This window comes from Pseudomonas sp. 05L36 (assembly GCF_056398125.1).
In genome coordinates this window covers 56,447-113,010 of the sequence record NZ_JBFTOU010000014.1, presented here as the reverse complement: position 1 = coordinate 113,010, position 56,564 = coordinate 56,447, and the positions used below count along the sequence as shown (strand labels likewise).

General features: G+C 60.2%; 50 protein-coding genes and 3 pseudogenes (1 of these 53 cut by a window edge). 29 read left to right on the top strand and 24 right to left on the bottom strand.

Annotated features, from left to right (window positions below; all coding sequences use genetic code 11):
* Positions 1–120: 120 nt before the first annotated feature.
* Both AC1DKH_RS16560 and AC1DKH_RS16555 read right to left on the bottom strand, forming a co-directional pair.
* Entirely contained in the window at positions 121–984 is an 864-nt protein-coding gene (locus AC1DKH_RS16560; protein WP_477755967.1) for a methyl-accepting chemotaxis protein, read from the bottom strand.
* Positions 976–1,731, bottom strand: a pseudogene (locus tag AC1DKH_RS16555) (MCP four helix bundle domain-containing protein); the annotation flags it as partial. The pseudogene AC1DKH_RS16555 and the gene AC1DKH_RS16560, both read right to left, overlap by 9 nt.
* Before the next feature lie 289 nt (positions 1,732–2,020).
* On the opposite strand from AC1DKH_RS16555, the gene AC1DKH_RS16550 reads away from it, so the two are divergent.
* The 4 genes and pseudogenes from AC1DKH_RS16550 (at position 2,021) to AC1DKH_RS16535 (ending at position 4,567) form a co-directional block, all read left to right on the top strand.
* Entirely contained in the window at positions 2,021–2,230 is a 210-nt protein-coding gene (locus tag AC1DKH_RS16550) for a hypothetical protein (protein WP_095943263.1), read from the top strand.
* Positions 2,227–2,529 (top strand): cell division protein ZapA, encoded by a 303-nt coding sequence (locus AC1DKH_RS16545; RefSeq protein ID WP_007981180.1) that lies wholly within the window; start codon positions 2,227–2,229, stop codon positions 2,527–2,529. Before AC1DKH_RS16550 ends, AC1DKH_RS16545 begins: the two co-directional genes overlap by 4 nt.
* 100 nt (positions 2,530–2,629) lie before the next feature.
* Positions 2,630–3,703, top strand: a pseudogene (locus AC1DKH_RS16540) (HAMP domain-containing protein); the annotation flags it as partial.
* Positions 3,704–3,721: 18 nt separating this feature from the next.
* Entirely contained in the window at positions 3,722–4,567 is an 846-nt protein-coding gene (locus AC1DKH_RS16535; RefSeq protein WP_477798699.1) for a methyl-accepting chemotaxis protein, read from the top strand.
* A 112-nt stretch (positions 4,568–4,679) separates the two neighbouring features.
* Here the strand turns inward: AC1DKH_RS16535 and AC1DKH_RS16530 are convergent, their stop codons facing one another.
* Together AC1DKH_RS16530 and putA are read right to left on the bottom strand one after the other, a co-directional pair.
* Positions 4,680–6,482, bottom strand: a complete 1,803-nt coding sequence (locus AC1DKH_RS16530; RefSeq protein ID WP_477798681.1) for an acyl-CoA dehydrogenase — start codon at positions 6,480–6,482, stop codon at positions 4,680–4,682.
* A 215-nt stretch (positions 6,483–6,697) separates the two neighbouring features.
* Positions 6,698–10,648 (bottom strand): trifunctional transcriptional regulator/proline dehydrogenase/L-glutamate gamma-semialdehyde dehydrogenase, encoded by a 3,951-nt coding sequence (gene putA / locus AC1DKH_RS16525; protein ID WP_477798680.1) that lies wholly within the window; start codon positions 10,646–10,648, stop codon positions 6,698–6,700.
* A gap of 461 nt (positions 10,649–11,109) precedes the next feature.
* Here putA and putP point away from each other — a divergent pair, with 461 nt between their 5' ends.
* The 4 genes and pseudogenes from putP to AC1DKH_RS16505 form a co-directional block, all read left to right on the top strand.
* Positions 11,110–12,594, top strand: a complete 1,485-nt coding sequence (gene putP, locus AC1DKH_RS16520; protein WP_477798679.1) for a sodium/proline symporter PutP — start codon at positions 11,110–11,112, stop codon at positions 12,592–12,594.
* A 288-nt stretch (positions 12,595–12,882) separates the two neighbouring features.
* Positions 12,883–14,298, top strand: a complete 1,416-nt coding sequence (locus tag AC1DKH_RS16515) for a PAAR domain-containing protein (RefSeq protein WP_477798678.1) — start codon at positions 12,883–12,885, stop codon at positions 14,296–14,298.
* Between the two features lie 983 nt (positions 14,299–15,281).
* A complete protein-coding gene (locus AC1DKH_RS16510; protein ID WP_477798677.1) occupies positions 15,282–15,611 on the top strand; it encodes a hypothetical protein in 330 nt (109 codons plus the stop codon).
* 22 nt (positions 15,612–15,633) lie between these two features.
* Positions 15,634–15,753, top strand: a pseudogene (locus tag AC1DKH_RS16505) (sodium:solute symporter family transporter); the annotation flags it as partial.
* Positions 15,754–15,833: 80 nt separating this feature from the next.
* Here the strand turns inward: AC1DKH_RS16505 and AC1DKH_RS16500 are convergent.
* On the bottom strand, positions 15,834–16,328 hold the full coding sequence (locus AC1DKH_RS16500) for a DUF2165 family protein (RefSeq protein ID WP_477752861.1): 495 nt from the start codon (positions 16,326–16,328) through the stop codon (positions 15,834–15,836).
* A gap of 207 nt (positions 16,329–16,535) precedes the next feature.
* Here AC1DKH_RS16500 and AC1DKH_RS16495 point away from each other — a divergent pair, with 207 nt between their 5' ends.
* Positions 16,536–17,375 (top strand): 23S rRNA (adenine(2030)-N(6))-methyltransferase RlmJ, encoded by an 840-nt coding sequence (locus AC1DKH_RS16495; RefSeq protein ID WP_223457684.1) that lies wholly within the window; start codon positions 16,536–16,538, stop codon positions 17,373–17,375.
* A gap of 120 nt (positions 17,376–17,495) precedes the next feature.
* Here AC1DKH_RS16495 and msrA read toward each other — a convergent pair whose 3' ends face one another.
* The 5 genes from msrA to AC1DKH_RS16470 all read right to left on the bottom strand — a co-directional run bounded on the left by msrA (position 17,496) and on the right by AC1DKH_RS16470 (position 21,504).
* On the bottom strand, positions 17,496–18,146 hold the full coding sequence (gene msrA / locus AC1DKH_RS16490; RefSeq protein WP_477798676.1) for a peptide-methionine (S)-S-oxide reductase MsrA: 651 nt from the start codon (positions 18,144–18,146) through the stop codon (positions 17,496–17,498).
* Positions 18,147–18,279: 133 nt separating this feature from the next.
* Positions 18,280–18,798 (bottom strand): DUF3299 domain-containing protein, encoded by a 519-nt coding sequence (locus AC1DKH_RS16485; protein ID WP_090451674.1) that lies wholly within the window; start codon positions 18,796–18,798, stop codon positions 18,280–18,282.
* An 11-nt stretch (positions 18,799–18,809) separates the two neighbouring features.
* Entirely contained in the window at positions 18,810–20,075 is a 1,266-nt protein-coding gene (locus AC1DKH_RS16480) for an ABC transporter permease (RefSeq protein ID WP_477798675.1), read from the bottom strand.
* A gap of 1 nt (position 20,076) precedes the next feature.
* Positions 20,077–20,787 carry an ABC transporter ATP-binding protein gene (locus AC1DKH_RS16475; RefSeq protein WP_057713120.1) on the bottom strand — a complete coding sequence of 237 codons (711 nt, stop codon included), beginning with the start codon at positions 20,785–20,787 and terminating at the stop codon, positions 20,077–20,079.
* A 126-nt stretch (positions 20,788–20,913) separates the two neighbouring features.
* Positions 20,914–21,504, bottom strand: coding sequence for a DUF2796 domain-containing protein (locus AC1DKH_RS16470; RefSeq protein ID WP_477798674.1), 591 nt, complete (start codon positions 21,502–21,504; stop codon positions 20,914–20,916).
* 135 nt (positions 21,505–21,639) lie between these two features.
* On the opposite strand from AC1DKH_RS16470, the gene AC1DKH_RS16465 reads away from it, so the two are divergent.
* On the top strand, positions 21,640–21,981 hold the full coding sequence (locus tag AC1DKH_RS16465) for a hypothetical protein (RefSeq protein WP_218429742.1): 342 nt from the start codon (positions 21,640–21,642) through the stop codon (positions 21,979–21,981).
* Between the two features lie 89 nt (positions 21,982–22,070).
* Here AC1DKH_RS16465 and trxA read toward each other — a convergent pair whose 3' ends face one another.
* The 3 genes from trxA to AC1DKH_RS16450 all read right to left on the bottom strand — a co-directional run bounded on the left by trxA (position 22,071) and on the right by AC1DKH_RS16450 (position 24,198).
* On the bottom strand, positions 22,071–22,943 hold the full coding sequence (trxA, locus tag AC1DKH_RS16460) for a thioredoxin (protein WP_477752866.1): 873 nt from the start codon (positions 22,941–22,943) through the stop codon (positions 22,071–22,073).
* Between the two features lie 137 nt (positions 22,944–23,080).
* Complete coding sequence (locus tag AC1DKH_RS16455; RefSeq protein WP_477752867.1) at positions 23,081–23,737, bottom strand: class I SAM-dependent methyltransferase; 657 nt, start codon at positions 23,735–23,737, stop codon at positions 23,081–23,083.
* Positions 23,734–24,198, bottom strand: a complete 465-nt coding sequence (locus AC1DKH_RS16450; RefSeq protein ID WP_477787818.1) for a hypothetical protein — start codon at positions 24,196–24,198, stop codon at positions 23,734–23,736. Before AC1DKH_RS16450 ends, AC1DKH_RS16455 begins: the two co-directional genes overlap by 4 nt.
* Before the next feature lie 127 nt (positions 24,199–24,325).
* On the opposite strand from AC1DKH_RS16450, the gene nrdR reads away from it, so the two are divergent.
* The 12 genes from nrdR (at position 24,326) to AC1DKH_RS16390 (ending at position 33,325) form a co-directional block, all read left to right on the top strand.
* Entirely contained in the window at positions 24,326–24,790 is a 465-nt protein-coding gene (nrdR, locus tag AC1DKH_RS16445) for a transcriptional regulator NrdR (protein ID WP_003228656.1), read from the top strand.
* Entirely contained in the window at positions 24,787–25,920 is a 1,134-nt protein-coding gene (ribD, locus tag AC1DKH_RS16440; RefSeq protein WP_477798673.1) for a bifunctional diaminohydroxyphosphoribosylaminopyrimidine deaminase/5-amino-6-(5-phosphoribosylamino)uracil reductase RibD, read from the top strand. The genes nrdR and ribD overlap by 4 nt, the downstream gene beginning before the upstream one ends.
* 47 nt (positions 25,921–25,967) lie before the next feature.
* The gene (locus tag AC1DKH_RS16435) at positions 25,968–26,630 is read left to right on the top strand and encodes a riboflavin synthase (protein ID WP_007906836.1); all 663 of its coding nucleotides are present in this window, start codon (positions 25,968–25,970) and stop codon (positions 26,628–26,630) included.
* 16 nt (positions 26,631–26,646) lie between these two features.
* Positions 26,647–27,738: a bifunctional 3,4-dihydroxy-2-butanone-4-phosphate synthase/GTP cyclohydrolase II gene (ribBA, locus tag AC1DKH_RS16430; protein WP_477798672.1), complete on the top strand. Its 1,092-nt coding sequence runs from the start codon at positions 26,647–26,649 to the stop codon at positions 27,736–27,738.
* Positions 27,739–27,829: 91 nt separating this feature from the next.
* Positions 27,830–28,306 (top strand): 6,7-dimethyl-8-ribityllumazine synthase, encoded by a 477-nt coding sequence (gene ribH, locus AC1DKH_RS16425; protein ID WP_003228649.1) that lies wholly within the window; start codon positions 27,830–27,832, stop codon positions 28,304–28,306.
* On the top strand, positions 28,303–28,803 hold the full coding sequence (nusB, locus tag AC1DKH_RS16420; RefSeq protein ID WP_008053839.1) for a transcription antitermination factor NusB: 501 nt from the start codon (positions 28,303–28,305) through the stop codon (positions 28,801–28,803). The genes ribH and nusB overlap by 4 nt, the downstream gene beginning before the upstream one ends.
* A 177-nt stretch (positions 28,804–28,980) precedes the next feature.
* Positions 28,981–29,946, top strand: coding sequence for a thiamine-phosphate kinase (gene thiL / locus AC1DKH_RS16415; RefSeq protein ID WP_477798671.1), 966 nt, complete (start codon positions 28,981–28,983; stop codon positions 29,944–29,946).
* Entirely contained in the window at positions 29,943–30,446 is a 504-nt protein-coding gene (locus tag AC1DKH_RS16410) for a phosphatidylglycerophosphatase A family protein (RefSeq protein ID WP_477752871.1), read from the top strand. Before thiL ends, AC1DKH_RS16410 begins: the two co-directional genes overlap by 4 nt.
* A 53-nt stretch (positions 30,447–30,499) precedes the next feature.
* On the top strand, positions 30,500–31,240 hold the full coding sequence (locus AC1DKH_RS16405; protein ID WP_477798698.1) for a substrate-binding periplasmic protein: 741 nt from the start codon (positions 30,500–30,502) through the stop codon (positions 31,238–31,240).
* Positions 31,241–31,491: 251 nt separating this feature from the next.
* Positions 31,492–32,109: a GTP cyclohydrolase II gene (ribA, locus tag AC1DKH_RS16400; protein WP_150726901.1), complete on the top strand. Its 618-nt coding sequence runs from the start codon at positions 31,492–31,494 to the stop codon at positions 32,107–32,109.
* Positions 32,106–32,525: an MFS transporter gene (locus AC1DKH_RS16395; protein WP_477798670.1), complete on the top strand. Its 420-nt coding sequence runs from the start codon at positions 32,106–32,108 to the stop codon at positions 32,523–32,525. The genes ribA and AC1DKH_RS16395 overlap by 4 nt, the downstream gene beginning before the upstream one ends.
* Positions 32,525–33,325 (top strand): cobalamin-binding protein, encoded by an 801-nt coding sequence (locus AC1DKH_RS16390; protein WP_477798669.1) that lies wholly within the window; start codon positions 32,525–32,527, stop codon positions 33,323–33,325. The genes AC1DKH_RS16395 and AC1DKH_RS16390 overlap by 1 nt, the downstream gene beginning before the upstream one ends.
* A gap of 141 nt (positions 33,326–33,466) precedes the next feature.
* On the opposite strand, the gene AC1DKH_RS16385 is transcribed toward AC1DKH_RS16390, so the two are convergent.
* From AC1DKH_RS16385 to AC1DKH_RS16365, 5 genes are all read right to left on the bottom strand, one after another.
* Positions 33,467–35,350: a TonB-dependent receptor domain-containing protein gene (locus AC1DKH_RS16385; RefSeq protein WP_477798668.1), complete on the bottom strand. Its 1,884-nt coding sequence runs from the start codon at positions 35,348–35,350 to the stop codon at positions 33,467–33,469.
* A gap of 151 nt (positions 35,351–35,501) precedes the next feature.
* Positions 35,502–37,400, bottom strand: coding sequence for a 1-deoxy-D-xylulose-5-phosphate synthase (gene dxs, locus AC1DKH_RS16380; protein WP_477752875.1), 1,899 nt, complete (start codon positions 37,398–37,400; stop codon positions 35,502–35,504).
* 91 nt (positions 37,401–37,491) lie between these two features.
* Complete coding sequence (ispA, locus tag AC1DKH_RS16375; RefSeq protein WP_477798667.1) at positions 37,492–38,379, bottom strand: (2E,6E)-farnesyl diphosphate synthase; 888 nt, start codon at positions 38,377–38,379, stop codon at positions 37,492–37,494.
* Positions 38,376–38,618 carry an exodeoxyribonuclease VII small subunit gene (locus tag AC1DKH_RS16370; RefSeq protein ID WP_007970180.1) on the bottom strand — a complete coding sequence of 81 codons (243 nt, stop codon included), beginning with the start codon at positions 38,616–38,618 and terminating at the stop codon, positions 38,376–38,378. Before AC1DKH_RS16370 ends, ispA begins: the two co-directional genes overlap by 4 nt.
* Before the next feature lie 166 nt (positions 38,619–38,784).
* Positions 38,785–39,930, bottom strand: a complete 1,146-nt coding sequence (locus AC1DKH_RS16365; protein ID WP_477798666.1) for a Fic family protein — start codon at positions 39,928–39,930, stop codon at positions 38,785–38,787.
* A gap of 279 nt (positions 39,931–40,209) precedes the next feature.
* Here AC1DKH_RS16365 and AC1DKH_RS16360 point away from each other — a divergent pair, with 279 nt between their 5' ends.
* The 7 genes from AC1DKH_RS16360 (at position 40,210) to AC1DKH_RS16330 (ending at position 51,779) form a co-directional block, all read left to right on the top strand.
* Positions 40,210–41,001, top strand: coding sequence for a YfaP family protein (locus AC1DKH_RS16360; protein ID WP_477764463.1), 792 nt, complete (start codon positions 40,210–40,212; stop codon positions 40,999–41,001).
* Between the two features lie 39 nt (positions 41,002–41,040).
* On the top strand, positions 41,041–42,753 hold the full coding sequence (locus tag AC1DKH_RS16355) for a DUF2138 domain-containing protein (protein WP_477798665.1): 1,713 nt from the start codon (positions 41,041–41,043) through the stop codon (positions 42,751–42,753).
* The gene (locus tag AC1DKH_RS16350) at positions 42,750–43,388 is read left to right on the top strand and encodes a DUF1175 domain-containing protein (RefSeq protein WP_477798664.1); all 639 of its coding nucleotides are present in this window, start codon (positions 42,750–42,752) and stop codon (positions 43,386–43,388) included. Before AC1DKH_RS16355 ends, AC1DKH_RS16350 begins: the two co-directional genes overlap by 4 nt.
* Positions 43,385–47,944, top strand: coding sequence for an alpha-2-macroglobulin family protein (locus tag AC1DKH_RS16345; protein ID WP_477798663.1), 4,560 nt, complete (start codon positions 43,385–43,387; stop codon positions 47,942–47,944). The genes AC1DKH_RS16350 and AC1DKH_RS16345 overlap by 4 nt, the downstream gene beginning before the upstream one ends.
* Positions 47,922–49,565, top strand: a complete 1,644-nt coding sequence (locus AC1DKH_RS16340) for a DUF2300 domain-containing protein (protein WP_477798662.1) — start codon at positions 47,922–47,924, stop codon at positions 49,563–49,565. The genes AC1DKH_RS16345 and AC1DKH_RS16340 overlap by 23 nt, the downstream gene beginning before the upstream one ends.
* Before the next feature lie 3 nt (positions 49,566–49,568).
* Complete coding sequence (locus tag AC1DKH_RS16335) at positions 49,569–50,381, top strand: YfaP family protein (protein ID WP_477752881.1); 813 nt, start codon at positions 49,569–49,571, stop codon at positions 50,379–50,381.
* A gap of 384 nt (positions 50,382–50,765) precedes the next feature.
* Complete coding sequence (locus AC1DKH_RS16330; RefSeq protein WP_477798661.1) at positions 50,766–51,779, top strand: PDDEXK nuclease domain-containing protein; 1,014 nt, start codon at positions 50,766–50,768, stop codon at positions 51,777–51,779.
* Positions 51,780–52,084: 305 nt separating this feature from the next.
* Here AC1DKH_RS16330 and AC1DKH_RS16325 read toward each other — a convergent pair whose 3' ends face one another.
* From AC1DKH_RS16325 to eutC, 6 genes are all read right to left on the bottom strand, one after another.
* Positions 52,085–52,831 carry a LexA family transcriptional regulator gene (locus tag AC1DKH_RS16325; RefSeq protein ID WP_477752883.1) on the bottom strand — a complete coding sequence of 249 codons (747 nt, stop codon included), beginning with the start codon at positions 52,829–52,831 and terminating at the stop codon, positions 52,085–52,087.
* A 229-nt stretch (positions 52,832–53,060) separates the two neighbouring features.
* Positions 53,061–53,588, bottom strand: coding sequence for an inorganic diphosphatase (gene ppa / locus AC1DKH_RS16320; RefSeq protein ID WP_007894323.1), 528 nt, complete (start codon positions 53,586–53,588; stop codon positions 53,061–53,063).
* A gap of 113 nt (positions 53,589–53,701) precedes the next feature.
* Positions 53,702–54,514, bottom strand: coding sequence for a M90 family metallopeptidase (locus AC1DKH_RS16315; protein ID WP_477798660.1), 813 nt, complete (start codon positions 54,512–54,514; stop codon positions 53,702–53,704).
* Positions 54,515–54,518: 4 nt separating this feature from the next.
* Positions 54,519–55,175: a DedA family protein gene (locus tag AC1DKH_RS16310; protein ID WP_477798659.1), complete on the bottom strand. Its 657-nt coding sequence runs from the start codon at positions 55,173–55,175 to the stop codon at positions 54,519–54,521.
* A gap of 225 nt (positions 55,176–55,400) precedes the next feature.
* Positions 55,401–55,862 (bottom strand): GNAT family N-acetyltransferase, encoded by a 462-nt coding sequence (locus AC1DKH_RS16305; protein ID WP_477798658.1) that lies wholly within the window; start codon positions 55,860–55,862, stop codon positions 55,401–55,403.
* Positions 55,863–55,976: 114 nt separating this feature from the next.
* Positions 55,977–56,564: the 3' portion of an ethanolamine ammonia-lyase subunit EutC gene (gene eutC / locus AC1DKH_RS16300; protein ID WP_477798657.1), read on the bottom strand. Its footprint extends 237 nt past the window's final position; 588 of the gene's 825 nt are visible here — the last part of the coding sequence; its start codon lies beyond the right edge, outside the window — the gene reads right to left on this strand; its stop codon occupies positions 55,977–55,979.

Here is a 56,564-nt window from a genome sequence, read left to right as displayed (position 1 = left end):
ATGTGATGCTGTCAAAAAGCTTTTGCTGCTCAAAAGATCGCAGCCTGCGGCAGCTCCTACACAGGGATGTGTGTTTTCCTGTAGGAGCTGCCGCAGGCTGCGATCTTTTTGCTTTATAGCTTAAAGGCTAAACCGCCCAACCAGTGTGTTCAGGTCCACCGCCAGGCGCGACAGCTCATTGCTCGCCGCACTCGTCTGATTTGCCCCGGTGGCCGACTGCACCGACAGGTCACGAATGTTCACCAGGTTGCGATCCACTTCACGGGCCACCTGCGCCTGTTCTTCGGCGGCGCTGGCGATAACCAGGTTGCGCTCGTTGATTTCGACGATGGCGCTGTTGATGGTGTCCAGCGACATCCCGGCGCCGCGGGCGATGTTCAGGGTCGATTCGGCGCGTTCGGTGCTGTTGCGCATCGAATCCACCGCGTGCTCGGTACCGCTCTGGATGCTGCCGATCATGCGTTCGATTTCGCTGGTCGACTGCTGGGTGCGGTGGGCCAGGGCACGAACCTCGTCGGCCACTACGGCGAAACCACGACCGGCCTCACCGGCGCGTGCGGCCTCGATGGCGGCGTTCAAGGCCAGCAGGTTGGTCTGGTCGGCCAGGCCACGGATCACATCCAGCACCTTGCCGATGTCGCGTGACTCGTTGGCCAGGTCGCCGATCAGGGTCGCGGTGCTCTGCACGTCGGCGCTCATGCGTTCGATGGCGCTCACGGTTTCCTGTACCAGGTCACGGCCGTCGCCGGCAGATGTGGTGGCGTTCTTCGACGCCTCGGACGTGCTGACCGCGTTGCGCGCGACTTCTTCCACGGCGCTGGTCATTTCGTTGACCGCCGTGGCGGCCTGTTCGATTTCGTTGTTCTGTTGGGTCAGGCCTCGGGCGCTTTCGTCAGTAACGCTGTTGAGTTCTTCGGCAGCGGACGCCAGCTGCGTGGCCGAGCCGGAAATGCGCTGCAGCGTGTCACGCAGCTTGTCCTGCATCTTCGACATGGCCAGCAGCAAGCGGCCGGCTTCGTCTTTGCCGTCGACGTTGATCGGGCGCGTCAGGTTGCCTTCGGCAATCTGTTCGGCGGCGCTCAGGGCGTTGGCTATCGGTTGGGTGATGCTGTTGGTCAGCAACCAGGCGAACAGCAACGTCAGGGCGGTGGCGATCACCAACAGGGTGATCACCAGGTTGAACGCCGAATCATACTGATCGGCTGCCTGCTGGTTAGTGTCGTGGCTCTGCTGGGTGTTGATCTCCAGCAGGCGGTTCAACACGGCGTTGATCGCTTCGGAGTTGTTGAGCAAATCGGTGTTGAGCAAGCTGCGCAGTTCGTCGACCTGATTGTTGCGCGACAGGGTCTTCATCCGGTCTTCGATCTGGCGGTACTGACCCAGCAGCTGTACGTATTGATCGTAGGCCGCACGTTCCTGCGGGCTGGCGATCAGCTTTTCGTAGGTCGCCTGGGCGGCGCGAATCTGCTGGTTACGCGTCTCCAGCAATTCCACGGTTTTCTGCTGCACGTCAGGCTCGCGATTCACCAGCAAACGGTAGGACAGCACGCGCAGGCGCAAGGTGAGCTGGGTGAACTCGTCCAGGCTCTTGATGCTCGGCACACTGTTGTTGGTGATGTTTTCGGCGGCGCCGCGGATCTTGCTCATCTGATTCAAGGAAAACACCCCCAGAACCATCATCAAGCCGCCGATCAGGGCAAAGCTGAGGAACGCCCGAGGGGCGATATTCATATTACGAAGGGACATGGCGATCACCGAAAATAGCGCATCCGTGCGGGGCTGAGGCTGCTGTATGGATGACTTATCGGTCGCCTGGCTGAAGTCTTGAGCCCCCCGTGTTTTAGCCGGTTGCACCTTGTGGCGACGAAGTGCAGGAACCAGATTGGCCAATCACAGTCTTTAAAACTCGCGAGGAAGGTTGCCCGTCAGCAAAATCAAGGCTTTGCGCCTGTATAACCCTGGCATCCAGGGTGACTTTTCTTTATCGTACGCGCCCTTTGAAAAAGCCTGGAAAATCAAAATGTTGGAAGCATCCCTAAGCCAATTGGAACAACTGGTCAGCGACCTGGTGCAACAGAACCAGAACCTGACCGCGGAACTGGCCCAGGCCAAAGATGAAAACGAAAGCCTGCAACTGAGCCTGATGGAACACGAAGAGAAGCAAGGCGCCACGGCGGCTCGCATTCAGGCCCTGGTTGAACGCGTCAGCGCAGGTCCTGTCAGCGCATGAGTTACAACGCCGCAGGGGTAAAAGTCGTCTCGATCCTGGGAGAGGACTATTCGATCAAGGCACCGGCCGGGGAAGAACAGACCCTGCTGGACGCCGCGATGATGTTGAAGGCAGCCCTGGCCGAAACCAAGAGGAAGTACCCGACGCTGATCGGTGACCGCCTGCTGGTGCTGGCGGCGATGAATCTGTGCTCCCAGCAGATCGAAATGCAGAAACAGCACAAGCTCGAACTCGACCGTTACCAAGAGCAAGTCAGCGCCACGGTTGAAGTGATCTCCAAGACGATCAATCAGGCCTGATCGGCTTTGCGCACAACCAAAGAATAAATTGTCGGTTGGTTTGTATACAATCGGCACGGCTGTTGCAGTGTTTCAGCCTCTTATTCTTTGGGGGTGCTCCATGCAGTTCTGGCGACGCAGTATTCAATGGCAGTTGATCCTGAGTATGGGCAGCGCCTTGCTGGTCAGTATTCTGATCGTGGTTGGCATCTATACCCTGGTGGTTAACCGCCTCGCCCAGAGCTATCTGGTCGAAAAAGCCTTGCCGTCGAGCATCGAAGCGATGCGCAACGACATCGAACGCATCCTGGTCCAACCGCTCACCGCCGCCAAGGACATCGCCAGCAACAGCATGGTGCGCGACTGGCTGGCAGGGGGTGAAGACGGTGCCCGGGCCAGCACCTTTACTACCTATCTCGAAGGCATCCGCGCCGAGCACAAGGCCTTTACCGCGATTATTGTCGGCACCGCGTCCAACCATTACTTCACCGAAAAAGGCCTGGACCGGACCCTCAGTCGTTCCAATCCGAAAGATGCCTGGTTCTACTCGTTCCTCGACAGCAACCAGCCGCGCACTCTCAACATCGATAACGACACGGCCACCGGAGAATTGGCGCTTTTCATCGACTTCAAAGTCGAGCAGGCCGGTAAAGTCGTGGGCGTTGCCGGGCTGGGCCTGAGCATGAAAGAGCTGTCGGAGCTGATCCACAACTTCAGCTTCGGTGAGCGCGGCAAGGTCTATCTCGTGCGTTCCGACGGTTTGATCCAGGTCCATCCCGAGGCGCAATTGAGTGGCAAACGAACTTTGACCGAGCAGATTGGTGCTACGGCGGCACAATCGGTGATGAGTCAAAAAGCTGCCACCAGCAGCGGCTTCCAGCGTGACGGTGAAGACCTCCTCGCGTTAAGCCTGCCATTGCGTGATCTCGGCTGGACCCTGGTGGCCGAAGTGCCGCAATCACAGATTTACGCCGAAGCCCGCCGCGCCATGTGGATGAGCAGTGGCATCGGCCTGGCGGTGGCGATTGTGTGCCTGCTGCTGGTGGTGTTGCTGGCCCGTGGGTTGGTACGACCGATTCGTCAGGTAACAGCGGCACTGGTGGCCATCGGTAGCGGTGGTGGCGATTTGACCCAGCGGTTAGATTCCAGCCGCGCCGATGAGCTGGGCGATCTGGCTCGCGGTTTCAATCGGTTCCTGGATAGCCAGCGCGACATGATCGGCGAAATACTGACCACCAGCGAACGATTGCGTACGGCTGTGGGGCAAGTGGCCAGAGTTGTGGACAACACCGCCGAACGCTCCGGCCGCCAGCAGGAAATGACCGACATGGTCGCCACTGCGGTTCACGAAATGGGTCTGACCGTTCAGGAAATCGCCCAAAACGCCGGCAATGCGGCGGTCGCGTCGCAAACGGCTCGGGATGAGGCGATGCAGGCACGGGAAGTGGTGGGTGGCTCGATCCGGCATATTGAAAGCATGTCCGACGAAATCGGCGTCGCCGCCAGCGCTGTGGGTGAATTGGCGCATCAGGTGGCGTCGATCGATCAGGTGCTGGCGGTGATTCGCGGGATTTCCGAGCAGACCAACCTGCTGGCGCTCAACGCCGCTATCGAAGCGGCGCGAGCCGGAGACATGGGGCGTGGATTTGCCGTGGTGGCCGATGAAGTGCGCACCCTGGCGCGGCGCACTCAAGCCTCCACCGATGAAATCCAGCAGATGATCGGCAGCCTCAAGCAAGGTGCAGAAAACGCGGTGTCGTCGATGCATTCCGGGCAGGCCGCGACGGGCACGGGTGTCGAGTCGAGCCAGCGTACCGGCGCCTCGTTGACCGCGATTACCGGACAAGTGGAACGCATCAGCGATATGAATCATCAGGTGGCGACGGCGACGGAAGAACAATCGGCGGTGACCGAAGAGATCAACCGCAACGTGCAAGGGATTTCCGATCTGGCCCGGGCGACGGCGGGGGAGGTCAGGGCTTGTCGGGATGATTGTCAGACGTTGCAGCGGTTGGCGGATGATCTGGCACGGCAGATGGGTGGGTTTCGGTTGAATTAAAAGATCAAAAGATCGCAGCCTTCGGCAGCTCCTACATGTGGAATGCGTTCCTCTGTAGGAGCTGCCGAAGGCTGCGATCTTTTTTGTGGCCGTTACACCAATCTATACCTGATCAGAACCACTCATCCTGCATGCCCAGGCACACATCATCCCGAGCTTCAAGAATCGCCAGCTCATGGTGGCAGCCCGGCACTTCCCACGTCAGGAAGTAGCGCGCCGCCTGCAGCTTGCCTTTATAGAAACTGACATCCGCCGCATTGCCCTTGGCTAAACCTTCTTCGGCACGGATCGCCTGCTCCAGCCAGCGCCAACCAATCACCGTGTGACCAAACACCTTCAGGTACAGCGCCGAGTTCGCCAGGCTGCTGTTGACCTTGCCTTGTGCCAGATCAGTCAGCAGGCCGATGGTCACGGTTTGCAGGCGCGCCACCAGCTTTTCCAGCGGTTCGCGCAGCGACGTCAGCGACTCAAACGCCTGGGCGCGCTCGGCGGTGTCGGCGATCAGGCGAATCAGCTGCTTGAGCCCCGCACCGCCGTTCTGCGCCAGTTTGCGGCCCAGCAGGTCCAGCGACTGAATGCCGTGGGTGCCTTCGTGGATCGGGTTCAGGCGGTTATCGCGGTAGTACTGTTCCACCGGGTATTCGCGAGTGTAGCCGTGGCCGCCGAGGATCTGGATCGCCAGTTCGTTGGCCTTCAGGCAGAACTCCGATGGCCAGGATTTGACGATTGGCGTCAGCAGGTCCAGCAATTCATGGGCCTGCTTGCGTTCGGCTTCGGTCGCAAGCGTCGTGGTGTCATCGAACAGCCGCGCCGCGTACAGGCCGAGGTCGAACGAGCCTTCGACGTAGGCCTTTTGCGTTAGCAGCATGCGTTTGACGTCGGCGTGCTGAATGATCGCCACCGGCGCGGTGTTCGGGTCCTTGCTGTCCGGCACGCGGCCCTGTGGACGCTCGCGAGCGTATTCCAGCGAATACAGATAGCCCGCGTAACCAAGCATCACGGCACCCATGCCGACGCCAATCCGCGCTTCGTTCATCATCTGGAACATGTAGCTCAAGCCCTGGTGCGGCTTGCCCACCAGATAGCCGACGCATTCGCCGTTATCGCCGAAATTCAGCGCCGTGGACGTGGTGCCACGCCAGCCCATCTTGTGGAATAGCCCGGCCAGCAGCACGTCATTGCGCTGGCCGAGGCTGCCATCATCGTTGACCAGGAACTTGGGCACGATGAACAGCGAAATGCCCTTCACCCCGGCCGGCGCGTCCGGCAGCTTGGCCAGCACCATGTGCACGATGTTTTCCGACAGCGGATGATCGCCACCGGAGATGAAGATCTTGTTGCCCTTGAGTCGATAGGTGCCGTCGCACGCCAGCTCTGCGCGGGTACGAATATCCGACAGCGACGAGCCCGCGTGGGGTTCGGTCAGGGCCATGGTGCCGAAGAAACGGCCGTCGATCATCGGTTGCAGGAAGCGGCGCTTCTGCTCTTCGGTGCCGAAGCTTTCGATCAGGTTGGCCGCGCCCATGGTCAGGAACGGGTACGACGTCGAAGCAGCATTGGCCGATTGAAAGTGCGCGAAGCAGGCCTGGGACAGCAGCGTAGGAAGCTGCATGCCGCCGGCGTCGAAACTGCGCGCGGCGTTGAGGAAACCGGCTTCGAGGAAGGCATCCACCGCCGGTTTCACTTCCGGAATCAGAATCGCCTGACCGTTTTCATAGCGTGGCTCGTTCTCGTCGCCCTTGCGGTTGTGCGGGGCGAAGAACTTCTCGGCGATGCTGCGGGCGGTGCCAATGGCCGCATCGAAGGTTTCGCGATTGTGCTCGGCGAAACGCTCACGCTGGGTCAGGCCCTCGGCATCAAGGACTTCATACAGCTCGAAAGCCAGATTGCGGGAACTGAGCAACGTCTCGGACATGGCGGCCTACCTTTTATTGGAGTGGGCCGAGTCTAGGCTTGGGAATAAAGACTGAACAGGATGATTGATCTTGGTGATGGAGAAGCAAAAGATCGCAGCCTTCGGCAGCTCCTACATTGGAATGCGTTCCCCTGTAGGAGCTGCCGAAGGCTGCGATCTTTTGATCTTGCTTCTAAAGCACCGGGCGGCCATTGCGGCAGCCCGGATTGTCGGTGTTAACCGATGGTCATCAAACTGGCATTACCACCCGCCGCAGCCGTGTTAACGCTCAACGCCCGCTCGATCACCAGGCGTTCCAGCGCAATGTTGGTTTCGCCTTGCGACAGACCCTGGACACCGACGATGGCGCCGGCACGCTTGGCAACCTGCTGGCACACCGCACGCAACTGGTCGGAGTGGCCGTGATGCACAACCGCATCAAACACCACTTCGTCCTTGTTCCAGTCGGAAATCAGCTTGATGCGTGCCTGAATATCCTTCGGCAGGCGTGCGAACAAGGCCTTGGTCAAGTCAGCTTCCGGCCACACCGCTGAACCACCGACAGCCAGTACCGCCGCCAGTTGGGTCAGCAGATCGCCTTCGACTTCCGTCAGGCAAAGTACGTGCTCGCGCGGCAAGATCGCATAGCTATTGCGCTCGCCGGTCGGGCCGGCCAGGACACGGGTGATGCCACTTTGCGATTGCGCGGCGAACTGCACGCACAGGGTGCTCAGGTCGGCGAACTTGTGGCTGTCGGCCCAGGCTTTCAGGGCGGTCAGCGGCTTGCTCATCGCGTCGCGCAGACGAACGTCCGGTGCTGCGACGGCGTCACCGCGAGCAAAGGATTGTTCGATCGCATCCGCAGGGCGGGTCGACAACAGGCGGTACAGGTACAGCGGGCCGCCGGCTTTCGGGCCAGTACCCGACAAGCCTTCGCCGCCGAACGGCTGCACGCCGACCACGGCGCCGACGATGTTGCGGTTGACGTAGACGTTACCGGCGTTGACGTTGTCGATCACCTTGGCGATGGTCTCGTCGATGCGGGTGTGCACGCCCAGGGTCAGGCCGTAACCCGAAGCGTTGATCTGGCCGATCAGTTGATCGATGTCCTTGCGCTTGTAGCGAACCACGTGCAGCACCGGGCCGAAGATCTCCCGCTGCAGTTCGTCGAAGCTTTCAAGTTCGATCAGCGTCGGCATCACGAAGGTGCCGCGTTTGACTTCTTCGGCGTCGGCGATGGCCACCTGGTACACGCTGCGACCTTTGTCGCGCATGGCCTGGATGTGCTTCTCGATGCCAGCCTTGGCTTCGGCGTCGATCACCGGGCCGATGTCCACGGACAGGCGCTCAGGGTTGCCGAGACGGCTTTCCGCCATGGCACCTTTGAGCATTTCGATGACGCGATCAGCGGAATCTTCCTGCAGGCACAGGACGCGCAGGGCCGAGCAACGCTGGCCGGCGCTGTCGAACGCCGACGAAACCACGTCGATCACCACCTGTTCGGTCAGTGCCGAAGAGTCGACGATCATTGCGTTCTGGCCACCGGTTTCGGCGATCAGCGGGATCGGACGACCCTGGCTGTCCAGGCGGCCGGCGATGTTGCGTTGCAGCAAGCGCGCGACTTCGGTGGAGCCGGTGAACATCACGCCTTTGACGCGTTCGTCGCCGACCAGGCCGGCACCGACGGTTTCACCGCGACCCGGCAGCAATTGCAGTACGCCTTCCGGAATCCCTGCTTCGAGCAGCAGGCGCACGGCTTGAGCGGCGACCAGCGGAGTCTGTTCCGCAGGCTTGGCCAATACCGGGTTACCAGCGGCCAACGCAGCAGCCACTTGGCCACTGAAGATTGCCAGCGGGAAGTTCCACGGGCTGATGCACACCACTGGGCCCAGCGGACGGTGAGCGTCATTGGTGAAGTCGTTGCGCGCCTGCACCGCGTAATAACGCAGGAAGTCCACGGCTTCACGCACTTCGGCAATGGCGTTGGCGAAGGTCTTGCCGGCTTCGCGAGCCAGCAGGCCCATCAGCGGCTGGATCTCGGCTTCCATCAGATCGGCGGCACGCTCCAGGATCGCGGCGCGTTCGGCGGGCGGGGTGGCCTGCCAGATCGGCGCAGCGTTGAGGGCGCACTGGATCGCGTTGTCGACGTCTTCGACGGTCGCTTCCTGCACATGGCCGACCACATCACGCAGATCGGACGGGTTCAGCACCGGTGCCGGCGCTTCGGTGCTGGAGGCGCAACCGAGCATCGGCGCCGCTTTCCAGTGGTTGTGTGCGGTAGCAAGAAGCGCGCAGGACAGGGACGCCAAACGATGTTCGTTGGCCATGTCGATGCCGCTGGAGTTGGCGCGCTCGGAGCCGTAGAGATCACGCGGCAGCGGAATGCGCGGGTGCGGCAGGCCGAAACCGCCTTCCACGGTCGCCATCTGCTCGATGCTGGCTACCGGATCGGCTACAAGTTCCTGGATCGAAATCGATTGGTCGGCAATGCGGTTGACGAACGAGGTGTTCGCGCCGTTCTCCAGCAGGCGACGCACCAGGTAGGCCAGCAGGGTTTCGTGGGTGCCGACCGGTGCGTACACGCGGCACGGACGGTTCAGCTTGCCTTCGGAGACTTTGCCTACAACTTGTTCGTACAGCGGTTCACCCATGCCGTGCAGGCACTGGAACTCGTACTGGCCCGGGTAATAGTTCTGACCGGCGATGTGATAAATGGCCGACAGGGTGTGGGCGTTGTGCGTAGCGAACTGCGGGTAGATGACTTCCGGCACCGACAGCAGTTTGCGGGCGCAAGCGATGTAGGAGACGTCGGTGTACACCTTGCGGGTGTAGACCGGGTAGCCTTCCAGGCCTTCGACCTGGGCGCGCTTGATTTCGCTGTCCCAGTACGCGCCTTTCACCAGGCGGATCATCAGGCGATGACGGCTGCGGCGAGCCAGGTCGATCACGTAGTCGATCACGTACGGGCAACGCTTCTGGTAAGCCTGGATCACGAAACCGATACCGTTCCAGCCAGTCAGTTGCGGCTCGAAGCACAGGCGCTCGAGCAGATCCAGCGACAGCTCGAGGCGGTCGGCTTCTTCGGCGTCGATGTTCAGGCCGATGTCGTATTGCTTGGCCAGCAGGGTCAGCGACAGCAGGCGCGGGTACAGCTCTTCCATCACGCGCTCGTACTGCGCACGGCTATAGCGCGGGTGCAGGGCGGACAGCTTGATCGAAATGCCCGGGCCTTCATAAATCCCGCGACCGTGGGAGGCTTTGCCGATCGAGTGGATGGCTTGTTCGTACGAGGCCAGGTACTTCTGCGCGTCGTGCTCGGTGAGTGCGGCTTCACCCAGCATGTCGTAGGAATAACGGAAGCCCTTGGCTTCGAACTTGCTGGCGTTGGCCAGGGCTTCGGCGATGGTTTCGCCGGTCACGAACTGCTCGCCCATCAGGCGCATGGCCATGTCGACGCCCTTGCGGATCATCGGCTCGCCGCTCTTGCCGATGATGCGGCTCAGGGACGATGTCAGGCCGGCTTCGTTGTGCGTGGACACCAGCTTGCCGGTCAGCAACAAGCCCCAGGTGGCAGCGTTGACGAACAACGACGGGCTGTTGCCCAGGTGCGGCTGCCAGTTGCCGGTGCTGATCTTGTCGCGGATCAGGGCGTCGCGGGTGCCTTTGTCCGGGATGCGCAGCAGCGCTTCGGCCAGGCACATCAGCGCCACGCCTTCCTGGGACGACAGGGAGAACTCCTGTAGCAGGCCCTGAACGATGCCGGCACGGCCGCCAGCGCTCTTCTGGTTGCGCAGTTTTTCAGCAATCGAGGCGGCGAGTTTGTTGGTGGCGTCGCACATCGGTGCCGGCAGGCGCGCCTGCTCGATCAGCATCGGCACGACTTCCGGCTCAGGGCGACGGTAGGCGGCGGTGATCGAGGCACGCAGTACCGATTGCGGCAGGATGCTTTCGGCGAATTCGAGGAAGCACTGGTGGGCGTGATCCAGAGGCGCGTCGACGCTGTCGTCGGAGTCCTTGGTCAAACCGCTCAGCTCGGTCAGGGTTGCACCACCCTCGAGTTTTTCCAGGTAATTGAAGATTGCCTGCTTGATCAGCCAGTGCGGCGTGCGATCAATCGAGGTCGCGGCGGCCTTGAGGCGTTCGCGGGTCGGGTCGTCAAGTTTGACCCCAAGGGTGGTGGTAGCCATGTTTTTATCCTCATGTTTGCCACGACTGCGTGGCATCAGCTGGCGGCAAGATTAGCCGTGAGACTGTCGAGGTGCAACCGGGTGCAACCCTTTTTTTGTCGGAATATTACGCAGCTCGTCAGGAAATAAATTCTGGTAAGGCTGCGCTGCATTTGCTTGGTGCTTTTCCGGTGAGTTAACACTCGTTTTTGCTCCGAAAAGGAGCAAAAAACGATTTTTAACGTTTATTTCCCGCTAGGTGCAACTTAATCCCGAGAAACTGGTTGCACCTTATTTGCTTTGTTGAATAGCATTCGCGTCCAAGGTGCAACCCGGACAAAATCCGGGTGCTCCGGCTGATGGCTTTCCTGGGGAAACATCAGTCATAAATGCGCGGGAATCCGGATCGTCTGTCAAACGTATGCGTTTGCGAGCGGTTCACCAGCCGCCGCTACATAAAAACAAAGCCAGGGCGTAACTTAATGAGCGTAAGCAATCCAACCCTGATCACGTTCGTGATCTACATCGCAGCAATGGTGCTGATCGGCTTGATGGCCTATCGCTCCACCAACAACCTTTCCGACTACATCCTGGGCGGCCGTAGCCTGGGCAGCGTCGTGACCGCACTGTCCGCCGGTGCTTCCGACATGAGTGGCTGGTTGTTGATGGGCTTGCCCGGCGCGATCTACATGTCCGGTCTTTCCGAAAGCTGGATCGCCATCGGCCTGATCATCGGTGCCTACCTGAACTGGCTGTTCGTCGCCGGCCGTCTGCGTGTACAGACCGAGCACAACGGTGATGCACTGACCCTGCCGGACTACTTCGCCAGCCGTTTCGAAGACAAAAGCGGCCTGCTGCGGATCATCTCTGCGGTCGTGATCCTGGTATTCTTCACCATCTACTGCGCTTCCGGCATCGTGGCCGGGGCCCGTCTGTTCGAAAGCACCTTCGGCATGTCCTACGAGACGGCGCTGTGGGCCGGTGCTGCGGCGACGATTGCCTACACCTTTATCGGCGGATTCCTGGCCGTGAGCTGGACCGATACCGTGCAAGCCACCCTGATGATCTTCGCGTTGATCCTGACGCCGGTTATCGTGCTGCTGGCCACTGGCGGCGTCGACACCACTTTCCTGGCCATCGAAGCGCAAGATCCAAGCAACTTCGACATGCTCAAGGGCACCACTTTCATCGGCATCATCTCGCTGATGGGCTGGGGTCTGGGCTACTTCGGCCAGCCGCACATCCTGGCGCGTTTCATGGCTGCCGATTCGGTTAAATCGATCGCCAAGGCCCGTCGTATCTCCATGACCTGGATGATCCTGTGCCTGGGCGGCACCGTGGCAGTGGGCTTCTTCGGTATCGCCTACTTCTCGGCGCACCCGGACGTGGCGGGCGCGGTCTCCGAGAACCACGAGCGTGTGTTCATCGAGCTGGCCAAGATCCTCTTCAACCCATGGATCGCGGGTATCCTGCTGTCGGCCATTCTGGCTGCCGTCATGAGCACCCTGAGCTGCCAGTTGCTGGTGTGCTCGAGCGCCCTGACCGAAGACTTCTACAAGACCTTCTTGCGTAAATCCGCTTCCCAGGTTGAACTGGTCTGGGTCGGTCGTGCCATGGTGCTGTTGGTTGCCCTGATTGCTATCGCACTGGCGGCCAACCCGGAAAACCGTGTACTGGGTCTGGTGAGCTACGCCTGGGCTGGTTTCGGTGCCGCATTCGGTCCCGTCGTACTGATCTCCGTGATCTGGAAAGACATGACCCGCAACGGCGCACTGGCCGGTATCCTGGTTGGCGCGATCACCGTGATCGTCTGGAAACACTTCGAACTGCTGGGCCTGTACGAAATCATCCCAGGCTTCATCTTCGCCAGCCTGGCGATCTACTTCGTCAGCAAAATGGGCACGCCGACCGCCGGCATGTTCCAGCGTTTTGCGGCTGCAGAGAGTGATTATCGTTTGAATAAGTGATGAGTGATGGGTTGAACTACTCCCGTCTCTGATAAAAGAACGGCTCGCAGCTTTAATGGTGCGGGCCGTTTTTTTTGCAAGCCAGGTCCGAAAGCAGGCATTGGCCCTCCAATATCCGTGGTCCTTTTCAGTGCTGGTCGTAAGACATTTCCTGATTTTCTCGGCCATCTTGAGTTTCATCTCTGTCCACGTACTTTGCGCTAAGCCACTCATCCCGAGTCGGCTTACCGATCGTTAACAGTGGTGCGCTGCCCATGACTGGGGCGCCAGTAGAGAGGGAGATCAGCAATGGCAAAGGGACATTTCATTCGCAAAGACGACGAGACGACCTGCGGTGGCAAGGTTCTGGAGGGCGCTACAAACATCATGATGTTTGGCATCGCCCATGCTCGTGTGGGGGATCAGGTTTCCTGTGGTAAGGACAACAAAACCTACGTCATTGAGGGCGGCGTTTCATACATCAAGAGTCACGGAAGGTTGGTGGCGGGCTCGCTGGACAGCTACAGCAGCTGTCCCTGTAAAGCAGGGCTGATCCCATCGTTTTTCAAGGGTACCTACGAGTCCAGCCGCAGTGCTGCACCGCACGCCATGCGGACCGCCACTCCACAGGCGACACCCACCGCCGCCAGCAACCCGGTAGCCTCACGATCTTCCAGCTTCGCGCCTGCGCCAAACCCTCCCCTGCCAACGCGTGATAACAGCATGCAGGCAGCAGAGCCTGGCTTCTACATCGTGCCCAAAAGCACCACCCGCGAACAGCTCGAGGCCTCGTTGTTCACCCTGCGCGACCCGGCGGTGATGGGTAAATTCAAGCTGCTCAATCCCAATCTGCGCGATGTTAAAGCCGGCTCGATGATCGTGCTCAGCGATCCCAATAACTTCCAGTGCACCCGCGAAGAAGCGCTGCTCATGGATGTGGCGGCACGGACCAATCAAATACTGGAAACGCTTAGCCCTGAAGAGGCGGATTTCATGATGCAACACCGGGATGCCATTCAGACGATCTTGGGCTATGGCTCAGACGCTGTGGGCGTCGGCGCGAGCATTTTCAAGAATAATCTGGATAACGTCGGTAATGCCTTGAGGGAAATTGAAGTGTTGCAACAGACGACGCTCCAAAGAGATGGGCACCTTCGTTCGCCGGCCTTCTTCGTAGAACGACAGCGTTTGCTTGCACAACTCAACAGCCATATGACGACCCTAACCCGCAAGGGTATTGGATTCCCAAACCACATCAATTTGAAAAAAATGTTGGGCATCTCCAGCCAAAGTCTGGTTCACCACTGGACCAATGCCAGTCCTGCGGGGCAAATACCGGGTCACGCCACTCATCTAGAAAGTGTGGCAAAGGCTACTAAATACATCAAATACGGTGGTTGGCTAGGTACTGCCATTGGTGGCGGGGCATCTGCCGTGAAGGTTCAGGATGTGTGTACTGCGGGAAATGCTGAAACGTGCGAGCGGGTTAAATTTACTGAAACGGGGAGTTTTACCGGGGGGATCGTAGGTGGCGGAATTGTAGGTGCTGCTCTATCAACCGCAGCTGTCGGCGGGCTTTGTGTTGGGTTGGGTGTGCCAACTGGCGGTTTGGGATTACTGGTCTGCAGTATTGTTGTGGTCGGGGCAGGCTCTTTTTCTTCCAGCGCTATTGGGAGCGTTATTGGTGAAAAAATGGGCGAGCGGATTTTCGAGGCCACTCAATGAACATTAGCGTTGCAGACGCACTATTCCTGGCATCAGGACTAATAGTTTTCGGTGGGGCACTTGTTGTTTTTGGGGTTGCGCTGCACTTGGGCTACACCAAGGGAGATGCCCTTTCAGAGCATTTCCAAAACAGCTCTCCACTTATAACTGTCTCCGCGCGTATTGACGCAGGGCTTAGAGGTAAGACTCGACTGGTTTATTCAATATCTAGCGTCGTTACGTTTCCCCAATTTTTTCTGAAGCGCGGTATGGTCACTGCTGAAGATCTCGACAACTTTCCCCATGATCTCAGGCAAAAGCTCGTAGTACTGCAATGGACTCTTCTAGGGGTTCTATCCGGCATGGTGCTACTTGGCCTGATAGTGATGTCGGGGATACTCAGGTAACTGACCCATAAAAAATGGGCACCCAATCTGGTTAATACCGATCAGTTAAGGACTCTGTAGGAGCGAGCTTGCTCCGGGCGGCGTTCCGACGATGGACTCAAGAGCGCCGCGTTTAGCCAGTAAACACGCGCTATCGTTAACGACCATCGCGAGCAAGCTCGCTCCTACAGTGATTCCCTTTCGCTTAACTGATCGGCATTACCCAATCTTGTTGGTGTGCCCGTTCTTCATGCCACTCCTCACCCGTCAGGCAGGTTGTAAATTTTCTGGGCAAGGTCCTAGGACGTTTCCTTCAAAACCTATCGGTTTTCATGAACTGGTGCGATGCGAGTTCCGTCGATAGTCTTTGGCGGTCACTGATAATTCAGTGGTGGGGTGTAGGAACCTCTCAAGACCGTTAGAGCTACATTGGCGTCACTGCCTGGTTTGCGGCCGTTTGCATGCGGCCGTAAGATCAGTTGCGGCGGCTATGCGCGGGCATGCTTCGGCGTGGTCGAGTTTTGCTCTAGGTCTCGATATTCCTACCCCGTGCATAGCTGCCACCCTAGCCCGTAGGAAGGCTAATGGCAGGTCCATTTCTTCCTTAGAGCGTTAAAAATGAAATCCATACATCCCGATCCGCCCTACGAAAAACCAACCCCCCATCCCGACAACCGCTTCATGGCATTGACCAGCAACTGCACCGATATGCCCACCCTGTTCGTCGACACCTACGCGCCACTCGACATCCTCACCGACGCCGCCAACTACAGAATCCACGCAGTTACCCAAGTGCTTGAGAACCTGTCGATGCGCGGTTCGATCGAGTGCGAGTCGTTCATCCTCAGCGATTTCGCCTTGCTCTGCGCAATTACGTTACGCGATGGCTGTGATGTGCTGGATGTGGTTGGGCGGCGGTTGCGGGGGCGGCCTACAGCGGCGGTGTAGGCGTCGCCACAAGATCAAAAAGATCACGGGCTTCATCTTCGCCAGCCTGGCGATCTATATCGTCAGCAAATTGGGCGCACCGTCTGCCGGCATGCTGCAGCGATTCGCCGCGGCGGAAAAGAACTTCATGCTGAACAAATGAGGCTTTCAGCGAGGCTTTTAGCTTCCTGATTGAAGAAGACGGCCCGCAACCGATGGATGTGGGCCGTTTTTTATTGGGGATCAGTCAAGATCGGCATCGGGCTGATTCAGAAAGATCAGCACGCCCAGTATTGCCATGTAGAACCTGAAGGCTGCGTCCTGACCGTTCCAGATATCTGATTGCCACATCAGAAACCACTCGCCTCCAACAACCATGAAGCCGAAAAACCACACGAAAAACCCTGTCGTCAAGCCCGCTACAGCCCACTTCCTGGCCAGTCTGAATTCATGCCCACCGGCTGACCGTGAGCGCCAGAGCTGTAGTGCGCCGTAGCCAAGAAGTCCACAGGTAATGGCTTCGCCAACGATGATCAGCCAGTAGGCCCCATGCCACACCCAAGGCAGATCAATTGCGCGATACCGGGCGGCGTTGTCAGGGAAGGTGGTGTCCATGCTCAGCACGTGCCGGACGAAGTTGAAGTTGGAACCGTAGTCGTTGATGTTGTTGAACACGGTCATGAAGGCGAATGCGGCGAGCGCCAGGGTCATTGCAATCTTTGCGTAGCGAATGGTCATTTGTGCGTCCTTTGCTTTTTTCGACAAAGAACGCTATCACGCCGGTTTGCAGGTTCGGGAATCTTCCTGTTGTGAGGCGTTTCTGAATTTGTCGAGTGATGGTGCATGCTTGTTGCCGCTATGAATGCTCGAAGTGTCCGCTCGGCCGTCAACCCCTGACTTGCCGGCCGGTAAAAGGTAAACTCCCCGGCCTTCGCAGGAGCAACCATGAATTATCGTCACGCCTTCCATGCCGGCAATCACGCCGATGTGTTCAAACACCTGACCTTGACCCGCCTCATCGCCCTGATGTCGCGCAAGGAACAGCCGTTTGCCTATCTCGACACTCACGCCGGCATCGGTCTGTATGACCTTCAGGGTGATCAGGCCAACCGTACCGGCGAGTACCTGGAAGGCATTGCGCGTTTGTGGGATCAGCCGGATCTGCCGATCCTGACCGCTGATTACATGCAGGTGCTGCACGAGATGAACCCGGATGGCCAGTTGCGCTATTACCCGGGGTCGCCGGAATTGGCGCGGCGCCTGACCCGTCCGCAGGACCGTGTGTTGCTCAACGAGAAGCACCCGGAAGACGGCGTGCTGCTCAAGGACAACATGGCCGGTGATCGCCGGGTCAAGGTGCACCTGGGTGAAGGCTGGCATGTGCCGCGAGCCTTGCTGCCGGTGCCGGAAAAGCGTGCGGTGATGTTGATCGATCCGCCGTTCGAGAAGCTCGACGAAATGCAGCGCTGTGCCGCGTCGTTGAAGGAAGCGATTGGCCGGATGCGCCAGACCGTGGCGGCAATCTGGTACCCGGTGAAGGATCAGCGTGCGCTGCGTCGTTTCTACCAGGACCTGGCCGGTACCGGTGCGCCGAAGTTGTTGCGGGTGGAGTTGCTGGTGCATCCGCTGGATACGCCGAACAGCCTGAACGGTTCCGGGTTGGCGATTGCCAATCCGCCTTGGGGGCTTGAGGAAGAGTTGCGTGAGTTGCTGCCGTGGTTGTCCCAGAAGCTGGGGCAGACCCAGGGTGGGTGGCGGATGGATTGGTTGATTGCCGAGAGTTGATCTGTAGGAGCGAGCTCGCTCCGGGCGGCGTTCCGACGATGTTCGTGAACGTTAACGCGTAAAACCAGGTGCCCAGCGGCGCCCTTTGGTTTTTCGCGAGCGAGCTCGCTCCTACAGTAATCAGATCGGGCAGGTCACGCCTGTACCGCCAATCCCGCAATAGCCTTCCGGATTTTTCGCCAGGTACTGCTGGTGATACGTTTCGGCAAAGTAGACGGTCGGGGCCTGGTCGATTTCGGTGCTGATTTCACCGAGACCGGCCTTGGACAGCTCGGCCTGGTAGGTTTCCTTGCTCTTGAGCGCCGCGTCCAGTTGTTCCTGGCTGGTGGCGTAGATCACCGAACGGTACTGGGTGCCGATGTCATTGCCCTGGCGCATGCCCTGCGTCGGGTTGTGCAGTTCCCAGAACATCGCCAGCAGTTCTTCGTAGCTGACCCTGGCCTTGTCATACACCACCAGCACCACTTCGGCGTGGCCGGTCAGGCCCGAGCAGACTTCTTCGTAGGTCGGGTTCGGCGTGAAACCGCCGGCGTAGCCGACCACGGTGCTGACCACGCCTTCACGTTGCCAGAAGCGGCGTTCCGCGCCCCAGAAGCAGCCGAGGCCGAAGATCGCGAAGTCGACATCTTCGAAGAACGGGCCGAGCAAGGGGGTGTCTTTAAACACAAAGTGCTTTTCGGGCAGGGTCATTGCGGTTTCGCGGCCGGGCAGAGCTTGTTCTTTAGTCGGGAGCACGTTTTTGTTCACCAGGATTTCCGAGCGCAGAACCATGATCAGTCCTCTCAGTCAGGTTGGGTTGTAAATAAACAGACCGTCAGTGTGCCCAATACCTTCCAGATAATCACTAGCCAGGTGGGAGATTCCATGTTGCAGGGCAACCCTGCAACTTCAGGCTGGTGGGTATTCACTCCGGCAGTTCATACAGGTAAATCTTGTCCGCCTCCATCTGATACCCCGCATCCGCCAGCTCGCTGGTGGACGCCTTGACCTGCAACGCGCCTTCAATCCAGTACGGCTGATACAGCTCGTCGAGCTTCACGCCGACTTCGCTTTTGACGTGCACGATCTGGTTCGACGGCGGTGGCGGCACATGGATACAGGCGCCGAAATACGGCACCAGCAGGAACTCCGTGGTGCGTCCTTCCTCGCTCACTTCCAGCGGCACGATGTAGCCCGGCAGGCGAATGTTCTGGCCATCGAGGGTCTTGACCACCGGTGCGTTGGGCATGTCCTGTTTGGCTGCTGGCGCCGACTCTGCCGAGAGCGTGCTGCTCATCTGCGACAGATCGTGCAGCGGCGTCATGTTCGGCACTTCTTTCGGCGCGTCGGGCGGGATCATCTCCGACCAGGTCAGGTCTTTTGGCTGGGCTGCCCACAGGGGCAGGGCGACCAGCATCAACAGCGCAAGTACAGCGCGGGGCATTTTCAACGTCCTCATAAACGGATCGACAGGCCATCGGCCAGGGATTGGCGATAGGCACGCCAGGCCGGCACGCTGCCCATCAGCAGCGCGGCGACCAGGATGCCTCCGAGCAGCGTCCATTCATACTCGCTTGGCCAGGACAGCGGCAGGAACAGGCCGTAGTTGGCCTGCACATAACCCTGGGCCGCCGCGATGCACACATACAGCAACGCTACGCCGGCGATCACGCCCGACAGCGCCAGGGCAAAGGCTTCGAGCACCAACAACGTCGCGATATGCCATGGCCGAGCACCCACCGAGCGCAGGATCGCCATCTCCCGGCGGCGTTCGTTGAGGCTGGTGAGAATGGCCGTGAGCATGCCGATCAATCCGGTCAGCACCACAAACAGCGAGACCACGAACAAGGCTTTTTCCGCGGTGCCCATCAGGCTCCACAGCTCTTGCAACGCCACGCCCGGCAGGATCGCCAGCATCGGCTCACCGCGGAATTCGTTGATTTCCCGTTGCAAGGCAAAGGTCGAAATCTTGTTGTTGAGACCGAGCATGAACGCGGTGATCGCTTGCGGCGCGAGGTCCATGTTGCGCGCTTGATCGGCCGTGATGCGACCCTCGCCCCGGGCCGGCACGCCGTTATGCCAGTCGATGTGAATCGCTTCCATGCCGCCGAGGCTGATGTGCAGTGTGCGGTCCACCGGTGTGCCGGTGCGCTTGAGAATGCCGACCACGGTGAACGGTTTGTCGTCGTGCTTGACCAGGCTGATCGCCGCCACGCCGTGGGCCAGTACCAGTTTGTCGCCGAGTTTGTAGTGCAGTGCCTCGGCCACTTCGGCACCGAGCACCACTTCGAACGGGTCGGTTGCAAACGCCCGGCCATCGGCCAGGTCCAGGTGTTGCTGGTGGCCGTACTGGTAATGCTCGAAGTAGGCTTCGGTGGTGCCCATCACCCGGTAGCCGCGATGGGAGTCGCCGAGCGACATCGGGATTGCCCACTTCACTTTCGGGTTGCTGGCGAAGTGTTCGAAGCTGTCCCAACGAATGTTGTTGGTGGCGTTGCCAATGCGGAACACTGAGTACAACAGCAGGTTCACCGAGCCGGAGCGGGCGCCGACGATCAGGTCGGTGCCGCTGATGGTGCTGGCGAAACTGGCCTTGGCTTCGGTGCGCACACGCTCCACCGCCAGCAACAGGCACACCGACAAGGCGATGGCGAACGCGGTGAGGATCGCGGTGAAGCGGCGGTTAGCCAGGCTGGCCATGGCTAGACGAAACAGATACATCTCAGACCTCGGACGGGGTGGCGGCGCGATTGAGTTCGGCCAGCGACAGGTTGTGGTCGAACAGCGGCGCCAGGCTCTGGTCGTGGCTGACGAACAACAGGCTCGACCCGGCTTCGCGGCACTCGGCGAACAGCAGGCGAATGAAGTTCTCGCGGGCGTCGTAATCGAGGGCCGAGGTCGGCTCGTCGGCGATCACCAGTTCCGGTTGCCCGATCAGCGCGCGGGCGGCGGCGACCCGTTGCTGCTGGCCGATGGAAAGCGAGTCGGCGCGGCGACCGAGGATGTTTTCATCCTTCAAACCCAGGTGGGCAAGCAGCGTCGCGGCCGCTTTGTCGACGCTGCCGTGACGTTGTTTCGCCCGTTCGGCGCGCAGTTTCGAGAAGTGGCAGGGCAGTTCGACGTTTTCGCGCACCGACAGAAACGGCAGCAGGTTGAACTGCTGGAAAATGTAGCCGGTGTGATCGACGCGGAAGTGGTCGCGGGCGCCGGCCGAGAGTTGCGTCAGTTCCTGGCCGAGCAGGCGGATGCTGCCGCGATCAGGCTTCTGCACGCCTCCGAGCAAGCCGAGCAGGGTGGTCTTGCCGCTGCCGCTGGGGCCTTTGAGGAACAGGGTTTCCCCGCGCTCCAGGCGAAACGCCGGGATGTCCAGCAGTGGCGGGTGACCGGGCCAGCTGAAGCCCAGGTCGGACAGTTCGATGAGTGCTTGGGTCATGGCACCGATTTCAAGAATATTGATGACCTGTAGGAGCTGCCGCAGGCTGCGATCTTTTGATCTTAAAATTCAAAAGATCGCAGCCTCGTTTCACTCGACAGCTCCTACAAGGGATCTGGGGTGGATTCAGAATTTAAGGGCAGCAGCCTTGGCCGTCACATCAACCCCTTGCTGCCCGCTCGGGCCGATCAGTTGTACCTGAATTGTCCGGGTGGCCGGGAAGCTGGTGAAGATATTCGCCAGGTCCAGCGACTTCAGGGCCGTCGGCGTGGCGCAAGTGAACTGATAGCGAGCGTGGATTTCGCTGTGATCATGGTGATGTTCGTGGCCGTCTTCGTCCTTGGCGTCTTCATCGTGATCATCGTCGGCATCGGGCTGGTCGCCGAACAGCGGGCTTTCCAGTTCCTGGTTTTCCACCACACATCCGGCGGCTTTGGGCAGGTTGAACAGGGCCAGTGGTTGCTCAAGCCGGGCGCGGGCGGCGGCGACTTTGGCTTTGTCTGCGTCGCTGGTGGCTACATGCTCGAAACCCACCAGGTTCATGGCCGGGCTTTCCAGCTCCAGCTCCAGGGTCTTGCCGTCCAGCGCCGCGTTCAGGCGTCCCACGCCATGTTCGTGGGCACCCAGGCTGCCATGCCCATGATCGTGTTCGTCGGCGGCATGGGCGACAGTCAGCGGCAACATGGCAAACGACAGGGCGAGAAGCAAACGACGCATGGCGAGTCTCCGAAAAGTAAAATGAAGAAAATGTTATGTAATCTTATAACGTAAGTGCGCAGAGTTTGACTGTCTGCTTGGCGTTGCACAAGTCCCATGGGAGCATGCCGGGAAGAAATGTGCGGGAGCAGACCTATGTTGCGAATTCGCGGAAGCATCGGCGACTGGCCGGTGGATTTGACCCTGGAGATGGACGACGCGGACTGGGCGCGACTAGGAGCGCAGTTGCAGGTGGAAAAATCCGAGGTCAGCGCGCCAGCGGCGAAACCGCTGAATCAGGATGATGCGCTGTGGCAGATCGCCAGGGATTTGCTGCGCAAGGCCGGGCAGCTCAGCGGGCCGGATCTGCTCGATCAACTCGAAGGCCTGACTGGCAGTGCGGCGGCGGGCAAGCGCCTGCTGGTGCGTTTGCGCCATAGTTCGGACGTAAGAGTATTGAGCGGCGGTGATACGCCGCTCTACAGCTGGATCGAATAAACCGTGAAAAGATCGCAGCCTGCGGCAGCTCCTACAGGGTGAGTGCCAATCCTCTGTAGGAGCTGCCGCAGGCTGCGATCTTTTGATTTTTAATAAAGGGCGGCAAACAATTTGCGACGGTAGGTGCTCACCAACGGATGATCGTTGCCCAACAACTCGAACACCTGCAGCAAGGTCTTGTGCGGCAAGCCTTCGCTGTAGCTGCGGTTACGGATGAACAACTTGAGCAATGCGTCCAGCGCGGCGTCGTACTGCTGACGGGCCAGTTGCTGGATCGCCAGTTGATAGACCGCCTCATCGTCCAGCGGGTCTTTCGCCAGTCGGGCCTTCAGGTCGGCGGCATCCGGCAAGTCCTTGGCTAAACCGAGAAACTTGATCTGTGCCTTGGCGCCGGCCAGCGCAGCCTTGTGCTCGTCGCTCTTGACCGCATCCAGCACTGCTTGCGCTTCGCCCAGCTCGCCGCGCTCGGTCAGGCAGCGGGCGTACAGGATTAACGCCTTGGCGTTGGTGTTGTCTTCACCCAGCAGTACTTTGAGCAGGGCTTCAGCATCGGCAAAGCGGCTGTCATCGAACAGTGCCTGGGCCTGTTCGAACGGATCGGCAGCGGCCGGCGGCGGCATCTGCACATGGGGTTCGAGCAGGGCACGCACGGCGGATTCCGGCTGGGCACCGGCAAAACCATCGACAGGCTGGCCGTCCTTGAACAGGACCACGGTCGGCAGGCTGCGGATGCCGAAGCGGGCGACGATGTCTTGTTCGAGGTCACAGTTGACCTTGGCCAGCAGCAACTCACCCTGGTAGCTCTCGGCAATGCTTTGCAGCATCGGCATCAGCACTTTGCAGGGTGCGCACCATTCGGCCCAGAAATCCACCAGCACCGGTTTGTGGAAAGAGTTCTCGATCACCGACTGGTCGAAATCGGCAGTCGTGGCGTCGAAGATGTACGGCGTTTCCTGACTCATGGGCAATCTCTTGGAAGCGTGAATATGCTCACTATAAGGGCTGGCGTAAAAGATCGCAGCCTTCGGCAGCTCCTACATTGGCCGTGTAAATATTCAATCCTGTAGGAGCTGCCGAAGGCTGCGATCTTTTTGCGATTTCAAGCGCGCTGCGCGTGGTAGAGGCTCACATGCCGAAACTCGTGGGGCTCGGCCAGGTCCGGCAGGGTCATCGCCTCCAGCATCTCTATGCGCTGGTACAACGGATGGCGAAAGTCCCGCACTCGGGAATCCGCCACCAGCGCCTCTCGGCCGCGGCTGAGGAACTGGTCGAGCAATGGCAGGTTGGCCCGGTCGTACAGCACATCCGCCACCAGGATCAGATCGAAGCGATCGGCCTCGGCGAAAAAATCCGTGGAGTAATTGAGCTGCACGTCATTGAGCTCGGCATTGGCCCGACACGCGGCAATCGCCAGCGGGTCGAGGTCGCAGGCCAGCACCTCGAGCGCGCCGGCCTTGGCAGCGGCAATCCCCGCCACCCCGGAACCGGCACCGAAATCCAGCACCCGCTTGCCTTCGACCCAATGCGGGTTTGCGGCCAGATAACGGGCCACGGCCAAGCCGCTGGCCCAGCAGAAACTCCAGTATGGCGGCTCATGCAGGATGCGCCGGGTTTCTTCCGGGCTGAAAGCGCGGTCCATGTTATCGCCGTCGATCAGCCACAGTTTCAAATCGGTTCCCGGTAAATCACAGTCCACCAATCGCGCGTCACCGAGCAGATCCTCCAAGGCCATTTGCAGGTCGAGCGGTGCACTCATGGGGCTTTGACGAATTGCAGTTGGCCCAGGGCCTGGGTGGTCGGCTGGGTGATCAGCTGCGATGGCAAGTGCAGGATCAATTGCCCGGACTGGCTGGCGCGGCCTCGCAGTTCAACGCGGGCGCCGACCGGAAAGGCATCCGGGTTGAAGCGCAGGTGAAACGGCAACACCTGGTTGTTGCCGATCAGGCTGGAACTGGCGAGCAATTGTTGCGGACGGTCTTTATCGTCGATCACCAACAGCGCCAGCTCGACCTCGGCGCCGGCCGGCACACCTTGCAACGTGCCGCTCAATTCGCGCTGATACGCGGGCAGCGGGCCAAGTTCGGCGGCCTCCCGGGCTTTCTTCTGCGCTTGCTGCGGCGCCGGGCCTGGCGTTGGCGGCTGGGGCTTGGGTGCGTCGCTGCCGCAAGCCACCAGCAGGCTGAAAATACTGAGCAAAATGAGCGGACGTAACGACATTGGTGGCTCCATAAAGCTGAATTCCATGGATCAAGTGATCATCCCGTCTGTATACCGCAAACCCTATGGCTTGTCTTGCCACCGGGATGCGCTACCATGGCCCTCCCTTTTTTTGTTGCCTGCCACCATGCACTGTCCCTTCTGCGGTGCCAACGACACCAAGGTCATCGACTCGCGTCTGGTCGCCGAGGGCGAACAGGTGCGCCGCCGGCGTGAATGCCTGGCCTGCGGCGAGCGTTTCACGACGTTCGAGACGGCTGAACTGGTGTTGCCGCGCCTGATCAAAACCGACGGCAGTCGCCAGCCGTTCGACGAAGAAAAACTCCGCGCCGGCATGCAGCGGGCGCTGGAAAAGCGCCCGGTGAGCGTCGAGCGCCTTGAATCGTCGCTGGTGCACATCAAACACAAACTGCGCGCCACCGGCGAACGCGAGGTCAAATCCCTCGTGGTCGGTGAACTGGTGATGGCCGAGCTGCAGAAACTCGACGAAGTCGCTTACATCCGCTTCGCTTCGGTATATCGGCGCTTCCAGGACCTCAACGAGTTCCGCGAAGAGATCGATCGCCTGGCCCGTGAACCGGTGAAAGAATGAACACGCCCGCAGAACAAGCCATCCTCGATGCCCATTTCATGGCCCGTGCCCTGGAACTGGCGCGCAAGGGGCATTACACGACGCACCCCAATCCGCGGGTCGGTTGCGTGATCGTGCAGGGTGGGAAGATTGTCGGCGAAGGCTGGCACGAGCGCGCCGGTGAACCCCATGCCGAAGTTCACGCCCTGCGCGCGGCCGGTGAGTTGGCCCGTGGCGCTACTGCCTATGTCACGCTTGAGCCGTGCAGCCATCACGGCCGTACGCCGCCCTGTGCCGATGCGCTGGTGAATGCCGGTGTGGCGCGGGTGGTCGCGGCGATGCAGGACCCGAATCCGGAAGTCGCCGGTCGCGGTCTGCAGCGCCTGGCTCAGGCTGGTATCACCACCGAAAGTGGTGTGCTGGAGGGTGAAGCGCGAAAGCTCAATCAAGGTTTCCTGAAACGCATGGAACACGGCTTGCCGTTCTTGCGGGTCAAATTGGCGATGAGCCTGGACGGGCGAACGGCGATGGAAAGTGGCGAAAGCCAGTGGATCACTGGCCCGGCGGCGCGCTCGGCCGTTCAGCGTCTGCGCGCGCAAGCCAGTGTGGTGCTGACCGGCGCCGATACGGTACTGGCGGACAACGCGCGGTTGACCGTGCGCGCCGATGAGTTGGGGCTTGATGCCGAGCAAACCGCACTGGCCATGAGTCGTCCCCCGCTTCGAGTCCTGATTGACGGACGCCTGCGGGTACCGCTGGATGCACCGTTCTTCAAGGTCGGCCCGGCGCTGGTCGCCACCTGCGTGGCGGTGGAAGAGCAATATGCCAACGGTCCGGAATGCCTGATCGTGCCGGGCTATGACGGCCAGGTCGATTTGCGTCAGCTGCTGGTCGAACTCGCCAACCGTGGCGTCAACGAGGTGCTGGTCGAAGCCGGTCCGCGTCTGGCGGGTGCGTTTGCCCAGCTCGGACTGGTGGACGAGTTCCAGATTTTCATCGCCGGCAAGTTTTTGGGTTCCTCGGCGCGGCCGCTGCTGGACTGGCCACTCGCGCAAATGAAGGATGCGCCTGAGCTTAAGATCATCGAAATTCGTGCGGTTGGCGATGACTGGCGAGTCATCGCCATTCCTTTGCCATCAGCAAGCGTATAATTTCCGGCCATCGCGCAAGCTTTGGCTTTGTTCTCGAGGAGAACCTCATGTTTACCGGCATCATCGAATCCATCGGCAGTATTCGTGCATTGACCCCAAAGGGCGGTGATGTGCGGGTTCACGTCGAAACCGGCAAGCTCGACCTGAGCGACGTCAAACTGGGCGACAGCATCGCGGTCAACGGCGTGTGCCTGACTGCCGTGGAATTGCCCGGCAATGGCTTTGCGGCGGACGTCAGTCGCGAAACCCTCGACTGCACCGCCATGAACGACCTGAAAAGCGGCAGCCCGGTCAATCTGGAAAAAGCCCTGACCCCGACCACTCGCCTCGGCGGGCATCTGGTCAGCGGTCATGTCGATGGGGTGGGCGAAGTGGTTGCCCGTACCGAGAACGCGCGTGCCGTGGAGTTCCGCATCCGCGCGCCGAAGGACCTGGCCAAGTACATCGCCCATAAAGGCTCGATCACCGTCGACGGCACCAGCCTGACCGTGAACGCAGTTGATGGCGCCGAGTTCCTGCTGACCATCATTCCCCACACCCTGAGCGAAACCATCATGGCGTCGTATCAGCCAGGCCGCCGGGTGAACCTGGAGGTGGACTTGCTGGCCCGTTACCTGGAGCGTCTGCTGCTGGGCGACAAGGCTGCAGAGCCAACCTCCAGTAACATCACCGAAAGCTTTCTGGCCGCCAATGGCTATCTCAAATCCTGACTCAAGGGGGTGCCTTGTGGCGCTCAATAGCATCGAAGAACTGGTTGAAGACATCCGCCAAGGCAAGATGGTCATCCTCATGGATGACGAAGACCGCGAGAACGAAGGCGACCTGATCATGGCCGCCGAGTGCTGCAAGCCCGAGCACATCAACTTCATGGCCAAGCACGCCCGTGGCCTGATCTGCATGCCGATGAGCCGCGAGCGCTGCGAACTGCTCAAGCTGCCGTTGATGGCGCCGCGCAACGGTTCCGGTTTCGGCACCAAGTTCACCGTATCGATCGAAGCGGCCACTGGTGTGACCACCGGCATCTCCGCCGCCGACCGTGCGCGCACCGTGCAGGCTGCTGCCGCCCGTGATGCCAAGGCTGAAGACATCGTCAGCCCGGGTCACATCTTCCCGCTGATGGCGCAGGCCGGCGGTACCCTGGCCCGCGCCGGCCACACCGAAGCGGCGTGCGACCTGGCGCGCATGGCCGGTTTCGAGCCGAGCGGCGTGATCTGCGAAGTGATGAACGACGACGGCACCATGTCCCGTCGCGCCGAACTGGAAGCTTTTGCCGCCGAACACGACATCAAGATCGGCACCATCGCCGACCTGATTCACTACCGGATGATCCACGAACGTACCGTTCAGCGGATTGCCGAGCAGCCACTGGACAGCGAACTGGGCCAATTCAACCTGGTGACCTATCGTGATTCGGTGGAAGGCGACGTGCACATGGCACTGACCCTGGGCAACGTGTGTGCCGAAGAACCGACCCTGGTTCGCGTGCACAACATGGACCCGCTGCGCGACCTGCTGATGGTCAAGCAACCGGGCCGCTGGAGCCTGCGCGCCGCCATGGCCACGGTTGCCGAGGCCGGCAGCGGCGTGGTGCTGTTGCTCGGTCACCCGCTCGATGGCGACGTGTTGCTGGCGCACATCCGCGAAACCGCCGATCACTCCGCGGTGAAAAAACCGACCACCTACAGCACTGTCGGTGCCGGTTCGCAGATCCTGCGCGACCTTGGCGTACGCAAAATGCGCCTGATGTCGGCACCCATGAAATTTAATGCGATATCCGGTTTCGATCTGGAAGTTGTAGAATACGTGCCCTCCGAATAATGACCGGTTGTTTCCGGCCTTGAATTCGCGGTTCAAATATCACCGAGGGACGCGTACGAGACGCGTCCCGGCTCTTTAAGAGATTTATCGAATGACCCTGAAGACCATCGAAGGTACCTTCATCGCCCCTAAAGGCCGCTACGCTCTGGTAGTGGGCCGTTTCAACAGCTTCGTCGTTGAAAGCCTGGTCAGCGGTGCAGTTGATGCCTTGGTTCGCCACGGCGTGAGCGAAAGCGACATCACCATCATCCGCGCACCTGGCGCCTTCGAAATTCCGCTGGTTGCGCAGAAAGTCGCCCAGAAAGGCGAATTCGCGGCAATCATCGCCCTGGGCGCGGTCATTCGTGGCGGCACTCCGCACTTCGAATACGTGGCTGGCGAGTGCACCAAGGGCTTGGCCCAGGTTTCCATGGAGTTCGGCGTTCCGGTCGCTTTCGGCGTCCTGACCGTTGATTCCATCGAGCAAGCCATCGAACGTTCCGGCACCAAGGCCGGTAACAAAGGTGCTGAAGCTGCCCTGTCCGCTCTGGAAATGGTCAGCCTGCTGGCGCAGTTGGAGGCCAAGTGATTAGCGACGAAAGCGATCGTTTCAACCCGCGCGATCCAAAGCCTGCGGATGCCGGCAAACCATCGAAAAGCGTCAAGCGTCGCGAAGCCCGTCAGCTCGCGACCCAGGCGTTGTACCAATGGCACATGGCCAAGCAATCGCTGAACGAAATCGAAGCGCAGTTCCGGGTCGATAACGATTTCACCGATGTCGATGGCGCCTACTTCCGCGAAATCCTGCACGGGGTGCCGCAGTTCAAGACCGAAATCGACACGGCGCTCACGCCTTGCCTGGACTTGACCATCGAAGAGCTGGACCCGGTTGAACTGGCGGTTCTGCGCCTGTCCACCTGGGAACTGCTCAAGCGCGTCGACGTGCCGTACCGCGTTGTGATCAACGAAGGTATCGAACTGGCCAAGGTCTTCGGTTCCACCGACGGCCACAAGTTCGTCAACGGTGTGCTCGACAAGCTGGCCCCGCGTCTGCGTGAAGCTGAAGTCAAGGCGTTCAAGCGCTAACAGCGCTTGGATCTAGTGTCCTGTCTCGCCGATACGTTCGTTTTTTAGCGAGTGGCTGGTGTTGCCAGACAAGGCGCCGCGACGAGTCATAGCGTGCTATGGCGAGGAGCGGCAACGCAGTATGGCGACACCAGACGCCGCTAAAAAATGAACAGTATTGGTGAGACAGGACACCCTATGGGCGAGTTTGAGCTGATCCGCAATTTCTTCGCCGCCGCGCCTTGTGCGCAGGGCGGTGAAGGCGTTGCCCTCGGGATTGGCGATGATTGCGCCTTGCTGGCTGTTCCCCCCGGGGAACAGTTGGCGATTTCTACCGATACGTTGGTGGCCGGCGTGCATTTTGCCGATCCCTGCGATCCGTTTCTGCTCGGTCAGCGCTCGCTGGCCGTGGCCGTCAGCGATCTGGCTGCCATGGGCGCCACCCCCGTTGCCTTTACCCTTGCCCTGACCTTGCCGACGGTGACCGCCGATTGGCTGCAAGCCTATGCCCGTGGTTTGAACCAGATGGCGCAAAGCTGCGGTGTGGCGCTGGTGGGTGGCGACACCACCCGTGGGCCGCTGAGCCTGACCATGACCGTGTTCGGGCGCGTGCCGGGTGGTCTGGCGCTGACCCGCAGCGGTGCGCAACCGGGCGATCTGCTGTGTGTCGGCGGCGACCTGGGCAACGCCGCCGGTGCCTTGCCATTGGTGCTTGGCCAGCGCACGGCCCAAGAGAGCATTGCCGCGCCGTTGCTGGCGCATTACTGGTCGCCGCAACCGCAACTCGGTTTGGGTCAGGCGCTACGTGGCAAGGCCACTTCGGCAATGGATATCTCCGACGGCCTGCTGGCTGATTGCGGGCATATCGCGCTGGCCTCGAAGGTCGGTATCGAAGTCGAGCGGGATCGTTTGCCGCTGTCGCAGAGCCTGGTCGACTTTCTCGGTCAATCGGACGCACAGGCTGCGGCACTGAGCGGTGGCGACGATTACGTATTGGTCTTCACCCTACCGTCCGTCGAGTTGCCGCTATTGCTGGCCGACGGCTGGCCGATCCATTTGATTGGGCGCGTCGTTAATGGGCAAGGTGTGACACTGCTGGATGCCAACGGACACGACATCACCCCGCAAACCCGGGGTTATCAACATTTTCGGGAGTCACCGTGACAGATCATCCCAATCAGGTCCCGGCGGAAAACGTACCGCCGTCGGTCTGGCGTAATCCGTGGCATTTTTTGGCGTTCGGCTTCGGCTCGGGCACCTTGCCAAAGGCGCCTGGCACTTGGGGGTCGTTAGTTGCGCTGCCTTTTATCCCGTTGTGGCAAATGCTTCCCGACTGGGGTTACTGGCTGATGCTGGGCATCACCATGTCGTTCGGCTTCTGGCTGTGCGGCAAAGTGGCCGACGATTTACGGGTACACGACCATGAAGGCATCGTCTGGGACGAAATGGTCGGAATGTGGATCACCCTGTGGCTGGTGCCGGAAGGTTGGCAATGGTTGCTCGTGGGTTTCTTGATGTTCCGCTTCTTCGACATCCTCAAACCGTGGCCGATTCGCTGGATTGACCGGCACGTACATGGCGGCGTCGGCATCATGCTCGATGATGTCCTGGCCGGGGTGTTCGCCTGGCTGGCGATGCAAGGACTGGTGTGGTTTTTCGCCTGACCGGGGATTTCCAGGCGTTGATCATGAGTGCTGTTTATCGGGGGACGCGGGGGATGGCTGTACGCGGATTGATGGTGCTGGCGTTCACGATGTTGTGCGCTTTTTTCCAGGCGCAAGCAGGGGGTGCTACGCCGCCGTCGGTGATTCATCTGGCCAGCGAAGACTGGGAAGACTACACCGCTGCTGACGGTCATGGACTGGGTTGGGACGTGCTACGGCAAGTGTTCGAGCCGGCGGGCGTCAAGGTCGACGTCCGCACCGAGCCGTACGTGCGCTCCCTGGGTCTGGCCGAGCGTGGCGAGGTCGATGCCTGCGTCGGCTCCTATCGTGACGAATCCGAGGGCGTGCTCTATCCCCATTGGAACTTCGACACCGATCACATCTATGCCTTGGGCCTGGCCAGCAGTCCGGTACCCACCCCGCAAACCCTGGGCAATTATCGACTGGCCTGGGTCCGCGGCTACGATTACCAGCATTACCTGCCCAATGTGCGCCACTTCGATGAAGTGATGCGGCGTACCGGCATCGTGTCGATGCTGACCCACAATCGTGCTGACTTCTATATCGACGCTCTGACCGAAGTCGATGACGTTATCAACCGCGCCAAGGATCCGTCCCAGCTACGGCGCACCCATATCGCCGAGTTGCCGCTGTACCTGTGCTTCGCCAAGACCCCGAAGGCGCGCAGCCTGTTGGCCCTGTTCGACCAGCGCATGGAGCAACTGGTGAAAAACGGCGAGCTGAAACCTGTCTTCGAGCGCTGGAAACAGCCGTATCCGTTTGAAGATAATTGACCCGTTTCAAGGACTGACACTGAACCCTGTGGGAGCGAGCTTGCTCGCGATGGCGGACTTTCAGTTGACGAATACGCTTCTGACACACCGCTATCGCGAGCAAGCTCGCTCCCACAGAGGTCGTATCTTCAGGGCGCATATCAAACTTTTTGATAGTTATCGCCGATAATTCAGCCTAAGCGTCGCCCGGAACCTGCTGTTACAATGCCGGCTCTGCGAATCTTCAGACTCTTTAGATCAGGAGCACACCGGTGCCTGTCGTTTTTGTCGCCGCTTCCAAGCTGCCAACGCCTTTTGCGCAATTCACCATGCACGGCTTTCTCGATGAAGCCACCGGCCGCGAGCACGTTGTGCTGAGTCTGGGTGAATTCGCCGACGGTGCCCCGGTACTCGGCCGGTTGCACTCCGAATGCCTGACGGGCGACGCCTTGTTCAGCCAGCGTTGCGACTGCGGCTCGCAACTGGAGGCCGCCTTGCAGGCCATCGCCCGCGAAGGTCGCGGCGTTTTGCTCTACCTGCGTCAGGAAGGCCGGGGCATTGGCCTGCTGAACAAGATCCGCGCGTATGAGCTGCAGGACGGTGGTGCCGACACCGTCGAAGCCAACGAGCGTCTGGGCTTTGCCGCCGATCAGCGTGACTATGCCATGTGCCTGCCGATGCTGGAGCACCTGGGCGTGAAATCCCTGCGCCTGATGACCAACAACCCGCGCAAGGTCAAAGCCTTGACCGACATGGGTATCGTGGTCGCCGAGCGCGTGCCGCTGCACACCGGCCACAATCCGCATAACCGACTCTACCTGGCGACCAAGGCCAGCAAGCTCGACCACATGATGGGCAATGAGCATCAGGGCGAGGTAGACCGGGCGTGACCCGCGGTCAGGTGCGGCGGCGACTGTCCGTCAACTGGTGGCAGTACCTGGCACTGGCCTTGTTGCCGCTGTTTGTGATCAACGCGGTGTTCGGCCAGGGCGAAACCATTCTGCCGGTGCTGGCGATGCCGTTGTTCATCGCCGGAGTCGCCTCGATGTTTGTCAGCCTGAGGTTCTTCGGTGCCTACAAACACGCGCTGATCGCCACCCAGAAAGCCCTCGATACCCCTGAAGAACCTGCCGCCTGGATCAGTCTGGCGGCCAAGCGGCGTACGGCATTCCTCGTCGCCGGGCTGCCGGCCTGGATCGGTGCCCTGGCGGTGTTCGTCGGTCTTGAAGCGGTGCCGCTGATGCTGCTGGCACTGTCGACCGCCGTGCTGTTCTACCTCTACCGTATTCCGCGTCAACTCGGTTGATGCGCGCGCTCTGGCTGGCGGTGTTGCTGCTGGCCGCCAGTGGCTCGGCCATCGCGGTCGAGCGGGTTGTCAGCCTCGCACCGTCGCTCTCTGAAATCGTCGTTGAACTGGGCTCCGCCGACCTCATGGTCGGTGTGCTGGACGCCGGTGAACGGCCTGCGCAACTCAAGGACCTGCCCTCCGTTGGCCGCTATGGCCAGTTGGACATGGAGCGCCTGCTCAGCCTGAAACCCGATCTGTTGCTGTTATGGCCCGGTAGCGTCGGCCCGGCCCAGCGTGACCAGCTCAAGCGACTGAATATTCCCACCTACGTCGCCGAACCCCACAGCCTGCACCAGCTCGCCGCACAGATCGAGACCATAGCCGCTCAGCTTGGTCGGCCTGAACGCGGAACTTCATTGGCCAGCGATTTACGCCAGCGGCTGGATGAATTGCGCCAACGCTATCGACGGGATAAGCCGTTACGGGTGTTTTATCAGGTCTGGGATCGGCCGCTGTATACGGTTGGCGGCGAGCAGATCATCAGCGATGCACTGGAGGTCTGCGGTGCCCAAAACGTGTTTGCCGATCTGAAGCTGCCGGCACCGCAAGTCAGTGTGGAAGCCGTGCTGCAGCGTAATCCCGAGGTGATTCTGGCCAGCGAACAGGCGCAGCTCGATGCGTGGAAAGCCTGGCCACAGGTGGCGGCCGTGGCACAGGGACAGTTGCGCTTGGTGACGGACAAGGGCCTGGAGCGGCCGAGTGGGCAGATGATCGAGGCGACTGCAAAGCTTTGCCATTTGATTGCGCCAGACCGCTGAGACCGAGGTGCCTTCATCGCGAGCAAGCTCGCTCCCACAGGGATTCGGTTTGATTGCAAATCTGTAATCCAGTCGCAAAACCTGTGGGAGCGAGCTTGCTCGCGATGAGGCCATTCCATGCGCGGAAAACTTCAGATCAGATCAGATCTCCGGTGTCCAGGTCACCCCGAACATCCACGCCCGACCTTCCTCGCGATACCCGTACGGGCTACCTTGATGGCTGTACAACGCCCGGCTGTAACCCTTGTCCAGCAGGTTATCGACCTTCAGCTCCAGACTGATTTCACGATTGAGCTCCCAACTGCTGCGCAGTCCCAACAAGGAATAGCCGCCGAGCGGCTGTTGATTGTTCAGGTCGTCATAGCTGTTGCTGACCGCTTGCCAACTGGCGCCGAGGCCCAGGCGATCGAACTGTCGGTCCAGGTCCAGGCTCAAGGTGCGCCGCGCGCGACGGGCCAGGGTATGGCCAGTGTCGCGGTCACGTGGGTCGATGATCGCCACGCCAAGGTTGCTCTGCCAGCCAAACAGTTCCTGCTTCAGTGCGGCTTCGAAGCCGTTGATTCGCGCGGAAGCAACGTTCTCGGGGCGCAAGTTGCTGCCGAAAATGATCGCGTCTTCAAGGTCGGTGCGATACAGCGACGTCTCCAGGCGACTGCTCTCGTTCAATTGACTGCGCCATTGCAGTTCATAGCTTTTCGACGTTTCAGGCTTGAGGTCCGGATTGCTGAAGCCGGGGTAGTACAGATCGTTGAACGTCGGCGCGCGGAAGCCTTCGCTGTAGGTCAGCAGCACGTCGTTGTCCGGGTTCAGCGGCAGAGTGAAGGTGCCGCTCCAGGTGTTCTGGCTGCCGAACTGCTGGTTATCGTCGTGACGCAGGCCCAACTCCGTGGAAAAGCTGTCGGCCTGATAGCGGTGCTGGATGTACGCCGCTCGGTTCCAGCGACTGTCCTCATCGAACGCGGTGCTGCTGTTGATGCGGTCTTCATACCAGTCACCTCCGAGCAGCAAACTGTTGCGCTCGTTGAGCGTCAGGTCGTTCTGCCAGTTCACCGAATCGCGGTAGGTGTTGAACACGCTGCGCTCATCGCTGAGCTTGTCCAGGGTCTTCTCACGGTTTTCGCTGTGGCCGAACTCGACGCGGGTTTTCCACAGATCATTGAAGCGCGCGTCTATGTAGCTGCTGACACTGCTCACATCGAATTCGTTGTAGGGCTGCTGTTGGACCGACTTGAACGTATTCATGTCGAAGCGCCCGAACGGGTTGTCAAACTCGCTTTTGCCGCGGTTATCCAGCAGGTTGGCACCGACTTCGATGTCATCGGTCAGCGCATGGCTGAGGCTCAGACTGACGGATTTGTTGCGGTATTCGTCATGGTCGCCGTCGCTGGGATACGACTCGTGGGTGCGATTGATCCCGGCGGTTTCGTCGAGGCTGGCGCCGAGGTTGAAGCGGGTTTTTTCATCACCACCGGACAAACCGAGGCTGTGTTCCCAGGTCTGGTTGCTGCCAAAACCCATGTGCAGTCGAGGTTGCAGGCCCTGTTCGCCGCCACGACGGGTGAAGATCTGGATCACCCCGCCAATCGCATCGCTGCCATAAATCACCGAGCGGGAGCCGCGCAGCACTTCCACGCGCTCGACCTGTTCGATGTTGATGTGCTGCAGGTTACTGTCCCCGGAGGTCGAACTGCCGATGCGCTGGCCGTCCACCAGCACCAGGCTCTGGGCCGACTGGGTGCCGCGGATGTAGACACCCGGAAGACTGCCGCGCCCGCCGGTCTGCGAGACTTGAACGCCAGGTACCCGGCGCAATAGATCAGTGACGCTATCGGGTTGCAGGCGATCGATGTCTGCGCGGGTGAATACGGTGTTGGCGGCACTGCTGTCATTGCGCGCTTCGACCTGGCGGTTGGCGCTGATCAACACATCGGGCAGCTTCAGGGCCTGATCGCGTTCGAAGGTGTCGGCCAGCAGTTGACCGGCCGACAGCAGGGGCACCGTCAGGGCGAAGGGAGAGAGTTTCATGGAGGGTCCGAGATTTCAGATGCGACGCAACTCCCCGTAGGAGCTGCCGAAGGCTGCGATCTTTTGATTTTGATTTTTTCAGATATGGAGTTGTCGAAGGCCAGGATCAAAAGATCGCAGCCTTCGGCCGCTCCTACACAGGGTTTTGCGTTTAGATGTTGAGCAGTTGCAGGCGCTCGCGAATGGACGCTTCGATTCCCGCTTCATCCAAACCACACTCGGCCAGCATTTGCGCAGGCTTGGCGTGTTCGACGTAGATGTCGGGCAAGCCCAGGTGCAGCATCGACTTGAGGATGTTTTCGCGGGCGAGGAATTCGCTGACCGCGCCACCGGCACCGCCCATGATCGCGTTTTCTTCGACGGTCACCAGCAGTTCGTGGCTGCCGGCGATTTCGCGAACCAGCGCTTCATCCAGCGGTTTGACGAAGCGCATGTCGACCACGGTCGCGTCCAGCGTCTCGGCGACTTTCAGGGCTTCGGCCAGTTGCACGCCGAACACCAGCAGGGCGACTTTGCTGCCGTGGCGGCGAATCACACCCTTGCCGATCTCGATCGGCTCCAGGTCCTTCTCGATGGTCGCGTTCGGGCCATTACCGCGTGGATAACGCACGGCCGCCGGGCCTTCATACAGGTGACCGGTGGTGAGCATTTTGCGCAGCTCGTTTTCATCGCTCGGGGTCATCACCAGCATGCCGGGGATACAGCGCAGGTACGAAAGGTCGAAACTGCCAGCGTGGGTCGGACCGTCTTCGCCCACCAGGCCTGCGCGGTCGATGGCGAACAGTACGTCGAGGTTCTGCACGGCGACGTCATGCACCAACTGGTCGTAGCCGCGCTGCAGGAAGGTCGAATAGATGGCCACCACGGGTTTGGCGCCTTCGCAGGCCATGCCGGCCGCGAAGGTGACGGCGTGCTGCTCGGCAATGGCCACGTCGAAGTAGCGCAGCGGGAATCGTTCGCTGAATGCGACCAGATCCGAGCCTTCCTTCATCGCCGGGGTAATCCCGACCAGGCGCGGATCGGCAGCCGCCATGTCGCACAGCCATTCACCGAACACACCGGAATATTTCGGTCCACTGGCCTTTTTCGGCGCAACGGCCGGGGCGTCCAGCGGTTCGAGTTTGGTAATGGCGTGGTAACCGATCGGGTCGACTTCCGCCGGGGCGAAGCCTTTGCCTTTCTTGGTGACGACGTGCAGGAACTGCGGACCTTTCAGATCGCGCATGTTGCGCAGGGTAGCGATCAGGGTCGGCAGGTCGTGGCCATCGATCGGGCCGATGTAGTTCCAGCCCAGTTCTTCGAACAGCGTGCCGGGAACCAGCATGCCTTTGGCATATTCTTCGGTGCGCCGGGCGATTTCCCAGGCACCGGGCAGGCGCGACAGCACTTTTTTGCTGCCCTCGCGCATGCTGGCGTAGGTGCGGCTGGAAAGGATCTTCGCCAGATAGTTCGACAAGCCACCGACGTTGCGCGAGATCGACATGTCGTTGTCGTTGAGGATCACCAGCATGTTGGCGTCCACTTCCGGCGCATGGTTCAGCGCCTCGAACGCCATGCCGGCAGTCAACGCGCCGTCGCCGATCACCGCGATCGCCTTGCGCTCGCTGTTTTGCAGGCGGGCGGCAATCGCCATGCCCAGCGCGGCACTGATCGAGGTGCTGGAGTGGCCGACGCCAAAGGTGTCGTATTCGCTCTCGGAGCGGCGCGGGAACGCGGCAACGCCGTCCTTCTGGCGCAGGGTGCCCATGCGCTCGCGACGACCGGTGAGGATCTTGTGCGGATAAGCCTGATGACCCACGTCCCACACCAGCCGGTCGTCCGGGGTGTCGAAGACGTAATGCAGCGCGATGGTCAGCTCGATCACGCCCAGGCCGGCACCGAAATGCCCACCGGTCTGGCCGACCGTGTAGAGCAATTCCAGGCGCAATTCATCGGCCAGGGTTTCCAGCTCGGCTTCGCCTAACCGGCGCAGGCCGTCCGGCGTTTTCGCGCGGTCGAGCAGGGGCGTGGTCGGGCGCTTGCGGGGAATCTCATGAAACGTCGTGGGCATCAGGCGAATCGTTATAGGTATAAAAGATGCGGCAGTTTACCTGATGCATCGGTCCCTGCCCACGCGTTGGTTTTTTTTGGCGAATTCGCCGTCAGCTGCGGCGATCGACGATATACCGGGCCAGATCGCGCAATGGCTCGGCCGCCGCGTCAAACGGTCGCAGTGCGTGCAGGGCCTGGTCGCGCAGCTCCAGGGCATAGGCCTTGGCGGCGTCGAGGCCGAGCAGGGCCGGGTAGGTCGGTTTGTCCCGGGCAATGTCGGCGCCCTGGCGTTTGCCGAGGGTTTCGGTATCGCTTTCGACGTCGAGAATGTCGTCCTGCACCTGGAATGCCAGGCCGATGGCCTGTGCATAAGTCTGCAGGGACTTGAGTTCGTCTTTCTCGGCACGGCCGCTGGCCAGGGCACCGAGCTTGACGCTGACTTCGATCAGCGCCCCGGTCTTGTGCCGGTGCATGTACTCCAGGGCTTTCTGGTCAAGCTTCAGACCGACCGAGCCGAGGTCGATGGCCTGACCGCCGACCATGCCCGCCGGGCCTGCGGCCAGCGCCAGGGCACTGACCATTTGCAGGCGGATTTCGGCATCCGACGTGCTCAGGTTTGGATCGAGCAGGGCGCTGAAGGCCAGGCTCTGCAAACCGTCGCCGGCGAGGATCGCGCAGGCTTCATCGAATTTCTTGTGGGTAGTGGGCTGGCCGCGACGCAGATCGTCATCGTCCATGGCCGGCAAGTCGTCATGCACCAGCGAATAGGCGTGGATCAGCTCCACCGCGCAGGCTGCGCCGTTGGCTTGCTCGGCCTTGCCGCCCAACGCTTCGCACGCGGCGTAGGCCAGCAGTGGACGCACGCGTTTGCCGCCATTCATCACGCTGTAGCGCATGGCCTCATACAGCCGCGCCAGCTCAGGGCTCGGCGCGATGAACAGGGTTTCCAGAGCCGCATTGACGCGGGCCTGGCTGGTGGCCGAGTACGCTGCAATCATTCTGGTTGATCCGCGTCGAAGGGTTCCTCGGCCAACTCGCCATCACGCTCGAGCAGCACTTGAACCTTTTGCTCGGCCTGGGCCAGCGCTGCCTGGCAATCGCGGGTCAGACCGATGCCTTGCTCGAAAGCGGCCAGCGAGTCCTCGAGCGACAATTCGCCATTCTCCAGACGCTCCACCAGCGTTTGCAGGTCGGCGAGGGACTGTTCGAAATCCAGTGCAGCTTTTTTGCGGGCCATGGCGGCGATTTCCGGTTGACGTTAAACCGGCGCGACACTAGCAGATAGGGGGTTCATGGGCAAACTCACAGACGACGCACGCCCCTTGTAGGAGCTGCCGAAGGCTGCGATCTTTTGACTTTGTTTTTTAGAAGCAAGATCAAAAGATCGCAGCCTTCGGCAGCTCCTACAGTACCGGGTTATCAGGATAGTGGATTCGGTAGCGGGTGCTGCGCCCGCCACCGGGCAGGCGTTGCAGGCAGCCCTTAGCCAGCAGTTCGGCCAGATGGCGGGTCGCGGTCGCCTTGGATACTTTCGCCACGGCTTGATATTGCGCTGCGCTTATCCCGCCTTCGAATCCTCGCTCCCCGCCATCCAGCAAGCGATTGAGTACTTTGGTCTGCTCGGCCGACAGTTCAGCCTCCCGATGTGCCTGCCAGAAGCGGGCTTTGCCCAGCACCGACTCTATCCGCGCCATGGCCTGCTGCAGACTGCGCAACAGGGTTTGTAGAAACCACTCCAGCCATTCGGTGATGTCCAGCGTGGTTTTCTGGCTGTTTTCCAACACGCGGTAATAGCCAGAACGGTCCTCCAGGATGCTCGCCGACATAGCGTAGAAGCGAATCGCCTGAGCCTCGCCCTGTGCCAATGCCAGATCGGTGATGGTGCGTGTGAGGCGACCATTGCCATCGTCAAAAGGGTGGAGTGTGACAAACCAGAAGTGTGCGAGGCCAGCACGCAGCAATGGGTCGAGTCCGGCCTGCCTTCGGCCGCTCTCAAACCAGTCGAGGAAGATTTCGAGTTGACGCTCAAGACCCAGTCGAGGCGGCGCTTCGAAGTGCACGGTCGGCTTGTCGAGACGACCGGAGACGACCTGCATCGGTTCATCACCTCGCAATGCACCGACACGTATCGCCCGGGCGGCGAGGTCGCCGTCCTGCTCCGCAAACAACCATTCATGCCAGTGCAGCAAGCGATCCAGCGTCAGCGGCTCGGCAAAATGCTGCGTAGCATCGAGCATCAATTGCGCAAGACCTTCACTGCGTTGACTGACTCTATCGCCATCAGGTAGATCCAGGCCCAAGCGTCGAGCCAGCGACGAACGAACGGAGCCGACGTTCAGTTGTTCACCTTCAATGGCCGATGAGGTGACGATGTTTTGCAACAGCGCATCCAGCTCACTTTGCGCGCTCAGCGAACTGCCCACGGAACTGGCCATGCCCATTAGCCGACCTTGTGCTTGAACGCACTCGCGTAACAAGGGCGCCAGGCGTTCGGCATTCCAGGTGAACCCCGGCCAATCAGGCTGCTGCCATATCCATTGATGTGTCATGAACTTGATGCTCTACGTGGGGGGTGAGCCGATTGGAAAGGCTATTCGGCTCATATAATGAGCCGAATATGGCGCTTATTCGGCTCACGGTCCACCCGTTACCGTGATTCCCGCCGCAATTTCAGAGCAATCGGATTGTTAAAAAACACTCGAATGGCTAACCTTCGAGCCCTATACGACCTGGCAGTTACGGGTCTTTCAGACGAAACGCAGTATCCGCATCGGTAACGCGCCCAGGATCAGGCGCAAGGTTTCGTCATGCATGGCAGGAGGCGTCGCATGCGCTCATTTCTTTTGCTGCTGATCGGGTTGGCTATCGCGCCCGTGATTCTGGCCGCGCCGAATGCCGAGTTGTCGGAGCCGGTGGGTGGCTGGCGTTACAACGGTCTGCTGGACCGTAGCGAAAACCCGCAAGTCGCCTATCCCACGCCACCGATTGATAGAGGCGTGCAGCGCAACCGCACGATGATCGAAGGCCGCCTCAAGGCCCTCGGCACTCAGCGCGGGCCGCACACCTTGGCGGTCAATGGCAATCCGCTGAATCTCTATACCGACGAGCAAGGGCGTTTCGCCCGGCCGTACGCGTTTGGTGCCGGTTCCAACAGCGTCGAAATCCGCAGTGCCGAAGGCCAGTCGCTCAAGCGTGTTCAATTCTATGAAGCCAACAACCTGCGCACTCCGGCGAAGATTCGCGTGGTGCTGGGTTGGGACGATCCGAAGGCCGAACTCGACCTGCACATCGTCACGCCCGATGGCCAGCATGCCTTCTGGGCGCACCCGGCCTTGACCAACGGCGGCGGCCTCGACCCTGACGGCGTCGATGGCCCGGGTCCGGAAATGTTCACCATGACCGCACCGCTGCATGGCACCTATCTGGTTTACGTGAACTATTGGGGCAACTTCGGCAGCGGCGGCTATAACTTCGATGAGACAAGCAACCAGAACGAGGTGATTACCTCGCAGATCAACCTGGTGCTCAACGAAAACACCGTCGATGAAAAACGCGAGACGTTCCTCGTGCCCCTGCGCGCAATCGGCGACCTGCTGCTGGTCAAGACTTTCAACTACTAAGCATCCCCGCTCCACGGATGAACATCGGGTTTTGTGAACATGAGTGATAGCGCTGTTACTCCGGCCGCTGGCGCACCAGCGGCCAAACCTTCCCTGCATTGGCCGACACTGCTGATCGGGATATGCCTGGTCGTCGTTGTGGCCGGTGGGTTGGGGTGGTTCATGCACAAGCCCAAGGCCCCGGCGCCTGCGTTGGCCAGTGACAAACTGGGCATGAGCCGCCCGGATGGCTTGCTGGAAACCCATTCCCTGAGCCAGTTGCCCAAGGACTTGCTGGCAGTGCCGTTTCTCAAGGAAACCCTGACCGAAGACTTCGTCTTCTATTACGAAAGCCATGCCGACCGCCTGGGGTTGATCGGCAGCTTGCGGCGGATCATCTACGAACATGACCTGAAACTGCAGGACACCTTGATCGAGCAGTTGTTCGATCAGCCTGCCGACGTAGCGTTGTGGCGCGGGGCGGATGGGCGGCTCAAGGATTTCCTGCTGGTGATGGATCGCGGCGGGCTGGCCAAGGTGCTGGAGCCGCTGGCCAAAGTGGCGCTGGACGACTCGCAGTTGAGCAAAGTCGCTGACGTGAAGGTCGGCACCGACGACGTGGCGCTCTATCAACTCAATTACAACGCCAGCAAGGCGCTGCTGTTTGCGTCCCATGGTGACAAACTGGTGGTGCTGTCCAACCCGGCGAAGCTCTACGATCCACAAAGCGGTGCAACGGAAGAATCGGGCAGCGTATCGACCACGGCCATTGCCGCGTTGCTCAATGGCGACAAACTGTTCCCCGAAGCCTTTGGCCTGCCGCCTCGTGCGCCGCAGGTGAAACAACGCCTGTCGGTGAATGCCAGCGTGCTGGCCATGGGTTACCAGCGCTTCATTGCGAACTTCGCCGGCCTGCGTTTCGACATGGACGACAAGGGCTGGCACAGCTTCCTGGCCATGGATGAACTGGAGAATCAGCCGGACTTCGATTTCAAGCCGATCTGGCAAGCCATGCCGATGGGCGCCAGCGCTTGCGTGGCGTTGCCGCTGGCTGCCGAACAACAGAAACCGCTGCTGGTGAAACTCGGTGCCGAGGAGAAGGTGGCTCAGGCGCTGACCGAACACATGGCCGGCGCGGCGGGCCTGTGCTGGTATGCCGATTCGCGGTTGTACACACCCTTACTGGTGGCCAGCCTCAACGATGATGGCGGCGGCAAACTCGATGGAGACTTGGGCAGTCTGTTCGGCTCGATGGTCGGTGCCTACGAGAGCAATGTCGAAGAAGGCGCCTTCCCGGTGGTGGAAAAACAGCAAGGCCAGAGCCATCTGTGGCAACGTCAGGTCAGCTCCAGTTTCGGTCCCTATACGGCCAAGGAAGCTCAAGATCCCGATGCCATCAGCGGCAAGGCGTTCATGCGCGTGAGCCTGGCGCGTCACGGTTCGACGCTGCTGTTTTCTCTCGATGACAAGCTGGTGGACAAGGCTCTTGGCACCCTCGACAAACGTTTCCCGCCAATGGCCGACGTGGTGCCAAAAGACCTGCTGATGCCGGTCTATTTCGGTCCGGAGTCCATGGCGCAACTGATGCAGCAGGAAACCCTCGACAGCCTGCCCCAGGACATGGAGCCGGTGTTCTACAACGCCGCGCAAACCTGGCTGATCCCGAAACTGCGCAAGCTCGGCGGCTACGGTAAATACGCCCTGACCTTGCCCGAAGGCAGCGAGCCTGACGGCCACTGGCAGTGGCTGCCGCTGGAGTGGAAAGCTCTGTGACGGCATTGATCCGAAGTCTCGGCCTGCTGGCCTTGTTGCTGAGCGCGGGTGCCCGCGCTGACGAGGCACCATCGCTCGACCCACAGCAATCCCAGGTGTTTCGCGCCTGGTTCGTGCGCATCGCCCAGGAGCAACTGAGCCAGGGCCCGAGCCCCCGTTGGTATCAGCAAGACTGCGCCGGACTGGTGCGCTTCGCCGCTAACGAAGCACTGAAAGTCCATGACGACAAATGGCTGCGCAGCAATGGCCTGTCCAATCGTTACCTGCCGCCGGAGTTGCAATTGAGCGATGCCCAGCGCGGTCTTGCCCAGCAATGGCAGCAGGGCGGCGGCAAAGTCGGGCCATACGTCAATGCGATCAAATTGATCCAGTTCAACAGCCATCTGGTCAGCCGCGATGTGGCCCAAGCACGCCCCGGCGACCTGATGTTTTTCGATCAGGGCGACGACCAGCACCTGATGATCTGGATGGGCCGCTACATTGCCTATCACACCGGCACCAGCACACCCACCGACAACGGCATGCGTTCGGCAAGCCTGCAGCAACTCATGACATGGAAGGACACCCGATGGATACCCGACGCAGCCAACCCCAACTTCATCGGCGTCTATCGACTGAATTTTCTTTCCCAATGACCGGTGCCCGCATGCTGCGTTTTCTGTCTCTGCTGTTGGTATTGGTGCTGCCTTTCTCGGCGGTTGATGCGGACGACTCGATCCCGTCCAGCGGCTATGCACCAGTGGCCGGCGAGAGTTTTTTCCTGCTGGCCGACAGCAGCTTTGCCAGCGACGAACAGGCGATGGTGCGCCTCGAAGCGCCGGGTCGCGACTATCGCCGGTTTCGCATGGAGCCCTACGGTGGTGCCGACATTCGGGTGTATCGCATCGACAAGCCAATGGATTTTCTCAAGCGCCAGAAGAACCTGCATCGGGTGGTCAGCGATGGCCAGTTCAAGGGTGAAGGGCTGTCCAACACTCTCGCTTACCTGTGGGACAACTGGTATCGCAAATCCCGTCGGGTGATGCAGCGGGCGTTTTCCTACGAGTCGCGTAAACAAGTCACCGAGGAAGTGCCGGAACTGAAGATGGGCAATGCGATGGCCGCGCCAACGCCCTACGATGCGCAGCCGCAATTTGCACTGATACCGGGTTTGCCGGTAGTCAGCCAGTTCCGTTATCCGTTGTGGCAGGCCAAGCCGATCCAGCCACCTGCCGGGGTGAACCTGGCCGGCTCTTCCAGTGAGTTCGTCAGCGTCGCGCCGGGCAACGTGTACATCCCGCTGGGTAATCTCAAACCGGGTCTTTATCTGGTGGAGGCGCTGATCGGCAAGTACCGTGCGACCACCATGGTGTTTGTCTCCAACACCGTGGCGGTGAGCAAGATCGCCGGTGACGAATTGCTGGTGTGGGCCGCGCGCAAACACGAAGGCAGCTCGGTGCCGAAGGTCAATGTGCTGTGGACTGACGGCCTCGGCGTGATGAGCAGCGGTGCCACCGATACCGACGGCTTGCTGCGCCTGAAGCACGTCAGCCCCGAGCGCTCGTTCGTGATCGGCGAAGACGAAGAGGGTGGGGTGTTCGTCTCCGAGAACTTCTACTACGACAGCGAAATCTATGACACCAAACTTTATGCCTTCACCGATCGGCCGCTGTATCGACCGGGGGATTGGGTGTCGCTGAAAATCGTCGGGCGGGAGTTCAAGAACGCGCGGGACTCGGTGCAGCCAAGCGCGGCCGACGTGAATGTGACCGTGCTGGATGCGACCGGCACGGCGCTGCAATCCCTCGATCTGAAACTCGATTCCAAGGCTGGCACTCAAGGCCGATTCCAGTTGCCCGATAACGCCGTGGCCGGTGGTTATGAACTGCGTTTCAACTACAAGGATCAGGCCTACAGCAGCGCCTTTCGTGTCGCTGAATACATCAAGCCGCACTTCGAGATTTCGCTCAATCTGGCCAAGCAGGATTACCGTACTGGCGAGCCGGTCAAGGGCAACCTGGTGCTGCTGTACCCGGACGGAAAACCGGTGGCCAATGCGAAATTGAGTCTGAGCCTGCGCGCCCAGCAACTGTCGATGGTCGACAACGAACTGCAATACCTCGGGCAATTTCCGGTGGAGCTGACCAGCACCGAATTGACCACCGATGCCAAGGGCAACGCGTCCCTCGACTTGCCGGCTGCCGACAAACCGAGTCGCTACATGCTCACGGTGTTTGCCAGCGACGGTGCGGCGTATCGGGTCAAGACCACCAAGGAAATCCTCATCGACCGTGGCGCGGCGAATTTCCGCTTGAGCGCGCCTCGGCGTTTCAGCGCGGTGGGTGACAGGGTTGCCTTCAGCTACACCCGCGAAGGTGAGCAGGTCGATGCCGTTACGCCGGGCAGCTACGACTGGGTACGCCTGGAAGACCAGAGCATCGGCGAAGGCAAACTCGCGGCAATCGACAAGGGGTTCACCCTGGCCTTTGACCGGCCGGGCACCTACAACCTGACGCTCAAGGATGATCATGGCCGGGTGGTCGGTGCCACCGGTCATTCGGTTACCGGCGAAGGTGTCAAAGCCGTACCCGGCACCGTGAAAATCGTCCTCGACAAGCCCGAGTACATAGCCGGTGATGAGGCGCTGGCGCTGATCACTTTCCCCGAGCCAGTGAGCGATGCGCTGCTGTCTCTGGAGCGCGATAAGGTCGAAGCCACTGCGTTACTTTCCAAAGGCGGCGACTGGCTGAAGATGGAAAAACTCAGCGATACCCAATACCGCGCGCGCATCCCGGTGAAGGACGGTTTCGCGCCGAACCTGACCTTCTCGGTGCTGTACACCAAGGGCGGCCAGTACAGTTTCCAGAACGCCGGCATCAAAGTGATTACGCCGCAGATCGATGTGGTCATCACCACCGATAAAGAAACCTATCAGCCGGGCGAAACCGTCTCGGTGGACCTGACCACCCAATTCGCCGGCAAAGCGATTCCCGCGCACCTGACGGTCAGCGTGGTCGATGAAATGGTCTACGCGCTGCAACCGGAAGTCGCGCCGAGCATCGACCAGTTCTTCTATCACCCACGGCGTAACAACGTGCGCACCAGCGCCAGTTTGTCGTTCATCAGTTATGACGTCGCCCTGCCGGGCAGCCCCGGTGCACCGGGCAAAGCCAATCGCAGTGAGCGCGGCGTGAAAGTGCTGGAGCGACCGCGTCGCGAGGATGTCGACACGGCGGCGTGGCAACCTGAGTTGCTGACCGATGCCAATGGCAAAACCCGCTTCACCTTCAAGATGCCCGACTCCCTGACCCGCTGGCGCATCACCGCCAGGGCCATCGCCGATGGCGGGCAGGTCGGGCAGAAGAAGCAATTCGTGCGCTCGGAAAAACCGCTGTACCTGAAGTGGAGCGGCCCGACTCGATTCCGCGCCGGCGACAAACCGGACCTCGGCGTGTTCGCCTTCAGTCAGGCCGAGAAACCGGTCAAGGCCGAACTGGTGACCCGTTACGCCGGCAACGAACAGCGCGTGCCTGCGACCCTGAACAGCGGCATCAACTACATCCCGTTGCCGGCCTTTGAGCTGGCCAATGGCGAGTGGAGCGCCGAGCTGGTGCAGGACGGCAAAACCGCTGACGCCCTGACGGTGCACCTGAGCGCGACCGGTGAAGGCTGGCAGGTGACTCAAACCCAGAGCCTTGATGTGGGTGAGGGCGATACGCCGCTGACGTTGCCGACAGACGCCAGTGATATCCGCCTGCGCCTGGATGACAGTCCGCCAGCGTTGTTCCGTTCTGCCCTCGACGACCTGCTGAGCTACCCCTACGGTGGCGTCGAGCAGACCGCCAGTCGCCTGTTGCCGTTGAGCATCGCCTACCCGACGCTGGCGGCGAATCCGCAGATCCGCGATCGCCTGCGCCTGATCATGCAAAACAGTCGCTTGCGCCTGGTGCAAATGGCTGGCCCTTCGGCGTGTTTCACCTGGTGGGGCATGGACGGCGAGCCGGATGCGTTCCTCACCGCTTACGCCTATTACGCCGACTGGCATGCCAGCCAGGTGCTTGAACTGAGCCTGCCGCCGGAGCATTGGCAGCGGGTGCTGGAGGTCTACGCCAAGCAGGCGAAGAGCACGCCGCTGTTGCAGCGGGCGCTGATCCTGTCGTTTGCCCGACAGATGCAGTTACCGGTCAACACCTTGCTCAGTGGCTTGATGGACGACCTGGCGAAAGCGGGTGAGGGCACTGCCGCGAATCTGATGGAAGACGGCGAAGACAGCCTCGTCATGAGCGATCCGGATTCAGCCTTGGGGCTGGCGGCCGCACGGGTGCTGACGGCATCGCTGGCCAGGCAAGCGAAGGTCGCTTTGCCGGATGTGTTCAACCGGCAACTGGCCGACGCGCAGCAACGTCTGGCGGTCAGTTCCCAGCCGTTTGCCGAAGCGCTGAACCTGTCGCTGCAGCCCTTCGATCAGGCTCACGCTCAAGCGTTGTTGCAACGTTTGTTGCCGCAGCAATCGACCCTGGAGCGTGCGTTGGCGTTGACCTGGCTGCAACGCAGCATCGAGCAGGCATCGCCCACCATTGCATTGGCGCCGGGTGAAGGCTGGAAGAAGCAGTACGGGGTTTCTGGTGAGATGTATTGGACGTGGCAGGGGGCTGCGCCCGTGCCGACGGTATTGACGCTAAGCGGCGCGCAAGAGCGTCCATTACGTGCTGCACTGAGCTACCGCAGCCAACAGCCGGCGGTCGATCCGATGGCCGTGACCATCACCCGTCGCCTGTCGCGACTGGTGCCGGGGGATGAAGCCTTCACCTTCAAACTCGAAGCGGTCGGCAATGCGCCACTGTCGAGCGATAACCTTTATCTCGACGAAGTGATCGTCACCAGCAAAGCCGCCAGACCGTTGCGTTACGGCATGCTGGAAGTGCCGCTGCCGCCGGGCGCCGATGTCGAGCGCACCACCTGGGGCATCAAGCTCATGGGCAAGGCCGACACCGAGCCAACAGCGCTGGAGAAGGCGCGTTTCGAACCGGGGCAAATGGCTTATGCCGTTCCGGTGGATGCCTTGAGTGGCGAATTGCGCCTGCGGCACTTGGTGCGCTTCTCGCAGAAGGGGCAGTTCAACTTGCCGCCGGTGCGTTTCACTCAGGTCTATGCACCGCAGCATCAGGCAGTGGAACAAAAGGCAGCCCTTGGCCAAGTCACGGTTCACTGACGTGCACAGGCTGCTGATAGGTGGGTTGCTGTGTTTGATCCCTGTGCTGGCAACGGCGCAGGACGAACCTTTGCGCCTGGCCTTCAACGGCGACTTGTTGTCGCTGAACCGAACGAAGGTGATCACCCGCGAGCCGTTGCCGCAGACCTTGCAGACGCCGCTGGGCAGTGTGTGGAAGTTGTTCGTCTACGCCTGGCTGGTGGACACCGGCGCGCGTGAGCCGGCTTATGAATGTCGCGGCCAGTCGAAGGAAGAGGTTTATTGCTGCACGGCGGGCGGCAGGATCGAGCGTGATCAGGCGTTGGTGAAGTCATGCGGTCTGTATTTCGAACCCGCGCGGCTGGGCATTACCGATGCAGATTGGCGAGCCTATTGGCAGACGCGGCAGGCGCCGCAATGGGTGCTGGATTTGCCTTCGTTGCAACCGGCTACCCGGGTTTCGGTGGCGGAACTGTTGAAGGTGCTGTCGGTACTGCCGGCACAGGATCAAGCCCGACGTGTGTTGCTCGATGTGGTGCTCAATGCCGGCGATGGCCATGTCGTCGGCGAACTCGGAAGCCGTCTGCGGGTGAAGACCTGGAGCTGGTTGGCGGATCAGGATGCTGCGTTGCGTCAGGGCGGGTTTGCCGGTTGGACGGCGGATGGTGCATCGGTCTGGGCCGGAGGACGGGGCACCAGTCAGCGGGTACTGCGTGATTACGCGCAGGCACTGTCTACGGTGATTCCCGCTTCATGGCCTGCGGATGCAGGGAAATGCGTAGAGGTCGACCTGTTCTCGCGCTATCCACTTCGGCGCGTGCTGTCGGGGGGCAGTGTGGTGACTTCCGGAGCGTTGCAGGGAGACTACCGTGTTGAATTCGCCAACGGCAATGCGCTGGATATTCACAGCGACGGCGAACTATTCCTGCTCAACGACAAGCTCGTCGCCCGGCTGGATCGCGAAGAATACGTCGCCCGTGTTCTCCAGCGCGAAGCCAGTGCCGAACCGGTCGAAGCCGCCAAAGCCCTGGCCGTGGCCATCCGCACGTACCTGCTGCAAAACGCCACGCGCAGCGGTGACTGCCTGAGCATCGACGACAGCAGCAGCCGTCAGCGGGTCGCACCGCGTCCGGCGTCGTCCGGGTCTCGCGACATCGCCGCGTGGACCAGCGACCTGGTCCTGGCCGGCAGCACCGTCACCTACCATTCCGATCAACCCGGCCCGGACAAACTGTCCTGGCAGCAAGCCGTCGAACAGGCACGGGTCGGCCAACGTTACGACGCCATCTTGCTGCACGCCTACCCACGCGCCAGTCTGAGCCGCTGGGACAACCCGGTCGCGTCCTGCGAAGCGTTGCCCGTCGCACAGGAATGGCTGCAGAAACAACGGCGCGGCTGGCGCCCAAAGCTTGAAAGCGAAACCGGCTACAACGAAGTCAGCACCTTCGCCGTATGCCGCCTGGCCTTCGGCCGCCCCTATGTCGACCGCGAACGTCAGCGCATCTACGTACGCGGCGCGCAGACGCTGCAAGAACGCCTCGACCTGACCCACGAATACCTGCACCTGGCCTTCGAAGCACACCCCAACGGCCAGGATGAAACCTACATCGAAGGGCTCGCCCGCCACCTCTTGCTGGAATAGGCCATGAAACTCCGTTATCCACAGGTCTTGCTGTTGCTCTGTTCGCTGGTGGCGTTGCCATCGGTGATGGCGGCTGACAGCGTCAAACTCGACACCCCCGCAGGCGGTTGGCGCACCGGCGCGCCTGAGGGCGAAGGGGAAAGCTTCCGGCAGACCGTCAACTACCCGGCCTCGTCGGTGAATACCCCGGCAGGGCAGGCCAACACCGCTCGCATCAGCGGGCAGATCAAAGCCACACCGAAGTCGACAGAGCCCGGCCGGCTGATCGTCAACGGGGTGAGCATGCCGCTGAAAATCGACCCGGCCGGCCGCTTCGATCGCCCGTTCTCATTCCCCAACGGCAGCAACAGCGTCGAAGTACGCAGCCCTGATGGCCAACAACGTCACCGCACGCAATTTCTCAACAGCAGCGGCGGTGCGACCCCGGCCAAGTTGCGCGTTTTGCTGTCGTGGGACAGCGATAACACCGACCTCGACCTGCACCTGATCACCCCCGACGGCGCCCACATCTGGTACGGCGACCGCGTCGCCCCCAACGGCGCAGCGCTCGACGTCGACGTCACCACCGGCTACGGCCCGGAGATCTTCGCCATGCCCGCGCCGATCAAGGGGCAATATCTGGTGTATGTGAACTACTTTGGCGGTGGCTACAGCAGTGATGAAGAGGGGCAGGAAGACGCGGTGCAAGCGCTGACCACGGCGCAGGTGACGGTGATTACCGAGGAAGGCACGCCGAGCGAGAAGATGGAGACGTTCCTGGTGCCGATGCGCGCGGTGGGGGAGCTGACGTTGGTGAAGTCATTCAGCTATCCGTGAGGTTGAGGTACAACTTGCGCAGGGTTTGCACACGATTGCGCCCGTGATCCTTGGCGCCATACAGGGCTTCATCCGCCTGTGAAAGCAGGTTAGAAAGGTCGTAGCACCACTCGCGGGTGAAAACGAGCGGGACAATATCGACCCCCTTGACCCCGCCAACTGACCTGCACCACACCCAGCACTGCCAGCAGCATCATTGCACCCGGATAAGACAGAGGAAGGACGGGGTGGATTTAGCATCGACCATTTTTGCTTTGCACGTGTTCTCTGGGTGGGATGGAGGCCTATTAGCGTTGTTTCATGCAGACATACATTGTGAATGTTCTTGCGTCGGTATCAGGAGTAATTGAGAGGGCCCTCCAACCGACATGGAAATGCCCTGACGTGAATGATCTTCCTGGCAATACCTCTATCGATTCTGCTTTCAACGAAATCACCCAACTGATCGTGACAGCGCGACAACGCGCCATGCAGGCGGTCAACACCGAGCTGATTGAGTTGCACTGGCAGGTTGGGGCCTACATCAGTCGCAAAATTGAAGCGGCGGAGTGGGGGGATGGGGTGGTGGCTCGATTAGCCACTCACCTCGCTCGTACTCAGCCCGGACTGAGGGGCTTTACCCGGCCTAATTTGTTTCGTATGCGTCAATTTTTCGAAGCGTACAGGCATGACGTAAAAGTCTCAGCACTGCTGAGACAATTGCCCTGGACACACAACATGATCATCCTCAACCAGAGCAAACGCCCGGAGGAGCGTGAGTTTTACCTGCGCATGGCAATCCAGGAGAAGTGGTCGAGCCGCGAACTGGAGCGGCAGTTCAAGGCGGCTCTGTTTGAACGTTCAGTGGTCAGCCCGGCAAAAGTGTCAGCACCGCTGAGACAAATTCATCCCCAGGCTCTGGACGTGTTCAAGGATGCCTATGTGGTCGAGTTTTTGGCTCTGGAACGTGGTCATGCAGAGACAGACTTGCATGGAGGCTTGCTGCACAAGCTCAGGGACTTTCTGATCGAACTGGGCAGGGACTTCTGCTTTGTGGGTTCGCAATATCCGTTGCAGGTAGGTGGGCGTGACTTTGCACTGGACCTGTTGTTTTTCCACCGTGGGCTGAACTGCCTGGTGGCGATCGAACTCAAGGTCGGGCGCTTTGAGCCGGAATACCTGGGGAAGATGGATTTTTATCTTGAAGCGTTGGACCGCAATGTCCGCAAACCACACGAAAACCCGGCGCTCGGCGTATTGTTATGCGCAAGCAAAGAGGACGAAATCGTCGAGTACGCCCTGAACCGCTCGCTGTCGCCTGCCTTGATCGCGGAGTACCACACCCAATTGCCAGACAAGAAACTGTTGCAAGCCAAGTTGCAGGAGTTTTATGCGCTGAATACTGAAGGGGTTGAGTGATTTTTGTCGTGAATCACTTTCTTTCAGACATTAAAAAGCCGGCTTGTGGCCGGCTTCTCGGGGACTGGCTTGGATCATTTTTGGTAAACCGCGCCAGCCTTCAAAACGTACACCCGGATCTTGCGTCCGGCTGTGGGACCTGGTGAGAAAGTCATCTGTCAGGTCAGTGCATCTGAGCCGCAAGGCGGATCGATGCGCAAATGTGGGGCGCAGCATACGCAGGTTTGACGAAAATTCCCAGCGGGAAGTGCCGGGCAGAGCCGTTTGGCCGCCCGGGTGGGCGGCCGATGGGCGTTCTGGAGCGCTTAAAGAAACGGCAGCGCCGGCCGCCGTTTGTTCAGGGTCGACCACCAGAACACCCAGCCCAGCACCCTGATGTTCTGCTCTTCGATTTGGGCGGGTCTGAAGATTTCATCCGGGTATTCGGCGCGGTTGTGGCTGCGCAGTCGCAGGGAGTTGCCCGGTAGTCGGTGCAGGTACTTGATGCGCAGCATGCCGTCATGTTCGATGGCGTAGATCTCGCCATCGACAATCTGGGTCAGGCCACGGTCAATCGCCAGGGTCGAACCGTCTTCAATTTTCTCGCCCATGCTATTGCCGCTCATAAGGGCGCAGATGGCGTCGGCGTGGTTGATTTCCAGGGAATCGAGGTGGCTGCGGGGCAGGCGGATGGATTTCTCGGGGTCTTCTATAACGTGGGTTATGTTGGAGCCCGGGGCGGTGACAGCTTCTTTGAGGAATGGCAGTTCGACGTCGACAGGCTCGATGACTGTATAGACACCGCGGATGGTCTGGGCATCGAAGATGTTGCCGGAGTCTTCGAGCAGGCGCAGGTGCTGGGCATCTTTCGAGCCTTCGCCGGTTTTCAGCCAGTCGCTGCTGACGGAGAGTTTTCTGGCGACTTCTTCCATGCAATGGGCGGGCACACCGCGGGTGTACCAGTTATGTACATTTTGCGGAGCCGTATCCAGGAATTCGGCAAATCCGGTGGTCGTGATGTTCGCTGCTTCGAGGAGAGCCTTGAAGCGTGGGCCGCTAGTGTTCTTTTTCATGAACGCGAGTCTACTGGCGGCTAACAAGGGTTTGAATAAACGCCTCGTTCAAATTTCGCGGGAAATTTACGACGGGATGTAAGACGCTCTTGGGGAATTTTAAACAAGTAAAAACCAAGATCGAGCAGGGTTAAACGTTATGTTTAGCGCACTTATCAAGCGCCCACAAAAAACCCTGGTTCAACCAGGGTTTTTCTTGAAGCTTGTCGCTTGAAGCTCGCGGCCGCTCTTAACCTTTATAGGCAGCAACCGACTTGGTGATCGCGTCGCGGGCGGCGTCTGCGCCGGCCCAGCCTTCGATCTTCACCCATTTGCCTTTTTCGAGATCTTTGTAGTTCGCGAAGAAGTGCTCGATCTGCTGGATCAGCAGCGCTGGCAGGTCGGTGTATTCCTTCACGTCGACGTACAGCTGGGACAGCTTGTCGTGTGGGACTGCGATGACCTTGGCATCGCCGCCGCCATCGTCGGTCATGTTCAGGATGCCGACCGGACGGGCGCGGATTACCGAGCCTGGAGCAACCGGGTAAGGGGTTACGACCAGCACGTCGAGGGGGTCACCGTCGTCAGCCAGGGTGTTCGGGATGTAACCGTAGTTGGCCGGGTAGAACATTGGGGTGGCCATGAAACGGTCAACGAACAGGCAATCGCTGTCTTTGTCGATTTCGTATTTGATCGGCGCGTGGTTGGCCGGAATCTCGATCGCGACGTAGATGTCGTTCGGCAGGTCTTTGCCAGCCGGAATCTTGCTGTAGCTCATTGGGCGTTGCCCCCGTTAGTTGACCAAAAACACTTGGCCGGATTGACCAAAAAGTGGCGGCGATTATAGGCATATTCCTGGATCGACGCCACGCACCAGAAGTCGTATGGCGCTCACTGGTGTGCCTGATAGACAGGGTCATGCGCCTTTAGTTGCTTCAACCTCGCCAGAGGGTCCTGGCGATAGAACAACTTCAGCTGCTGGTACACCTGTGGATAAGCCTCGTGCAGCAAATCCGGGGCGCTGAAGAAGTATTCGCTGGTGACGGCGAAGAACTCGGCAGGGTTTTCCGCGGCATACGGGTCGATGGCCGTTTCGGCATCGGGATTGCGTTCCAGTTGCCGGTCTAGGTCGTCGTAGGCCTCTTGCATGACGTTGGCCCAGTCGCTGACGCGCATGTCGGCATGCAACGGCGGCAGGCCGTTGGCGACGCCATTGAGCATGTCGAGTTTGTGCGCCAGTTCGTGGATCACCAGGTTGTAGCCTTCCCAGCCTCCGCTGGCCATTACGCCGGGCCAGGCGAGGATGACCGGGCCTTGCTGCCAGGCTTCACCGCTGTGTTCTCCGTCCCATTCGTGCTCGACGCCGCTGGCATCGCGATGGCGCTGGGGGCTGAGGAAGTCGTCGGGGTAGAGAATGATTTCGTGGAAGCCCTGATACCAGTTCAGGTCGCCGAGGTGCAGCAGCGGCAGTTGCGCCTGGGCTGCGAGCAGCAAGCGTTGTTCCTGATGCAGTTCGACACCGGGCAGGGCGCTCAGGTGCTTGTCTTCGAGGAACAGCACGCAGGCTTCGCGCAGCCATTGGTCTTCGGCGGCGCTGAGGCCATCGAGAAAACTCAGGTGATGGCGCACCCGTTGCCACATGTCATCGGCAATCGGGTGCTTTGCCAAGGTGCGCCGGCGACGCCAGGCGCTCAGGGACCACATCGTGTCAGCGCGATTCGGCTTTGGAGTTCGAACCTGCAAGGCGGTTACGTACCATGCCAATGACCATTGGCACCAACGACAACAGGATGATGCCGACTACCAGCAGCGACAGGTTCTTCTTGATGAACGGTACGTTGCCGAAGAAGTAACCGAGCGTCACCAGCCCGCCGACCCACAGGACAGTGCCAAAGACGCTGAAGGCGAAGAACCGCGGATAAGGCATTTTCCCAACGCCGGCGACGAACGGTGCAAAGGTGCGGATGATCGGCATGAAGCGCGCCAGAGTCACGGTTTTGCCGCCATGCTTGTCGTAGAAGTCGTGGGTTTGTTGCAGGTAGTCACGACGGAAGATCTTCGAATTCGGATTGCTGAACAGTTTTTCACCCGCCGTTCGTCCGATGATGTAGTTGGTGCTGTCGCCCAGAACCGCCGCCAGCATCAGCAGGCCGCCGAGCAGTACCGGGTCCATGCCGCCACCGGCCGCCACGGCACCGGCGATGAACAGCAGGGAGTCGCCCGGCAGGAAGGGCATGACCACCAGGCCGGTTTCACAAAAGATCACCATAAACAGGATGGCGTAGATCCATGCCCCGTAGTTGGTTACAAGCATGTCGAGGTAGACGTCGAGATGCAGGACGATGTCGATCGGGTTGAAATCCATGGAAAGCACCTGTGGTAACGGCCCGACTCAGCAGGCCTGTGCGGATGACTTCGCGTAAGACTACGGATAAGGGTAGTTTTTCTTACAAGCCGGGGAGTTCGGGATTATACGAGGCGAGAGGTGAAAATCGCGTCGAGATTGTAGCGGGGAATGTCATGACAAGACCGATGGCTTGATACCGAACCTGTGGGAGCGAGCCTGCTCGCTCCCACAGGTGCAGGTGATTCAGAGTTCGTCGCTGATCGGCAGCACATAGTTCTTGAATTCGGTGTCTTCCTTGAATCCGATGGACTCATAGGTTTTCTGCGCGACTTCGTTGTTGCTGCTGGTGGAAACACGCATGCGCACGGCATTGGTTTCCTTGGCCATTTTTTTTGCGGTGCGGATCAGGTTGTCGGCCACCAACTGGCGGCGGGCGTCCTCGGCGACATAAATATCGTTGAGGATCCACACGCGTTTGAGCGAAAGCGAGGAGAAACTCGGGTAAAGCTGACAGAAACCCAACAGTTTGTTGCTGTCGTCATCGGACAACGCCAGGTAGATCACCGACTCTTTGCGACGCAGGCGTTTTTCGAGGAACGCCCGGGACGAGTCCGGATACGGCAGGGAGCCATAAAACTCGCGATATTTGACGAACAACGGGGTCAGCAGGTCCAGGTGTTCGAGGGTCGCTTGAATAATCCGCATGGTAGGTCTCGTCTTCAAGTGGCTGTCTTACGTCTCTGACGGCGATGGGAAACCCTTGGCGGCCGCGCAACGATCCTGCCTGAAACTGGTACGAATGTGCAATGCAGAAGCGGTTCAGGCATTCGGCGGGCCGAGCAGGAAATTAGCTTTCATGTCGGCCTCCGCGTCCGACGCCAGTGTCTGAACCTGCGCTTCGTCCTTCAGATTGACCCCTGACAACTGCCGCCGGCAGGCTTCACGCATCAAATACAGCAAACGGTGTGCCGCCATGCCGTAACTCAGCCCTTCAAGCCGGACATTGGAGATGCAATTACGGTAGGCATCGGTAAGGCCGACCTTGGGATTGTAGGTGAAATATAAACCCAGGCTGTCCGGGGAGCTGAGGCCAGGGCGTTCGCCGATGAGAATCACGGTCATTTTTGCGCCAAGCAACTCACCGATCTCATCGGCGACGGCCACCCGGCCCTGTTCCACGAGTATGACTGGCGCAACAGTCCAGCTGTCGCCGGCCATTTGCTCTTCGAAACGCGTCAGAAACGGCAGGGTATGGCGATGAACGGCCAGTGCCGACAGGCCGTCGGCGACCACGATCACCAGATCCACGCCTCCCGGATGGGCCGTCGCGTAATCACGCAGGGTCTGCGCCGAGGCATCACTGAGTTTTCGCCCCAGATCGGGGCGTTGCAGGTACGTGTTGCGATC

What these genes read in the sequence shown, in the direction of transcription:
- dxs (WP_477752875.1), bottom strand. Translation starts at nt 37,400, where the DNA reads ATGCCCACGACGTTTCATGAGATTCCCCGCAAGCGCCCGACCACGCCC.
- AC1DKH_RS16485 (WP_090451674.1), bottom strand. Translation starts at nt 18,798, where the DNA reads ATGCCCCGCGCTGTACTTGCGCTGTTGATGCTGGTCGCCCTGCCCCTG.
- AC1DKH_RS16560 (WP_477755967.1), bottom strand. Translation starts at nt 984, where the DNA reads ATGCAGGACAAGCTGCGTGACACGCTGCAGCGCATTTCCGGCTCGGCC.
- AC1DKH_RS16390 (WP_477798669.1), top strand. Translation starts at nt 32,525, where the DNA reads ATGCGCGCGCTCTGGCTGGCGGTGTTGCTGCTGGCCGCCAGTGGCTCG.
- AC1DKH_RS16360 (WP_477764463.1), top strand. Translation starts at nt 40,210, where the DNA reads ATGCGCTCATTTCTTTTGCTGCTGATCGGGTTGGCTATCGCGCCCGTG.
- ppa (WP_007894323.1), bottom strand. Translation starts at nt 53,588, where the DNA reads ATGAGCTACAGCAAGATTCCGGCTGGCAAAGACCTGCCGAACGACATC.
- ribD (WP_477798673.1), top strand. Translation starts at nt 24,787, where the DNA reads ATGAACACGCCCGCAGAACAAGCCATCCTCGATGCCCATTTCATGGCC.
- thiL (WP_477798671.1), top strand. Translation starts at nt 28,981, where the DNA reads ATGGGCGAGTTTGAGCTGATCCGCAATTTCTTCGCCGCCGCGCCTTGT.
- AC1DKH_RS16325 (WP_477752883.1), bottom strand. Translation starts at nt 52,831, where the DNA reads ATGAAAAAGAACACTAGCGGCCCACGCTTCAAGGCTCTCCTCGAAGCA.
- AC1DKH_RS16345 (WP_477798663.1), top strand. Translation starts at nt 43,385, where the DNA reads ATGACCGGTGCCCGCATGCTGCGTTTTCTGTCTCTGCTGTTGGTATTG.
- AC1DKH_RS16450 (WP_477787818.1), bottom strand. Translation starts at nt 24,198, where the DNA reads ATGTCGTTACGTCCGCTCATTTTGCTCAGTATTTTCAGCCTGCTGGTG.
- AC1DKH_RS16470 (WP_477798674.1), bottom strand. Translation starts at nt 21,504, where the DNA reads ATGCGTCGTTTGCTTCTCGCCCTGTCGTTTGCCATGTTGCCGCTGACT.
- ribH (WP_003228649.1), top strand. Translation starts at nt 27,830, where the DNA reads ATGACCCTGAAGACCATCGAAGGTACCTTCATCGCCCCTAAAGGCCGC.
- AC1DKH_RS16475 (WP_057713120.1), bottom strand. Translation starts at nt 20,787, where the DNA reads ATGACCCAAGCACTCATCGAACTGTCCGACCTGGGCTTCAGCTGGCCC.
- AC1DKH_RS16535 (WP_477798699.1), top strand. Translation starts at nt 3,722, where the DNA reads ATGATCGGCGAAATACTGACCACCAGCGAACGATTGCGTACGGCTGTG.
- AC1DKH_RS16550 (WP_095943263.1), top strand. Translation starts at nt 2,021, where the DNA reads ATGTTGGAAGCATCCCTAAGCCAATTGGAACAACTGGTCAGCGACCTG.
- putP (WP_477798679.1), top strand. Translation starts at nt 11,110, where the DNA reads ATGAGCGTAAGCAATCCAACCCTGATCACGTTCGTGATCTACATCGCA.
- AC1DKH_RS16315 (WP_477798660.1), bottom strand. Translation starts at nt 54,514, where the DNA reads ATGTGGTCCCTGAGCGCCTGGCGTCGCCGGCGCACCTTGGCAAAGCAC.
- AC1DKH_RS16465 (WP_218429742.1), top strand. Translation starts at nt 21,640, where the DNA reads ATGTTGCGAATTCGCGGAAGCATCGGCGACTGGCCGGTGGATTTGACC.
- AC1DKH_RS16435 (WP_007906836.1), top strand. Translation starts at nt 25,968, where the DNA reads ATGTTTACCGGCATCATCGAATCCATCGGCAGTATTCGTGCATTGACC.
- AC1DKH_RS16515 (WP_477798678.1), top strand. Translation starts at nt 12,883, where the DNA reads ATGGCAAAGGGACATTTCATTCGCAAAGACGACGAGACGACCTGCGGT.
- AC1DKH_RS16530 (WP_477798681.1), bottom strand. Translation starts at nt 6,482, where the DNA reads ATGTCCGAGACGTTGCTCAGTTCCCGCAATCTGGCTTTCGAGCTGTAT.
- AC1DKH_RS16310 (WP_477798659.1), bottom strand. Translation starts at nt 55,175, where the DNA reads ATGGATTTCAACCCGATCGACATCGTCCTGCATCTCGACGTCTACCTC.
- msrA (WP_477798676.1), bottom strand. Translation starts at nt 18,146, where the DNA reads ATGGTTCTGCGCTCGGAAATCCTGGTGAACAAAAACGTGCTCCCGACT.
- AC1DKH_RS16545 (WP_007981180.1), top strand. Translation starts at nt 2,227, where the DNA reads ATGAGTTACAACGCCGCAGGGGTAAAAGTCGTCTCGATCCTGGGAGAG.
- AC1DKH_RS16495 (WP_223457684.1), top strand. Translation starts at nt 16,536, where the DNA reads ATGAATTATCGTCACGCCTTCCATGCCGGCAATCACGCCGATGTGTTC.
- putA (WP_477798680.1), bottom strand. Translation starts at nt 10,648, where the DNA reads ATGGCTACCACCACCCTTGGGGTCAAACTTGACGACCCGACCCGCGAA.
- AC1DKH_RS16365 (WP_477798666.1), bottom strand. Translation starts at nt 39,930, where the DNA reads ATGACACATCAATGGATATGGCAGCAGCCTGATTGGCCGGGGTTCACC.
- AC1DKH_RS16480 (WP_477798675.1), bottom strand. Translation starts at nt 20,075, where the DNA reads ATGTATCTGTTTCGTCTAGCCATGGCCAGCCTGGCTAACCGCCGCTTC.
- AC1DKH_RS16405 (WP_477798698.1), top strand. Translation starts at nt 30,500, where the DNA reads ATGGCTGTACGCGGATTGATGGTGCTGGCGTTCACGATGTTGTGCGCT.
- nrdR (WP_003228656.1), top strand. Translation starts at nt 24,326, where the DNA reads ATGCACTGTCCCTTCTGCGGTGCCAACGACACCAAGGTCATCGACTCG.
- AC1DKH_RS16455 (WP_477752867.1), bottom strand. Translation starts at nt 23,737, where the DNA reads ATGAGTGCACCGCTCGACCTGCAAATGGCCTTGGAGGATCTGCTCGGT.
- AC1DKH_RS16335 (WP_477752881.1), top strand. Translation starts at nt 49,569, where the DNA reads ATGAAACTCCGTTATCCACAGGTCTTGCTGTTGCTCTGTTCGCTGGTG.
- ispA (WP_477798667.1), bottom strand. Translation starts at nt 38,379, where the DNA reads ATGATTGCAGCGTACTCGGCCACCAGCCAGGCCCGCGTCAATGCGGCT.
- AC1DKH_RS16355 (WP_477798665.1), top strand. Translation starts at nt 41,041, where the DNA reads ATGAGTGATAGCGCTGTTACTCCGGCCGCTGGCGCACCAGCGGCCAAA.
- AC1DKH_RS16510 (WP_477798677.1), top strand. Translation starts at nt 15,282, where the DNA reads ATGAAATCCATACATCCCGATCCGCCCTACGAAAAACCAACCCCCCAT.
- AC1DKH_RS16385 (WP_477798668.1), bottom strand. Translation starts at nt 35,350, where the DNA reads ATGAAACTCTCTCCCTTCGCCCTGACGGTGCCCCTGCTGTCGGCCGGT.
- trxA (WP_477752866.1), bottom strand. Translation starts at nt 22,943, where the DNA reads ATGAGTCAGGAAACGCCGTACATCTTCGACGCCACGACTGCCGATTTC.
- AC1DKH_RS16370 (WP_007970180.1), bottom strand. Translation starts at nt 38,618, where the DNA reads ATGGCCCGCAAAAAAGCTGCACTGGATTTCGAACAGTCCCTCGCCGAC.
- AC1DKH_RS16500 (WP_477752861.1), bottom strand. Translation starts at nt 16,328, where the DNA reads ATGACCATTCGCTACGCAAAGATTGCAATGACCCTGGCGCTCGCCGCA.
- AC1DKH_RS16305 (WP_477798658.1), bottom strand. Translation starts at nt 55,862, where the DNA reads ATGCGGATTATTCAAGCGACCCTCGAACACCTGGACCTGCTGACCCCG.